Here is a 51,460-nt window from a genome sequence, read left to right as displayed (position 1 = left end):
ATTCAGCCCGTCCGGCGTTTGAGGACGAACTCGGCGAAGCCGGTGATTGTCGGCCACCAAGGCCCCCGCGCCGAGCGGGTTTTCGGGAAGGGGCGGGGTTGGGGAAATAACCCGCTCTAGGCCGTGAGCCGCGCGATCGCCTCCGCCACCGTCAGCTCCTCGCGCTCTCCCGTCCTGCGGTCCTTCAGTTCCACGACGCCCTCGGCGGAGCGACGGCCCGCGACCAGGATCTGCGGCACACCGATCAGCTCCGCGTCCGTGAACTTCACGCCCGGCGAGACTCCCGCGCGGTCGTCGACCAGAACCCGCACGCCCGCGGCGTTCAGCTGCTCGGAGACGTCGAGGGCGAGCTCCGTCTGGAGCGCCTTGCCCGCGGCCACCACGTGGACGTCGGCGGGGGCGATCTCCTTGGGCCAGCACAGACCCTTGTCGTCCGCCGTCTGCTCGGCGAGCGCCGCCACCGCGCGCGAGACGCCGATGCCGTACGAACCCATGGTCACGCGGACCGGCTTGCCCTGCTGGCCGAGGACGTCCAGCTGGAAGGCGTCGGCGAACTTGCGGCCCAGCTGGAAGATGTGGCCGATCTCGATGGCGCGGTCCAGCTTCAGGCCCGTGCCGCACTTGGGGCAGGGGTCGCCCTCCTCGACGACCACGACGTCGAGGTACTCGTCGACCTCGAAGTCACGGCCCGCGACGACGTTCTTCGCGTGCGTGTTGTTCTTGTTGGCGCCGGTGATCCAGGCCGTACCGGCCGCCACCCGCGGGTCGGCGATGTAGCGGACCTTCTCCAGGCCCTGCGGGCCGACGTAGCCGCGTACGAGATCGTCGCGGCCCTCGAAGTCCTCGGCCGTCACCAGCTCCACGACGGCGGGCGCCAGGTGCTCGCCGAGCTTGCCGAGGTCGACCTCGCGGTCACCGGGGACACCCACGGCGACGATCTCGCCGTCGACCTTGACCAGGAGGTTCTTCAGGGTCGCGGACGCGTGCACACCGAGGTGGGCCGCGAGCGTCTCGATGGTCGGGGTGTCGGGGGTGTCCAGCTCCTCGACGGGGCCGTGCGTCGAGCCGTCCACCGCGGTGGCGACGAAGGAGACGGCCTCCGTATTGGCCGCGTAGTCGCACGCGGGGCAGTCCACGAACGTGTCCTCGCCGGCGGGCGCGGGCGCCAGGAACTCCTCGGAGGCCGAGCCGCCCATCGCGCCGGAGACGGCGGAGACGATGCGGTGGTCGAGGCCGAGGCGCTCGAAGATCTTGATGTACGCGGCGCGGTGCAGGGCGTAGGACTCGGCGAGACCCTCGTCCGTCGTGTCGAAGGAGTACGAGTCCTTCATCTGGAACTCGCGGCCACGGAGCACACCGGCACGGGGGCGGGCCTCGTCGCGGTACTTCGTCTGGATCTGGTAGAGGATCACCGGCAGGTCCTTGTAGGACGAGCACTGGTCCTTGACGATCTGGGTGAAGATCTCCTCGTGCGTGGGGCCGAGGAGGTAGTCCGCGCCCTTGCGGTCCTTGAGGCGGAAGAGCAGGTCGCCGTACTCGTCGTAGCGGCCCGTCACGTCGTACGACTCCTTGGGAAGGAGCGCGGGCAGGAGGACTTCCTGGGCGCCGATGGCGTCCATCTCCTCGCGCACCACGTGGGAGATGTTCTCCAGGACCTTCTTGCCGAGCGGCAGCCAGGACCAGATGCCGGCGGCGGTGCGGCGGACGTATCCGGCCCGGACGAGCAGCTTGTGGTTGAGCGTCTCGGCGTCCGCCGGGTCGTCGCGCAGTGTCTTGATCATCAATCGGGACATGCGCTGGACCTGGGCCATGGTGAACTCCTGCGTGGAAAGAATGATGTGCAGGAGGTTAGCCGGGGGCCGGGTGCGGGTGGAAATCGGTTAGATGCCGGGCCGCCTCAGCGGCAGGGGCGCGCCCATCACGGCGTACGGCTTCGGGGCGCTGGGGAACTGGACGTTGCGGGCCAGGTCCGCGTATCCCAGGGAGCGGTAGAGGCCGCGTGCGGGGCTCTCCGTGTCGATCGCGGAGAGGATCGAGCGGGGCTGGTGGACGGTCTCCGTGATGGTGGTGATCAGGGTGCGGCCGACCCCGCGGTTCTGGTAACCGGGCTGCACATGGAGCTCGGTGATCACGAAGGAGTCGTCGAGCCAGTCGTCCACGCCTCCGGCCCGCAGATACGGCTCGACGACCGTGGACCACCAGTGGCCGCGGTCGTTGGGCATGCCGTAGACGAATCCGACGAGCCGTCCCTCGGGGGTGCTTGCGCCGAGCGCGCGGGCGCCGGGATAGGTGATGTGCCGCAGCACGATCTGCCGCCTCACGGCCACCTCGTCGTCGCTGAGACCGAAGGCATGGGCCTGCACCCGCAGCGCTTCGTCCACGTGCGTGGCGAGGTCGAGCGGCCCGATCACGACGTCGTCAGTCATGCGCCGAACTTTAACTCGCGGACGCGGGTACGTGAGGAGCGCGGTGTGAGACGTGACGGAGCTAGAACAGGACGCTCATGAACGCCCCGACCTCCTGGAACCCGACCCGCCGGTACGCCGCCCTGGCCGCGGTGTTGAAGTCGTTGACGTAGAGGCTGACGACCGGGGCGACGTCCGCGAGGGCGTAGCCGAGGACGGCCGCCATGCCCGGTGCGGCGTAACCCTGGCCCCGATACTCGGGGGCGACCCAGACGCCCTGTACCTGGCAGGCCTGGTTCGTGGCCGCGCCGATCTCGGCCTTGAAGATGACCTTGCCGTCGCGGTCGAGGCGCGCGAAGGACCGCCCCGCGCCGACCAGTTCGGCGACCCGTGCCTGGTAGAGCAGGCCGCCGTCGCCCGCGAGGGGCGAGATGCCGACCTCTTCGGTGAACATCGCCACGCACGCGGGCATGATCGTCTCCATCTCGTCCTTGCGGACGCGACGGACGTAAGGGTCGGGGGCGATGTCTCGCGGGAGCCGGTCGGTGACCATCAGGGGCTGCTGGGCGCGGACCTCGCGGGCGGGGCCCCAGGACGGTTCGAGCAGCCGCCACAGCTGGGCGGTGGGTTCGGCGGGGCCGACGATGGAGGAGCAGCGGCGGCCTGCCCTGCGGGCGCGGTCCGCGAAGGCGCGTACAGCTCGCGGGGTCGCGCATATGGGGACGAGGTTGGCGCCCGCATAGCAGAGGGACTCCAGCATTCCGTCCTGGTACCAGCCCCACATCTCGCCGCCGAGACGCCACGGGTCGAGGCCCGCGATCCGGACTCGTGAGGCCACGAAGGCGTTGGCCACCGGCTCGCGGTCGAGGACAGCGAGCGCGGCGTCCAGGTCACTCGGCTCGAGGACCCTGGTGGTGGTCTGAGTCAACACGTGCGAGGGCCTCACCATTACGGTCTGCTAGATCTCCGCACTGTACCTGGCGGGGGCGCCTTGTGCGGGGTGCCTTTTGTCCTCCGGGGTTTGCCCTGCTTCTCGCGGGCCGGGGGCCTTTCGCCGCGGGGTTTGTCGCCTTCGCCGTCACCTTCGCCTCCGCCTCTGCGGGCGGCTTTTCTTCGCCGCTTCACGGCGGGTTCGCCCACCCGCCCGCCCGATTGCCCCGGGTAATAGGTGGGTGGGCGGGAAACATCCGCCGCGAAGCGGCGGTTCAAGCGCGAGACGGCGGCGCTGCCACCCAGCAGCGGTTCAGGCGCAATCGGCGCCGCAGGGGCCAAGCGGCGGTTCACGCCGGGCTCGGTAGCCCACGCCGATGCGCACCCCCCGGGCAGCACCCGGGCCCCGCCACCAAGTGGTGGCGGGGCCCGGTTCACGGTTCGAGCCGCGTGCAACGCAACCGCTAGCCGGCGACGGCGACCGTCGGCTCGCCGGAGGGGATTCCGTCCTTCTCCATCTGCTCGGCGATCTTCATCGCCTCTTCGATGAGGGTCTCCACGATCTTCGACTCGGGGACGGTCTTGATGACCTCGCCCTTGACGAAGATCTGGCCCTTGCCGTTGCCGGACGCGACGCCGAGGTCGGCCTCGCGGGCCTCGCCGGGGCCGTTCACGACGCAGCCCATGACGGCGACGCGGAGGGGGACCTCCATGCCGTCAAGGCCCGCGGTGACCTCTTCGGCCAGCTTGTAGACGTCGACCTGGGCGCGGCCGCAGGAAGGGCAGGAGACGATCTCCAGGCGGCGCGGCTTGAGGTTGAGGGACTCCAGGATCTGGATGCCGACCTTGATCTCCTCTACCGGCGGCGCCGAGAGGGAGACGCGGATGGTGTCGCCGATGCCCTCGGAGAGCAGCGCGCCGAAGGCGACCGCCGACTTGATCGTGCCCTGGAAGGCCGGACCCGCCTCGGTCACGCCGAGGTGCAGGGGGTAGTCGCTGGCGGCGGCCAGCTGGCGGTAGGCGTTGACCATGACCACCGGGTCGTTGTGCTTGACCGAGATCTTGATGTCGCGGAAGCCGTGCTCCTCGAAGAGCGACGCCTCCCAGAGGGCCGACTCGACCAGGGCCTCCGGGGTGGCCTTCCCGTACTTCGCGAGAAGGCGCGCGTCCAGGGAGCCCGCGTTGACACCGATCCGGATCGGCGTGCCCGCGTCGTTCGCGGCCCGCGCGATCTCCTTGACCTTGTCGTCGAACTGCTTGATGTTGCCGGGGTTCACACGGACCGCGGCGCATCCGGCGTCGATGGCGGCGAAGACGTACTTCGGCTGGAAGTGAATGTCCGCGATCACCGGGATCTGCGACTTCCGCGCGATGGTGGCGAGGGCGTCCGCGTCGTCCTGCGTAGGACAGGCGACCCGCACGATCTCGCAGCCGGACGCGGTCAGCTCCGCGATCTGCTGCAGCGTCGCCCCGATGTCGGACGTACGCGTCGTGGTCATCGACTGCACCGACACCGGTGCGTCTCCGCCGACAGCCACCGTCCCGACCTGGATCTTGCGGCTGACCCTACGGTCGGCGAGCTTGGTCGGAACGGACGGGATTCCGAGAGAAATGGCAGTCATCTGGCGTGCATCCCCAAGGTGTGGATCATGGTCCCGAGATCGGCGGGCTCCAGGCTTCGAGATTACGGCACCCCGCAGGGCCCGAGCACATCACGTCCCCGAGTCCACCCAATAGTGGGCGGCCAGCCACATACAGTGCCTGGCCGCCGCAAACTTTACGCAATCAGGAAATTCTGACTGGATTAACTACATCCGCGATCAGGACGAGGATCGTGAAGCAGATGAAGATTCCGGCCACCACATAGGCGACGGGCATCAGCTTCGCGACGTCGAAGGGGCCCGGGTCGGGCCGCTTCAGGAGCTTGGCAGCCTGGCGCCGGACCGATTCCCACAGTGCTCCCGCGATGTGCCCGCCGTCCAGCGGAAGGAGCGGCAGCATGTTGAACAGGAACAGGGAGAGGTTGAAGCCCGCCACCAGGAACAGCATCATCGCGATCTGGTTCTCCGGCGGGATGTCGAGCGTGAAGACCTCGCCGCCCACACGGGCCGCGCCCACGACACCCATCGGGGAGTCCTGCTTGCGGTCGCCGTCGCCGAAGGCCGCGTCCCACAGGTCGGGGATCTTGGACGGGAGGGCGATGAGTGACTCGACGCCGTTCTCCATCATGTCGCCCATGCGGCTGACGGAGTCTCCGAAGCCCTGCTGGACGATGCCGGTGGCGGGGGTGAAGCCGAGGAAGCCCGCGTTGACGTACTTCCCTTCCTCGTAGCCGCCTTCGCCGTCCGTCTTGCTGACCTGGTTCTTGATGAGGTTGGCGTGCAGGTCCACCTGCTTGCCGTCGCGCTCGACCGTGATGGTGGCCGGGCCGATGGTCTCGCGGATCTTTCCCTGGAGCGCGGACCAGTCGTCGACGGGCTTGCCCTGGAAGGCGACGATCTTGTCGCCGAGCTTCAGACCCGCCGCCTTGGCGGGGGCGACCGTGTCGCCCTTCTCGCACTTGGAGCGGTTCTCGCTCTGCTGGATGACGCAGTCGGACACCTTGCCGACGGACGTCGTCTGGGTGCTGATGCCGAACGTCATCATCACGCCGAGGAAGATCGCCACGGCGAGGATCAGGTTCATGAACGGACCCGCGAACATCACGATCACGCGCTTCCACGGCTTGCGCGTGTAGAAGAGCCGGGTCTCGTCGCCGGGCTTGAGCTCCTCGAAGGCCGCCGACCGCGCGTCCTCGATCATGCCGCGCCAGGGAGACGTGGAGCGTGCCTCGATGCGGCCGTCAGGGCCTGGCGGGAACATGCCGATCATGCGGATGTAGCCGCCGAGGGGGATGGCCTTGACGCCGTACTCGGTGTCGCCCTTCTTGCGCGAGAAGATCGTCGGGCCGAAGCCGACCATGTACTGCGGCACGCGGATGCCGAACAGCTTGGCGGTCGACAGGTGGCCCAGCTCGTGCCAGGCGATCGAGAACAGCAGCCCGACCGCGAAGACGACTATGCCGAGGATCATCATCAAGGTCGTCATGCGCGGGCCTCCGCGGTCGCCTTCGCCGTCAGTTCACGTGCCCGGGCGCGCGCCCAGGTCTCCGATTCGAGGACGTCCGCGACGGTCAGGGAAGTTCCCGCGGACGGTGTGCCGTGTTCGGCGACGACCTTCGTGACGGTCTCCATGATCCCGTTGAAGGGCAGGGCGCCGTTCAAGAACGCGTCCACGCACTCCTCGTTGGCGGCATTGAACACTGCCGGGGCCGTGCCCGCGAGCTTCCCCACATGTCGGGCGAGCCCGACCGACGGAAAAGCGTCGTTGTCGAGGGGGAAGAACTCCCAGCTCGACGCCTTTGTCCAGTCGAACGCGGGCGCCGCGTCCGGCACGCGCTCGGGCCAGCCGATGCCGATGGCGATCGGGCCGCTCATGTCGGGCGGCGTGGCCTGGGCCAGCGTCGATCCGTCGGTGAACTCGACCATGGAGTGCACGTAGGACTGGGGGTGGACGACGACCTCGATGTGCTCGAAGGGGATGTCGTAGAGGAGGTGCGCCTCGATGACTTCCAGACCCTTGTTGACGAGCGTCGCGGAGTTGACGGTGATGACCGGGCCCATGGCCCAGGTGGGGTGCGCGAGCGCCTCGTCCGGTGTGACGTTCGCCAGATCGGCCTTCGTACGGCCACGGAACGGGCCGCCGGAGGCCGTGACGACCAGCTTGCGCACATCGGCGCGGGTTCCCGCGGCGAGCGCCTGGAAGAGGGCGGCGTGCTCGGAGTCGACGGGGATGATCTGCCCCGGCTTGGCGAGCGCCTTCACCAGCGGGCCGCCGACGATCAGCGACTCCTTGTTGGCGAGCGCGAGGGTGCGGCCCGCTTCGAGCGCGGCGAGGGTGGGCGCGAGCCCGATGGATCCCGTGATGCCGTTCAGGACGGTGTGGCACTCGGAGGCGGCGAGCTGGGTGGCCGCCTCGGGCCCGGCGAGGATCTCGGGCAGCGGCTCACTGCCGTAACTCCCCTTCAGCGCCTCGCGCAGCGCCGGTACGACGTCCTCGCGGGCCACCGCGACGGTCCGCACCCGCAGCTGCCTCGCCTGCTCGGCCAGCAGCGATACGCGGCCGCCGGCGGCGGAGAGCGCGGTGACGCGGAAGCGACGGGGATTGCGCAGGACGAGATCGATGGCCTGGGTGCCGATCGAACCGGTCGAGCCGAGGATGACGATGTCCCGCGGACCGTCCGTGACCACGGGGTCGAAGACGAGATGCGGGTCGGCGAGGGGGGCTGGACTGTCGCTCATCCCCCCATTCTTGCCTGGGCGGCTGTGTGCGGGTGCACTGCGCCCCGATCCGGTCGCTCGGAATCGTGTTCCGGGGGCGGCCGGAATCGTGTTCCGGGGCGTTCTTGTGAGAAGGAACGCCCCGGAACGCGTGTCAGCGGATCGGACGGTGGACGTTCTCCCGCTGGGAAGGACCTGGTGTGGCGTCCGCGATCCAGGGGCCCTCGCCGCTGGGGTCGACGACGCCGGATTCCAGCCAGGTGTACGTGCCGGACAGGACGCCCTTGACCACCTTGTGGTCGACGTCGTCCGTGTTGGTCCACAGGCGGTCGAAGAGCTCGTCGACGCGGATGCGGGACTGGCGGCAGAACGTGTCGGCCAGCTGATACGCCTCGCGGCCGTAGTCCTCCGTCGTGCGCAGGAGCTCCGCGCGTACGCACGCGGCGCTCATCGCGAAGAGTTCGGCGCCGATGTCGACCACGCGGCCCAGGAAGCCCTGCTTGGTCTCCATCTTTCCCTGCCAGCGCGACATCGCGTAGAACGTCGAGCGGGCCAGCTTGCGGGCGGCACGCTCCACGTAGCGCAGATGCGGGGAGAGGTCGGTGTGGCCGCTGGGGTGGAACTCGGCGTACGAGCGCGGGAGTTGACCCGGCCCCGTGACCAGCTTCGGCAGCCAGCGGGCGTAGAAGCCGCCTGCCTTCGCTCCCGCCTTCGCCTTGTCGGAGAGGGACTTGTCCGGGTCGATCAGGTCGCCCGCCACCTTGAGGTGCGCGTCCACCGCCTCGCGGGCGATGAGCAGGTGCATGATCTCCGTCGAGCCCTCGAAGATGCGGTTGATGCGCAGATCGCGCAGGACCTGTTCCGCCGGGACCGCGCGTTCGCCGCGGGCCGCGAGGGACTCCGCCGTCTCGAAGCCCCGGCCGCCGCGGATCTGCACGAGCTCGTCGGCCATCAGACAGCCCATCTCGGAGCCGAACAGCTTGGCGAGCGCGGCCTCGATGCGGATGTCGTTGCGGTCCTCGTCGGCCATCTGGGAGGAGAGGTCAAGGACGGCCTCCAGGGCGAAAGTCGTCGCCGCGATGAAGGAGATCTTCGCGCCGACCGCCTCGTGGAACGCGACCGGCTTGCCCCACTGCTCCCGCGCGCCCGACCACTCACGGGCGATCTTCAGGCACCACTTGCCCGCGCCGACGCACATCGCGGGCAACGAGAGGCGTCCGGTGTTGAGGGTCGTCAGGGCGATCTTCAGGCCCGCGCCCTCCGGACCGATGCGGTGCGCGGCCGGGACGCGGACCTGGTGGAAGCGGGTCACGCCGTTCTCCAGGCCGCGCAGGCCCATGAAGGCGTTGCGGTGCTCGACGGTGATGCCCTCCGCCGCGGCCTCCACCACGAAGGCCGTGATGCCGCCCTTGTGGCCCTCGGACTTCGGTACCCGCGCCATGACGACCAGGAGGTCCGCCACGACGCCGTTCGTGGTCCAGAGCTTCACGCCGTCAAGGACGTAGTCGTCGCCGTCCGGCACGGCCGCCATCGCCATGCGCGCCGGGTCGGAGCCGACGTCCGGCTCGGTCAGGAGGAACGCGCTGATGTCCGTACGGGCGCAGCGTGGCAGGAACTCGTCCTTCTGCTCCTGGGTGCCGAACTGCTTGAGCGGCTGGGGTACGCCGATCGACTGGTGGGCGGAGAGCAGCGCGCCGATGGAAGGGTTCGCGGAGCCGACGAGGGCGAGGGCCTTGTTGTAGTACACCTGCGTGAGGCCGAGCCCGCCGTACTTCGTGTCGATCTTCATGCCGAGCGCGCCGAGCTCCTTGAGCCCGTTGATGACCTCGTCGGGGATCTTCGCCTCGCGCTCGATGCGGGCCGAGTCGATCTTCGTCTCGCAGAAGTCGCGGAGCTTGGCGAGGAACTCCTCGCCGCGCCGCGCGTCCTCGTCGGCGGGCATGGGGTGCGGGTGGATCAGGTCGAGCCGGAAGCGGCCGAGGAAGAGTTCCTTGGCGAAGCTGGGCTTGCGCCAGTCCTGCTCACGGGCGGCCTCGGCGACCTGCCGGGCCTCGCGTTCGCTGACGGACGCCCCGGAAGGGGGTGTGGGTTGTTCGGGCATTGAGGAGCTCACCTCGCCGCGAAGTGGGGCCGATCGGCTCCGGTTGACCCGATCTCGACCCGGTCGGTTACTGACTGGTGCTACTCGGTCGTATGGATCGTATGTACCCGATTCGCCCGGGGCCCACCAGTCTTCGCGCAGCGTTCGGAGCATCCCGTTCTCAGGTGACGAGAACGGCCGGAGCCCCCGCACAGGGGCTCCCATATGAGCACGCTGCCCCCTGTCGCCCGGAGACCGATCTACGAGACCGCAGCGACGTACTCCACGTGGCGGGTCCGGCAGTGGTTCTGCCGGATACCTCCGGCTCCCCGGCCCGACTTTGCGGAGTAAGAACTGAGGAGCCGTCCCACTCCTCCCGCACGGGCAGGAGGGCAAGCCTTGAACCTTGAGTGCTCTGCTCATCCGCAACCACTCGACGGCGGGCTAACCGGCGGAGGTCGGACGACGCACTGCGTCACCCCACCCCGTCAGGGGACCCTTTCTGCGGACATTCCGTTCACGAACCCGAGCGACCTGAGTCCCTCGGCCGCACAGAGCCCGTCTGACGCGCCGCCAACTTCCGTCTGGAGCAGCTGGTAGTCGGCGCCCTGCTGGTGACCCCAGTGCATCGCAGCACGCCACAGTGCCCGTCCGTATCCGTGCCCGCGGCACTCGGGCAGTACGCCGAAGTACTGGGGCAGGAGTCGCAGCGCACCCGCGGCGTCCGTCATGGTCTCCATTGGTCCGATCGCTCCGGCGACACGGCCCTCATGGAGGACGATCAGGACCGGGCCCACGGAGCCGGCCCGCATCTGCTCGTGGAGGAACGCGAATCCGTCCGGGGCCATCCGCTGGGCGAACTCGCCGAACCCGGCCTCGCCGGTCAGCTCCTTGTACTCCTGCAGCGGCGTCCGGGGTGGCTCTCCCGGCCCGGTCTTGAAGTCTTTGAGCTGCACGCGGGTGCCGACGCCTCGTATGTCCGACTCGGGATCGTCCGGGCCGCAGAACCACACCACGCGGGCTTTCGCCGCCCCGACAGCGAGGGCGAGCCTGCGGGCAAGGTCGGCTCCGGCCGTCAACGCCTCTGGATTCCCGTAGACGTGAACCTTGACCGCTCCGGCACCGCGCTCCACGAGCGTGGGCACGAGGGTCTGCTCCTGGTCGTGCTCGATGGCATCGACGAGGACGCGCTCCGCCTTCGTGTCGGACCATCGCCGGTCCTTGTCGTACGTGAGGAACCGGCCGCTTCCTGCGGTCTGCACGACGGCCTCGAAGAGGTCGGGGAGCCGGTCACCCCAGCGGACGGGGCCGAGCGTCGGCACGTACGGGACAGGCATCACGGGCTCAATCCAGGCCCATTGGAAGTGCATGGCTGCACGCTACTCAGCGGGCACACACGGCACAGGCCCCGACGCGTTTCGCGCCAGGGCCTGCTCACCTACGACCAGTTCTCTCCCCCGCCTGGTGCTAGTGCGGGTTGTCATCCCCCGCGTTGCAGGAGCACTTCGCGCTGTCCATCAGGTCGTCCAGGTCGGCCACGGCCGTGATCGTGGTGACCTTCGGCGCCGGGGCCAGGACGGGCCGCGTGAAATACGGCAGAGCGTCACCGGCCTGGGGCGGAGCCTCGTCCGGGAGCGGTCGCCTCGGGGAGATCTCCACTGCCACTGCGGTCATGCCTTCACCTTCGCTTTCTATCCGTGCCGGCAGTAGCTCGCCAGCGGAGCCTTCGCCTCCTGGTAGTGCTTGGCCAGGGGCCTGCAGACGGTGCAAGCGCCGGAGAGCTGACAGCCTGAGCAGCCTCCGGTGCGAAGCATGAGGCGGTCCGCGATCGCACCCAGCCGGGCGAGGCCCTGAATCCCCTCGTTCGGGAGGCTGATCTGGTCGTCGCGGCCGATCTTGCAGATGGACACAAGACCGTGTGGGTCCATGTGGAAGAAGGTGTGTCCGGCGTTGCAGCCGGTGAACTGCCGGCGCATCCGCAGGTGTTCCTTGGACTGCGCTCCGAGGACCTCGCCGCCGCCGTAGATGGTCGGCGTTATGTTCGTGTAGACCTCGTGGTCAACGCCCCACGACGTGCAGAGGTCGACCATCGCCTGCTCTTCGTAGGCGTTGTCTTCCGTGACGATGACGCTGACGCGCAGCGGCAGACGCGCGGAGCGGGCGGCGTTCATGCCCTGCACGAACAGGTCCCAGGCGCCTTCGCGCTGCGTCAGCTCGTCGTAGCTGGCCTTCGTCGCCCCGTACATGGAGACGGTCACGCGGTAGGGCGGGCACTCCTTGAACAGGTCAAGGAGGTTCTGTCTCCACAGCAGGGAGCCGTTGGTCGAGAGGGTGAGCATCATTCCCAGCCCGTACGCGTGCCGCCAGGACTTCATGAAGTCCTTGTCGATGGTGGGCTCGCCACCTGTGACCTGGAGCCACAGCACTCCGGCCTCCGCCATCAGCTCAAGGCAGTACCGCTTGTCCGGAAACGCCATGCCCGACTGCACCTTCAAGCCCAGGTAGCAGTGCTTGCAGGCGTAGTTGCAGCCGAGGTTGACCTCCCAGCTCGCCTTCGAGTAGCTCCAGGTCGACGGCTGTCGGACGAGCAAGACGTCACCGGCCGGGCGGCCGGTCACGTCGAGGTCGTCCCACTGCCCTCGCACGGCCTCGGCGAGCCAGTCCGGGGATGGCTCGCGCGGGTCGAGGGCGCGCAGTTCCTCGTAGTGCTGCTCGGGGAGCAGGGCGCCGCCGCGGCGGCCAGGTCGCACGAGGATGTGCTGTTCGAGGAAGGGGCTGGCGATCAGAGAGTGCATGCGTCCTCCAGGGAGTCGAATCCGCCCCGGCCGAGATCAGCGCCCCGCGACCGGGGTGGGTACAGGGGGCGGAGCGGGCAGGGCGTCATTGCGTTGCGAAGCCGTAGGCGAGGGCGCTCATCACGGCCAGGAGGGCGGCCAGGTACATGGCCTGAGCGGCGATGGTGTGCCACATCGGGATCTCGCAGACGGGCTGCTCCTCCGGGGGCGGCGCGACTTCGGCCCAGACCCGCTTGCCCCACCGGAACTCGTCGACGCCCCACCGTGGCGTCAGGGCATCGATGAGGAAGAGGCCGCGCCCGCTCTCGCCGAGCGCCTCGTCGGTGCGCGCGATCTGAGGCACCTGCAGAGAAAGATCAACGACCGCCACCTTCACCCGGTCCGTCGCGACGCGGGCCACCGTGACGCGGATCGAGGAACCCTTCCCATGGACGACTGCGTTGCCGACCAGCTCACTGGCCACCAAACGGGCCGTCTCCGCGAGCTCGCTCAGTCCCCAGTCCGCGACAGCCTTGTCCACCATCTGCCGCGCCGCCCTGGCGGACTCCGCCTCTCGCGGCAGGATCCCGGTGAACACATCCGAGCCATCTGTGGCGTACAGAGCACACATCACGCGTCACCCGCCTTTCGCCGTAGTCGAAGGCGACGAGCGACGGCCGACTGAGTTCTCCCCGAGATGAGGGCACGACCGCCCAGTGCGAACAGCAGACCGCCGCGGAGGAACGTCGCTCCGTCTTCGCCCCAATCCCATCGGGACCGCCTGGGGTCGGGAGCCGAGGACGGAAGCGAGTGCCCGACACCTCGCGCCCGCTCGTCACCCGTCGTGGCGGATCCCTGCAGAACAGAGCCCACGGCCAACCGCCTCCCTCTAATCTCGTTACTGGGGGATGGCATCGACGTTATGGAGTCGGCGCAGTCTCTGTAAGTGACCGTGAGTACAGGTGACTTGCCTCCCAAGGCACCGGGAAGGGCCTCCATGCGGCTGAGCCTTCACCGAACCCTGACTGGCGGTACGGGTTCGGCCTCACGCGCACGAACGGGTTTGATCAGCGGGTACGTCTTACGGGTAATTCGTGAACAGATGGGCTACACGCAGGAAGAGACCGCGGGGCTTCTCCGGGTGAGCATCGACACCGTCGCTGGCTGGGAGACGGGCCGCCGCCCCCTCACCTCCGTGCCCGTCGGGCAGATACTCGCGACACGGTCCCGGTTGATGCAGATGGGCACCCCGCCCGCTCTGCTCCAGGCCCTTGAGCGCGGCCTGGAGGCCGACGTCCTGCTGTCGAGCGTCCTCAACGACGAGACACCGACCGACGACAGCCCTCTCGGCGTGGTGGTGATGCAGCGCGAGCTCGCCGAGGTGGTCGCCTGGCCACTCAACTCAGTGCCCCCTGGCCCCATTCGGGATCTGCCGCTGCCAGCGCGCACCCGGCGCGGTCCGGCGCCGACCGGCCCGCAGCTGACCGCGGAGGAGCGCGCCCAGTTCTTCAGGGTGATGCGGCGCACAGCCGAACAAGCCTGCGGTGAGGGGCAGTTCCTCCTCCGCCGCCAGGCCCTCTACCTCTCCGGCTACGACAACGCGCCCGACAGCGTCGAGTGGCTCGCCCATCAGCAGCACACTGAGCGGCCGGGTGACTGGCTGTCCTCGTGGCTCAACGAGCGGTCCGTCGCCGCCGTCGCCGCCCGGCACGGCGACCGCGACCGCATGAACCACTTCATCGACCTCGTCCTCATCGACGACGACGCCGGCGAGTCCGCGAACCTGTCGTACTGGGCCTACTGGGTCGGCGAGATGACCACGCCCCAGCTCAACGACGACTTCATCGCCGGCGGGGCCCCGGAGGTGTGGCCCGGCGACAAGCTGCTGACTCACCTGGTGGGCGGCCTCTCACCCGAGCACGGCTATGTAGACCTCAACGTCCACAGCCTGTGGTCACTTCTCCAAATCAGGCCCAACCTCCTGCGCTCGGGGGCCGCCTCCCGCGCCCTTCGCGAGAGACTCCCCGTGATGTTGGATAGCCGGAACATCTCCTCGCGCGGACACCGCGAGTTGGAGAGCATCCGGTACGCGATCCGCCTCGCCGAGGCGTGAGAGGAGCCCTACCGTGGCCGACGACCTGAGTTCGGTTGCTCGATTCCTGTACGAGGCAGGAACGCTCAAGCACACGAAGCGCACCGGCTGGTGGATGGGTGGCGTCAAGGACCCCGAGTCCGTCGCCGAGCACTCGTGGCGCGTCGCCATCATCGCTTCGATCATCGCCAAGCTCGAAGGTGCCGACCCGGCCCAGGCCGCGTTCCTTGCCGTCTGGCACGACACCGGCGAGACCCGCACCGGCGACGTGAACCATCTCGGGAAGAAGTACACCGGCGGAGCTGAGGCCGACCCTCGTGACATCGCGGCCGACCAGTCGACCGGCTTCCCCACCGAGCTGGCCGACACGGTGCGTAACCTGATCGGCGAATACGAGGGCAAGGAAACGCCCGAGGCTGTCTGTGCCCGGGACGCCGACAAGCTGGAGTGCATGATCCAGGGCATCGAGTACCGCGAGCAGGGCTACACCAACATGCAGCGGTGGATCGACAATTCACGCGGCCGGATCACCACGAAGTCCGCCGCAGAGCTGGCAGACGCAGTGCTCGAAACGGGCTCGCTGGACTGGTTCCGGGCCGCCCTCGGCGAGACGTCCTGAACGAGAACGGCCGGAGCCCCCGCACAGTGGGCTCCGGCCGTCCGGTTCGAGAACCGGCTTGCTTCGTGAACTGACTTACAGGTCGAGGCCCGTCATGACCATGACCCGCTCGTACGTGTAGTCGTCCATCGCGAAGCGGACGCCCTCGCGGCCCACGCCGGACTGCTTGACGCCGCCGTACGGCATCTGGTCGGCGCGGTAGGAGGGGGCGTCGCCGATGACCACGCCGCCGACCTCGAGGGCGCGGTGCGCGCGGAAGGCGGTCTGCAGGTCGTGGGTGAAGACGCCCGCCTGGAGGCCGTACTTGGAGTCGTTGACGGCGGCGAAAGCCTCCGCCTCGCCGTCCACCTTCCTGATCGTGAGGACCGGGCCGAAGACCTCCTCGACGGCGATCGTCGCGTCGGCCGGTACGTCGGCGAGCACGGTCGGCGCGTACGAGGCGCCGTCACGCTTGCCGCCCGCGAGCAGCTGCGCGCCCGCCTGGACGGCCTCGTCGACCCAGGACTCCACGCGCTTGGCGGCGTCCTCGTTGACGAGCGGGCCGACATCGGTCTTCGGGTCGGACGGGTCGCCGGTGGCCTGGCCCTCGATGGCCGCGAGGACGCGCGGCACGAGCCGGTCGTACACGGAGGCGTCGGCGATGACCCGCTGCACCGAGATGCAGGACTGGCCGCCCTGGTAGTTGGAGAAGGTCGCGATGCGCGAGGCCGCCCAGTCGAGGTCCTCGTCCGAGGAGAAGTCGGACAGGACGACGGCGGCGCCGTTTCCGCCGAGCTCCAGGGTGCAGTGCTTGCGCGGCACCGAGTCCAGGATCGCGTAGCCGACCTTCTCGGAGCCGGTGAAGGAGATGACGGGAAGGCGCTCGTCCTGGACGAGGGCGGGCATCTTCTCGTTCGCGACCGGAAGCACCGACCAGGACCCGGCGGGCAGTTCGGTCTCGGCGAGCAGCTCGCCGATGAGGAGACCGGAGAGCGGGGTCGCCGGCGCCGGCTTGAGGATGATCGGCGTGCCGGACGCGATGGCCGGGGCGATCTTGTGGGCGCAGAGGTTCAGCGGGAAGTTGAACGGCGCGATGCCAAGGACGACGCCCTTGGAGAAGCGGCGGGTGAAGGCGAGACGCCCCTGGCCACCGGCGTCGGTGTCGAGGCGCTGGGCCTCGCCGCCGTTGAAGCGGCGGGCTTCCTCCGAGGCGAACCGGAAGACGGATACGGCACGGCCGACCTCACCGCGGGCCCACTTGATCGGCTTGCCGTTCTCGGCGGAGATGAGCTGGGCGATCTCTTCCGTCCGCTCGACGAGCCTGCGGCTCACGTGGTCGAGGGCCGCGGCCCGCACGTGCGCCGGGGTCGCGGAGAACTCGTCGCGCACCGCGTACGCGGCGGCGACGGCCTCCTCGACCTGGGCGTCGGTCGGCACGGCGGCCTTGCCGACGACCCGTCCGTCCCAGGGCGACGTGACGTCGAGAGTGGTCTCACCGGTGGTCTGGCGACCGGCGAGCCAGAAGGCGTGGATGGAAGTCATGTCGATTCCCGGCCCTTCCGCGAAGGTGTGTCTTGGGGGGTACGTTCCCCACCGTAGGGGCGGCAGGGGTGTGTGACGTTTGTCCGACCCGGAGTACTGGCCGGGGGGCCCGCGCCTCTTTGGCAGGGGCGCATTCCGTACGCGGCTACCCTGAACCGCCCGATAGCTACTCCGTACCGCTCGAAGTCGCCTTCAGCGACAGCCACAGCTCCATGCGGACGTCCGGGTCGTCCAGGGAGCGGCCCAGGATCTCCTCGACCCTGCGCATGCGGTAGCGGAGCGTGTGGCGGTGGACGCCCAGGTCCGCGGCCGCCGCGTCCCACTGGCCGTGGCGCGAGAGCCAGGCGCGCAGCGAGGCGATCAGGTCACCGCGGCCTGTGGCGTCGTGTTCGAACAGGGCGCGCAGCAGACCGTCGGCGAACGCGCGCACCGCGTCGTCGGCGAGCAGCGGCAGGACCGAGCCCGCCGCGAGGTCCTCGTGCTCGACCATCGCGCGGCCCCGGCGCCTGGCGATGGAAAGCGCCTGGTCGGCCTGTTTGTACGCGGTGGCCGCCGCGATCGGTCCCGCGGGTGCGGAGAGGCCGAGGAGGAGGGAGGTCCCTTCGCCCGCACCTTGTTCAGGCACCTCGGAACGCGCGGCCTCCAACGCCTGCGCGTACGCGACGCATGCCGCGGCGCCCGCGCCGCCGTCCACGACGAGCAGGACGAGCCGCTCGCCGTAAGGGACGACGAGGAGTGCTTCGCCGGCGCGCGCGGCGGCGGACTCGATGGCATCTGTGAGCCCGGCGAACGGGTCGCCCTCCCCCGGAGCGGGGGCGGAGGCCGGCACCTCCGCCACCACCAGGCGGAACGGCGCGTCGAGCAGGCTCCCGTACAACTCCCCCGCCACCGTGCGGGCGTGCTCCGGCTCTCCGGCGAGCAGCATGCGAAGGACCGCGGAGCCGACCCTGGCCTCGGCGGCCTGGAGCGAGCGGTTGCGCTCCGTGGTGAGGGTGAGCAGCGCTATGGCGGAGTGCAGCGCGTACCGCTCGGCGGTGCCGAGGGTGGATGCCGTGCCGACGGCGAGCGCGGCGCGGGGCCGCCGTCCCGTACCGATCGAGTGCAACTCCACCCGGTCCTCCGCGCCCGCGACGACCGCGCTCGCGGGCGCGGCCCGGTCCCGCAGCCGCTCCACGTCGGTGGTGAGCCTGGCGGCCCGGCGCGAGGCCCACTCGGGCGCCGTGGCGACGACGGCGCCCGACGCGTCGTACAGCGCGGCCCAGCCGTCGACCTGTCCGGCGAGCGCGCCGAGCAGCCCCTCCGGGCCGTCGCTCAACGCCTGCTTGGTCAGTTCGCGCTGGGCCGCGAAGCCCGCCGTCACCGCGCGGTACTGGTCGGCGGCGATGGCCGCGGACACGGCCTTGCTGATGGCGAGGAACGGCGTGCGCCGCGGCACTTCGAGGAGCGGAAGCCCTTCGTCCGCGGCGGCCTCGACCAAGGCCTCCGGGATGTCCTTGTAGTGCACGCCGACCGCGAACCCGAGCCCGACGACCCCCGCCGCCGCGAGCCGCTTCACATAGCGGCGCATCGCCTCCGGGTCCTCCGCGTCCAGCTTGAGCGCGGTGATCATGAGGAGCTCGCCGCCCTCCATGTAGGGCACGGGGTCGGTGAGCTCACTGGCGTGCGCCCAGCGCACGGGCGCGTCCAGATGTTCCTCACCCGCGCGCACGGTGAGCTTCAGCGCGGAGTGGTGGACGAGGGAGGCGAGCGTGGGCGGCATGGGACCTTCAGGTCTGGTCAGCAGGTCAGGACGGCAGGTCTGGCAGCGTCGGTGAGGCACGCGCCCCGGTCGGCCATTGAATCCCGGACGAGATGTGGATCTTTTGGCCGGTACGTATGAACGACCTGTGCCGATTCTGCCTCACCGTACGGTACGTACGGGACCGAATACCCCGTACGCATATACCTGCCTGCGCCCCGTTGACTAACCCCGGAGATCCACCAGGAGGGGAGGCGCGTGCTCCCCCTTCACATCCGTCAGCGAGAGCACTGCGTGGCCGGGCGGCAGGGAGTGGGCGAGGTCGGACGCGGACCAGCGTTCGCGCTCGACCTTGCGCACGGTGACGGCGTCCGTCGTGACCGCCTTGCCGGTGACGAGCTTGCGCAGCGAGTGCAGCGCCCGCGTCATCGGCTGATCGGCGAAGACCGTGTGCTGCGCGACTTCCTTGGTCTCGATCCACTCGGTGCCCCAGGCCTCGGTGAACCGGCGCCCGTCCCAGGTCGTCACGCCGGAGAAGGCCATCCGGCAGCCGACCGCCGCGTAGAGCGGCCCCTGGAGTGCTTCCGGTACCTCGCCGATGGTGCGCAGACCGAGCACGACGCCCGCGTTCAGCGACCGCAGCCGCTGGACGGCGCGCACGCTCTCGGCGGTGAGGGTGCGCGCGGCGTCGTCGAGGATCAGGCAGGCGAAGTGCGGGCGCCGGGCCGGACCGCGCACGACGTACGTGAACTGGGCGAGCAGCAGCCGGGCAAGGAGACGCGCGGCCTCCTCGTGTCCGTGCTCGGGCAGGTCCACCCTGACCCGGAGCGGGTGGTGGACGACGGCGCGCATCGAGAAGGGGTGCCCCTCGCCGCCGGGGTCGAAGAAGTCGGCGAAAGCGGGCCGGTCGAGCAGGCCGAGCCGGTCGGCCAGGGCGGGCCCTGGGTCGTTGGGAGAGCCCGACTGACGGATACGGGCGTCCAGTTCGCGGCGCATTGCGGTGTGCCCGTCCGCGGCGAGGCCCTCCTGGAGGGCGGCGAGCCCGGCGGGGTCCCCTTCGAGGAGTTCGCGCAGCACGGGGACGGAGGGGAAGCGTCCGTGAAGGAGGCGGTAGGGGCCGAGGAGTTGGGCGAGGGTGGTGGCGGCGCGGCGCGTATCGACGGCTTCGAGGTCGCCGACAAGGCCTTCGGCGAGGAAGGCGGCGGCCTCGTCCGGGTCGGCGCAGCCCGCGTACAGATCGATGTCGTGCACGGACGCCGGATCACCCGGCTTGACCACGATGTCGTACGCCTCGTCGCCGCCGAGCGCCGTGCCCGCGGCGCACACGGCGACGACCGCGCACTGTCCGGTCAGGGCGCCCAGGGCGAGCGACTCCGCCACCGGGCGCATCAGCCTTCCGGTCTTGCCCGCGCCGGACGGCCCCACCGCGAGCAGTGAGGTGCCGAGCACGGCGGGATCGAGCGCGGCGGCGGCGTCGCGTACGGCGTGGGGATTGCGCTCGTCCTTCGCGTACCGGCCGATCCTGACCTGGCCGACGAGCAGGTCGTGGACGGCGCTGCGCGCGGGCAGGTCGCGCTGGCCCGATGGGTGGGTCCAGGCCGCGGAACCCTGCCGGGTGACGGTGTCCACGAAGGTGGCGAGGGCGTCCGGGTCACGGCCTGCCGTGCGCCAGGCGTGGGTCACGCGGGTGCAGTCGACGTCGTTCATGCGTCCGCTGACCAGTTCGGCGGAGAGCAGGTCGGCGGCCTTGTCGTGGCCCGCCGCGCGCAGCTCGGGCCAGTGGCCGTGCGTGGGGGCGTCGGCGGGGCGCGGCGGGGCGGCGGTCGGCCTCGACCGTGTCGTCGCGGCTCTGCCGTCGCGGACCGCCTGCCACCATCCGCCGATGCGGGCGAAGGGCCACAGCACGGCGAGGGTGATCAGTACGTACAGGGAGTCGGTGACCATGCGCGAGGTGAAGACTTCATAGCCCGCGACGAGCGCGATCAAGGAGTAGACGGGGTCGGCCACGGGCAGCGGCCGCATCTCGAACCCGAGGGCGCTCGGCCAGACGTAGACGAGGGCGGCGACCGCGCCGACGGAGGCGATCACGGCACGGGCCGGTTGCGGGCGTCGCGTCACGAAGTGCCTGATGGCGTCGGGCCAGGCGCCGAGCCGCCCGACGCTGTAGATCACCGCGCCGAAGACAAGGCCGTCGTAGACCACCCGGGCGTCCGTGGCCTGCTGCTCCTTGGGCGTGGCGCTGCCGGCCCACCACCAGTCGCCCGGCGTGAACAGCTTCAGGGGGGCCCACTGGTAGGGGATGCTGCCCTGCCGCCACAGCGACCAGAACAGCAGCCCGAGCAGGGTGGAGATGACCATGCCGACGGCCAGGCGCCGGGTGACACCTTCGGTCTCGGACTCGGGCACGGGGGGCCGGTAGGCGTAGCGCCAGATGCCCGGCGCCACCTTGGGGCGGGGCGCGGCGAGCCAGTCGGCGACGGATGAGGGGCGCTCGGCGCCGGGCGGCTTTCGGGGCATCGGCGGAGGCGCGGGGGCGTTGGGCGGCGCCGCGGGGACGGCGGGCGCCGCCGGCCGCGGCACCGGTGTGGCGTGTGTGCCGCGAGCGTCGTGCGTGCCCGTGCCTTCGGAGTCCATGGCCCTTGCCCCCTGACCTGCCGGTCTGTCGGTTCAGCCGTCAATCTAGTGCCCCCGCAGGGGGAGTTCACCGCATACGCGCCCGGTGCCTGCGGGAATGGGCAGGCACAAGGGACTCCGCGATCTGGGCAGAACACATCAATCCGGCTACGGTCGTCCGATGCCCGCTCCCAAGGACACCGACACGGCCGCCGGCCGACGGGAACCCGACCCCCTCGCCGAGCCGCCCCCACTCCCCTGGCCCGGAGGGCCGACCGCCTGGGACGACCCCTCGACCCGCCGGGCCTGGCGACGGCACACGGCCGGGACAGTGCTCGCCCTCGCCGCGTGGGTCGCGGTCTGGTTCGCCCTGTACGGCATCATGCGGCACGTCTTCACCCTGACCTCCGTGGTGCTCCTCGCGTACACCGTCTACGCCGCCTACCGCCTCCTCTGGCTGCTGGTGGCGGCGCTCCCCGGTACGGTCCGGATACGCCGCACCCTTCGCCGCCACCCCTGGCAGTCGATCGAGGGCGCCGAGCACGGTTTCTCGGCCCATCCTGCGGCGGCGAAGAACGAACCGTGGATCGCGGTCCCGGACCCCGAGGCCCCGGACGACCCGGACGCACGGCTCCCCCTCCTCCTCGTCATCCATCCCGGCACCCACTGGTGGATCCGGCGCATGCGCCCCCGGGCCACCGCCGAACAGCGGGCGGAGATCGACGTGTTGTGGTGCTGCGGCGACCCGCGCGAAGCCGTGGTCATCGCGGCATCCGCGTCGGCGTCCGCGTCGGCGTCCGCATCCGCGTCCGCGTCCGTTTCCGCACGCACGGGAGGGGCGAAGGCACCCCGCAGACTCGTCCATCTCGACCAGCGCAACGCCCTTGTCGCCGCCCGGCGCCACCGCGGCCCCGCGGCCGCGGATCCGCAGACCCCCGACCGCCTGCGTCCGGCCCTCTCCCATCCGCCCACGGCCCGCACGATGCGCGACCGGATGCGCCGACGCGTCCTCCTCTTCGTCCTGCTCTGGCCCGCGCTGCTCGCCGTACAGATCGTGATCGTCGTCAACGGCGACCACGACAGGATCGGCGTCCTCATGACCCTCCTGCTGGCCGAGCTGGCAGGGCTGCCGCTGCACATCATCGTGCTCCTCAGCACCCGCCGCACGACCCGTCTCCTGGCCGCCCACCCGTGGCGCCCCGTCGACTGCACGATCCGCAGCCGCGGCAGGCAGCAGCTGGTGACCGTCGGCAACCGGATCCTGACCCCGAGCCCCTGGCGCGTGTACCTTCCCGCGCACGCCACGCGTCTGTGGATCGCGGGCGATCCGGGCGCCCGATGCATGGTCTCCCTGCCCGGCGGCGCCCGCCCCCTGAGCTTCGCGCCCGCCCGCTGACCCACCGACCCGGCCGCTGTGCCCACTACCTGTCCACCGCGGACAAACCGCCACGCCCAACAACTCCCCCGTGGAGCATGCCCGCCCTCACCCTCCGCCCCTAACCTGCGAAGAAAGCAAGCAGGAAAGCACGTACTCGAGCGTCCGCCTCGCCCCACCCCCAGGAGCACCCCATGACCGCACTTCCGCAGGAGCGCCGCGTCGTCACCGCCATCCCCGGGCCGAAGTCCCAGGAGCTGCAGGCCCGCCGTACGGCCACGGTCGCCGGCGGCGTGGGTTCCGTGCTGCCCGTCTTCGCGGCGCGCGCGGCGGGCGGCATCATCGAGGACGTCGACGGCAACCGCTTCATCGACTTCGGCTCCGGCATCGCCGTGACGTCGGTCGGTTCCAGCGCCGAGGCCGTCGTACGCCGTGCGAGCGCGCAGCTCGCCGACTTCACCCACACCTGTTTCATGGTCACGCCGTACGAGGGCTACGTCGCCGTCGCCGAGCAGCTCGCGGAGCTGACGCCGGGTGACCACGCCAAGAAGAGCGCCCTGTTCAACTCGGGCGCCGAGGCCGTCGAGAACGCCGTCAAGATCGCCCGTGCGCACACCAAGCGCCAGGCCGTCGTCGTCTTCGACCACGGCTACCACGGCCGTACGAACCTCACGATGGCGCTGACCTCGAAGAACATGCCGTACAAGAACGGCTTCGGGCCGTTCGCGCCCGAGGTCTACCGCGTGCCGGTGGCCTACGGCTACCGCTGGCCGACGGGCGAGGAGAACGCCGGGCCCGAGGCCGCCAAGCAGGTCATCGACCAGATCGGCAAGCAGGTCGGCGCGGAGAACGTGGCCGCGATCATCATCGAGCCGGTGCTCGGCGAGGGCGGCTTCATCGAGCCCGCGAAGGGCTTCCTGCCCGAGATCGTGAAGTACGCCAACGACAACGGCATCGTCTTCGTCGCGGACGAGATCCAGTCCGGCTTCTGCCGTACGGGCCAGTGGTTCGCGTGTGAGGACGAGGGCATCGTCCCCGACCTGATCACGACCGCCAAGGGCATCGCGGGCGGTCTGCCGCTCGCCGCCGTCACGGGCCGCGCCGAGATCATGGACGCCGCGCACTCCGGCGGCCTCGGCGGCACCTACGGCGGTAACCCGGTGGCCTGCGCCGGTGCGCTCGGCGCCATCGAGACGATGAAGGAGCTCGACCTCAACGGCAAGGCGAAGGCCATCGAGGCGACGATGAAGGCCCGCCTGAACGCCATCGCGGAGAAGTACGACATCGTCGGCGACGTCCGCGGCCGTGGCGCGATGATCGCCATCGAGCTGGTCAAGGACCGCGCCACGAAGGAGCCGAACCCCGAGGCGACGGCCGCGCTCGCCAAGGCCTGCCACGCGGAGGGCCTGCTCGTCCTGACCTGCGGCACGTACGGCAACGTCCTGCGCTTCCTGCCGCCGCTCGTCATCGGCGACGACCTGCTCAGCGAGGGCCTGGACATCATCGAGGCGGCGTTCGCGCGCGTCTGATCGCGCCCTTTCGCCAGGCGTCCAGCGGAGCCGTTCGGAGCCGGGATCACCCCAAAGGGGGAAAGATCCCGGCTCCGTATGTATACGCACATGCCCTGACGTGTGTGTACCTCGTGCGGTGCCAGAGTCGTGACCTGGGGTGACCGTCAGGGCGTGTGAAGAAGGTGTGCGGGCCCCATGTCGGGTTCCCGTTCCGCCTGTCGGCCCGCCAACACCTGACGTACGGTTTCTGCAGATGAGAGAAACACCCCGCTCACAGGGGACTGTGGGCGACACCGGGACGGAGCCTCCCCAGCCCCGTCTTGGTCGTGCCATCGCGCACACACCCGGAGCTTCTGGCTTCGGAACTCCTCACCGATCGGATGGCCGCCCGCCCCAAACCCCCCGGGGCGCGCGGCACACCGGTCAGGACGGCCGCCTCGGAACTACCCCCCCTGTTCCGGGGCGGCCGACCACTTTCCTCTTCTGCCTCTGCGCGCTGCTCTTCGCGCTCATCAGCTGGCAAGTGATCGCCGACGGCCCCCTCCGCGACGCGGACGAGCGGCTCGGCCCCTGGATCACCGGAAGCCGCCTCCCGGACGGCGCCGCGGAACTCCTCGCCGATCTCGGCGGGGTCGCCGTCGCCGTGCCGTTCCTCGCCGTGGTCATCGCCTACGCCGGATGGCGCGCCCGCACCGCTGGTGCGTTCCGCTGGTGGCTGGCCCCGGTGGCCGCCGCCGTGGCCATGGCGGCGGTCCCCGCGCTTGTGATCCCGCTCAAGGAACTCATCGACCGCACAGGACCGCCCGGCATGGACGGCAGCGGCTACTACCCATCGGGCCACACCGCCACCGCCATGGTCGCCTACGGCGGGGCGGCGCTGCTCCTGCTCCCCTATCTGCACGGCACGTACGCACGGCGTGAACTGGTCATCGCCTGCGCCCTGTTGAACTTCGGGGTCGGGCTCGGGCTCGTGCGCCGCGGGTATCACTGGCCGTTGGACGTGGTGGCCAGCTGGTGCCTGTTCGGGATGGTGCTTCAGGTGATGGTGCTCGTGGTGGCGCGGTACGGCCGCCGCGCCGAGGAAGAGGAAGCGGAAACGGACCCGGCTCAGCCGAAGTAGCCGTCGAAGTTCTTCGAGAACTCCCAGCTGTTGTGACGGTCCCAGTTGATCGACCAGGTCATCAGGCCGCGCAGCCCCGGCCAGGTGCCGTGCGTCTTGTACGAGCCGCAGTTGGTGCCCTTCGTCAGGCAGTCCAGGGACTTGTTGACCTCGCTCGTGGGGACATGGCCGTTGCCCGCGTTCGTCGATGCGGGCATGCCGATGGCCACCTTCTCCGGAGGCAGCGCGGGAAAGACGTTGTTCGCGTCGCCCGCCACCGGGAAGCCGGTGAGCAGCATGTCGGTCATCGCGATGTGGAAGTCCGCGCCGCCCATGGAGTGGTACTGGTTGTCCAGGCCCATGATCGGGCCGGAGTTGTAGTCCTGGACGTGCAGCAGTGTGAGGTCGTCGCGCAGGGCGTGGATGACCGGGAGGTAGGCTCCGGCGCGCGGGTCCTGGCCGCCCCATTTGCCGGTTCCGTAGAACTGGTATCCGAGCTGCACGAAGAAGGTCTCGGGGGCCATCGTGAGCGTGAAGCCGCTGCCGTACTTGGACTTGAGGGTCTTGACGGCCGAGATGAGGTTCACGATCGACGGGGTCTTCGGGTTCTTGAAGTCCGTGTCGTCGGCGTTCAGCGAGAGGGAGTGGCCCTCGAAGTCGATGTCCAGGCCGTCGAGTCCGTACTCGTCGATGATCGCGGAGACCGAGGAGACGAACGTGTCGCGGGCCTGGGTGGTGGTCAGCTGGACCTGGCCGTTCTGGCCGCCGATGGAGATCAGGACCTTCTTGCCCGCCGCCTGCTTGGCCTTGACCGCGGCCTTGAACTCGTCCTTGGACTCGACGCCGGGGCACTCGGTCTGCGGACAGAGGCTGAAGCGGATGTCGCCGGACGTGGCGGAGGTCGGCTCGCCGAAGGCGATGTCGATGATGTCCCAGCTGTCGGGGACGTCAGAGAGCCGGGTGTAACCGGACCCGTTGGCGAAGCTCGTGTGCAGATAGCCGACCAGGGCGTGGTCGGCGGCGGCCTTCGGCACCGGACCCGTCGAGGGGCCCGCCGAGGCCTCGGCGGCGAGCAGGCCGGACGCGGCGAGCGCGCAGGCCGTGGCCGCTGCCACGGTGAGACGTCTGATGCGGCGCGTGAGGGGACGCGCGACGTGCCGCGGCGATGAACGGTCCACAACTGCCTCCGGGCATGGGGGGGATGGGAGGGTGGGCCGCTCAATTTGGTCCAGACCAATCAAGTTGTCAAGGTCCCGTCAAAAACTGCTCCTGGCTGCTCTCCTGGCTACGCCTGCCTGCTCCTGCCTGCTCCTGCCTATCGCCGACTACCCCTCCGGCTGCTCCCGCGGCGCCAGCTGCGCCGCCGCCTCGTGCATCGCGAGTTCGAGAAGCCCCGGATCCGTCAGCGTGCCCGACCCGTCGGGCGGGACCAGCCAGCGGACGCCGCCCGTGGAACGCCCCGGGTAGGGCACCACGATCCAGGTGCCGAGGCCCGCGCCGCGTACCCCCGTGCCGATCCAGCGGGCCACCGTGCCCGCGGGCACGAAGAACCCCATGCGGGAGTCGCCGAAGTCGGCGAGCACCGGGCCCGGGCGGTCGATGCAGCAGGTCAGTACGTCGAGCGTGGGATAGCCGAGTTCGCCGGGAAGAATGAGTACGTCCCAGAGCCTGCCCGCAGGAAGGAGCGCGACCCCGACAGGATTGCGCTCCCATTCCCGGCGGCAGGCATCCGGGTCCGGCGCCACCGATACGAGCCATTCGACCGCCGACTTCGCCCCCGAGTCCGAACCAGTCATGGCGGGACCTCCCTCTCTCCTGTGCAACAGCTGTGCTTGTCACAGGAGAGAGGGGGCTCGGGCCGGAGCATTACGCGGGTTCCGGGAACTTGTTGACGAACAGTCGATAGAGCGGCCCCGGACCCGGAGCTGATCGAGCCGGTCAGCTGTCGAAGCCCAGGCCCAGCTTGTCCATCGTCTTCAGCCACAGGTTGCGCCTGCCGCCGTTCTCGTCCGCCCTGGCCAGGGACCACTTGGTCAGTGCCACGCCCGTCCACGCGAACGGCTCCGGCGGGAACGGCAGCGGCTTCGTGCGCACCATCTCCAGGGACGTACGTTCCGTGCGCTCGCCGGAGAGCAGGTCCAGCATGACGTCGGCACCGAAGCGGGTGGCCCCGACACCGAGCCCGGTGTAGCCCGCCGCGTACGCGACCCGACCCGCGTGAGCCGTGCCGAAGAACGCCGAGAAGCGCGAGCACGTGTCGATGGCGCCGCCCCACGCGTGCGTGAACCGGACCCCCTCCAACTGCGGGAAGCAGGCGAAGAAGTGGCCCGCCAGCTTCGCGTACGTCTCGGGGCGGTCGTCGTGCTCGGCGCGCAGCTTGCCGCCGAACGGATAGATCGCGTCGTAGCCGCCCCACAGGATGCGGTTGTCGGCGGAGAGCCGGAAGTAGTGGAACTGGTTGGCGCTGTCGCCAAGGCCCTGGCGGTTCTGCCAGCCGATGGCCGCCAGCTGTTCCTCGGTCAGCGGCTCCGTCATCAGGGCGTAGTCGTAGACCGGGACCGTGTACGCGCGCACGCGCTTGACCAGCGAGGGGAAGATGTTCGTGGCGAGCGCGACTTGCCGGGCGCGGATCCGGCCGTACGGGGTGCGCACGGCCATCCCGGCGCCGGACGAGACGAGTTGGAGCGCGGGCGTGTGCTCGTAGACGCGTACGCCCTTCTCCAGGCAGGCGCGCTTGAGGCCCCAGGCCAGCTTCGCCGGGTGGAGCATGGCGACGCCATCGCGGTCCCAGAGCCCGCCGAGGAAGGTCGGTGAGTCGACGTGCGCGCGCAGGGCTTCCGCGTCGAGCAGCTCGGAGCCGCCGGCGAGGCCGTGCTCAGCCATCTCCTCGTACATCTCGTGCAGTTCGGCGAGCTGGTGCGGCTGGGTGGCCACGTCGATCTCGCCGGTGCGCTCGAAGTCGCAGTCGATGGAGTAGCGCTTGACGGCCGCCTCGATCTCGTCGAGGTTGCGGGCGCCGAGCTCCTCCAGCTTCGCGATCTCGCCGGGCCAGCGGGACAGGCCGTTGGAGATGCCGTGCGTGAGGGACGCGGCGCAGAAGCCGCCGTTGCGCCCGGAGGCGGCCCAGCCCGCCTCGCGGCCCTCGACCAGGACCACATCGCGGTCCGGGTCGCGCTCCTTGGCGATGAGCGCGCTCCACAGTCCGCTGTAGCCACCGCCGACGACGAGCAGATCGCACTGCTCGTCGCCGGTGAGGGCGGGCTCGGCGCGGGGCTTGCCGGGGTCGTCGAGCCAGTACGAGAGAGGCCGGGCGTCGGCGAGGGACTTGGTGAAACGGGTCATGGCGCTTGGGGCCATGATTTCCACTCCTTCAGAATTCTTGCCGGGATACCGAGTGACCGGATTACTTGGCCTGCTTGTTGCGGCGCTTCGAGACGATCATCCCGCCGAGCACCAGGATCACGGCGACGAGGAACATCGCCGTACCGATCACATTGATCTGAACGGGCGTACCGCGCTGCGCCGATCCCCAGACGAACATGGGGAACGTCACGGTCGAGCCCGCGTTGAAATTCGTGATGATGAAATCGTCGAAGGAGAGTGCGAAGGCGAGCAGCGCCCCCGCCGCGATGCCCGGTGCGGCGATCGGCAGCGTGACCCGGACGAAGGTCTGCACGGGCCCCGCGTAGAGGTCCTGTGCGGCCTGTTCCAGGCGCGGGTCCATGGACATCACGCGCGCCTTGACGGCGGTCACCACGAAGCTGAGGCAGAACATGATGTGGGCGATGAGAATCGTCCAGAAGCCGAGCTGCGCGCCCATGTTGAGGAAGAGCGTGAGCAGCGAGGCGGCCATGACGACCTCGGGCATCGCCATCGGCAGGAAGATCAGCGAGCTGACCGCGCCGCGCGCCCGGAAGCGGTAGCGCACGAGCGCGAAGGCGATCATCGTGCCGAGCACGGTCGCGCCGATCGTCGCCCAGGCCGCGATCTGCAGGCTCAGGCTGAGTGAGCCGCACATGTCGGCGACGCCGCAGGGGTCCTTCCAGGCGTCGAGCGAGAATTCCTGCCAGGCGTAATTGAAGCGCCCCTTCGGCTTGTTGAAGGAGAACACCGTCACGACGACATTCGGGAGCAGCAGATACGCGAGGGTGAGCAGACCCGCGATGACGACGAATTTGCCGCGGAGCCAGCGGAAGAAGGCAGCCATCAGACGAGATCCTCCGTCCCGGACTTGCGGATGTAGAAGGTGACCATGACGAGGATCGCCGCCATCAGGATGAAGGAGAGGGCCGCAGCCGTCGGGTAGTCCAGAATGCGCAGGAACTGCGTCTGGATGACGTTGCCGACCATGCGGGTGTCGGTGGAGCCGAGCAGATCCGCGTTGACGTAGTCGCCCGCCGCCGGGATGAAGGTGAGCAGCGTCCCGGAAACGACGCCCGGCATGGAGAGCGGGAAGGTCACCTTGCGGAAGGTCGTCGACGGCTTCGCGTAGAGGTCGCCCGCCGCTTCGTGCAGCCTGCCGTCGATGCGCTCGAGCGAGGTGTAGAGCGGCAGGATCATGAACGGCAGGAAGTTGTACGTGAGTCCGCAGATCACCGCGAGCGGTGTGGCAAGGACCCGGTCACCTTCCGTGACGCCCAGCCAGCTGGTGACGTCGAGGACGTGCAGCGTGTTGAGGGCGCCCACGAGGGGGCCGCCGTCCGCGAGGATCGTCTTCCACGCCAGCGTACGGATGAGGAAGCTGGTGAAGAACGGCGCGATGACCAGGACGAGGATGAGATTGCGCCAGCGGCCCGCGCGGAACGCGATCAGATACGCGAGCGGGTAGCCGAGCAGCAGACACAGGATCGTGGCGGCGCCCGCGTACATCACCGAGCGCAGGAACTGGGGCCAGTAGTCGCTCAGCGCTTCCCAGTAGGTGGCGAAGTGCCAGGTGACCTTGAAGCCGTCTTCCAGGGAGCCGGTCTGGACGGACGTCGACGCCTGGTAGACCAGCGGCAGCGCGAAGAAGAAGACGAGCCACAGGATGCCGGGCAGCAGCAGCCAGTAAGGGACGAGACGGCCGCGCTTGCGGACCTTGCGCGGCGGCTCGTCCGGCTCCTGCGCCGGGGCCGCCTTGGTGAGGGTCGTCGTCATGCGGAGGCGTCCTCCTCGACCTTCTCGACTCCCGCGTCGATGTCCTGGGCGGGGTCGAGGCCGAAAGTGTGGGCCGGGTTCCAGTGCAGGACGACGTCGACGCCGGGGACCAGGCGGGTGTCGCGCTCGATGTTCTGGGCGTAGACCTCGAACTCGTGGCAGATCGGGCTGTTGATGACGTACTGCGTCGATACGCCGATGAAGCTGCTGTCGGCGATGCGGCCCGTGATGCGGTTGCGCCCCTCGGGAATCTGCCCCGCGTCGTCGGCGTGCGTGAGGGAGATCTTCTCGGGGCGTACGCCGAGGATGACCTTGCCGCCCGTGGTGGTGGGCGCCGTACATCGCGCGGCGGGCAGGACGAGCTTGCCGTCACCGGCCTTGAGGGTGAGGTCGTCGCCGCTGCGGCCCCCGATCTCGGCCTCTATGAAGTTCGACGTGCCGAGGAAGTTGGCGACGAAAGTGGTGCGGGGGTTCTCGTAGAGGTCGGCGGGGGCGCCGAGCTGTTCGACGCCGCCCGCGTTCATCACCGCGACCTGGTCGGCCATCGTCATGGCCTCCTCCTGGTCGTGCGTGACGTGGATGAACGTGATGCCCACCTCGGTCTGGATGCGCTTGAGTTCGAGCTGCATCTGGCGGCGCAGCTTGAGGTCGAGTGCGCCGAGCGGCTCGTCCAGGAGCAGCACCTTGGGGTGGTTGATCAGGGCGCGGGCGACGGCGACGCGCTGCTGCTGGCCGCCGGAGAGCTGGTGCGGCTTCTTGCGGGCCTGCTCGCCGAGCTGGACGAGGTCGAGCATGTCGCCGACCTGGCCCTTCACCGACTTGATGCCGCGGCGGCGGAGGCCAAAGGCGACGTTCTCGAAGATGTCGAGGTGCGGGAAGAGCGCGTACGACTGGAAGACCGTGTTGACGGGCCGCTTGTACGGCGGCAGCGCCGTGACGTCCTGCTCGCCCAGGTGCACGGTGCCCGAGCTGGGCTCCTCAAGGCCCGCGATCATGCGGAGCGTGGTGGTCTTGCCACAGCCGGACGCGCCGAGCAGCGCGAAGAAGGAGCCCTGCGGCACGGTGAGGTCGAGCGGGCGGACGGCCTTGAAGGAGCCGTACGTCTTGCTGATCCCGGTGAGGCGGACGTCGCCGCCGTGTTCTGTAGCAGTCGTCATGGTGCGTCCAGGGGGTCGAGGGGATCGGATCGGGACGAGGGAATCGGGTCAGGAACCGGTCAGCTTGGCGAACTTCTCCTCGTACGCCGTCTCTTCCTTCGGCGTCAGCGAGCGGAACCCGTGCGACTTAGCGGCCATCTCCTTGTCCGGCAGGATCAGCGGGTTCGCCGCGGCTTCCTTGTCGAGCTTCGCCAGCTCGGGGCGCACACCGTCCACGGGGCAGACGTAGTTGATGTACGCGGCCAGGCGTGCGGCGGGCTCGGGCTCGTAGTAGTAGTCGATGAGCCGCTCGGCGTTGCGCTTGTGGCGCGCCTTGTTCGGGACGAGCAGGTTGTCCGTGGACGTGATGTAGCCCTGGTCCGGGATGTGGAAGGCGATGTCGGGGTTGTCGGCCTGGAGCTGGACGATGTCGCCCGCCCAGCCCAGACACGCGGCGAGGTCGCCCTTGTCGAGGTCCGACGTGTAGTCGTTGCCCGTGAAGCGGCGGATCTGCTGCTTGTCGACGGCCTTCTGGAGGCGGGCGATGGCCGCGTCGAAGTCGTCGTCGGTGAACTTCGAGGGGTCCTTGCCCATGTCGATGAGCGTCATGCCGACGCTGTCGCGCATCTCGGAGAGGAAGCCGACGCGGCCCTTGAGCTTGGGGTTGTCCAGGAGTTGCGACACGGAGGTGATGTCTTCGCCGTCGGTCGCCTTCTTGTTGTACGCGATGACGGTGGAGATGCCGGTCCAGGGGTACGAGTAGGACCGCCCCGGGTCCCAGTCCGGGTTGCGGAACTGGGCGGACAGGTTGGCGTACGCGTGCGGCAGGTTGGCCGGGTCCAGTTTCTGGACCCAGCCGAAGCGGATGAGCCGGGCCGCGAGCCAGTCCGTGACGCAGATGAGGTCGCGCCCGGTCTCCTGGCCCGCGGCGAGCTGCGGCTTGATCTTCCCGAAGAACTCGACGTTGTCGTTGATGTCCTCGGTGTACTTGACCTTGATCCCGGTGCGCTTCGTGAACGCGTCCAGGGTGGGGCGGCGTTCGTGGTCGTCGACATCCATGTACTCGGTCCAGTTGGAGAAGTTGATCTGCTTCTCCTTGGCCGAGTGGTCGTCGGACGAGACGTCGCCCTGGCTCTTGCTCGCTGCCGGGATCCCGCAGGCGCTGAGTGCGCCGAGACCGCCGAGGGCGAACGCGCCGCCGGCGGAGGCGCGCAGCAGGGAGCGGCGGGTGAGGGCGGCCCTGCCGTTCCTGAGACTGCGGTGCATGGCGGCCAGTCGGGCCGGGGAGAGGGGGTCGGGCTCGTACTGCTCCATACGCTTGGTTGCCCTTTCGGGAGGATGGGCGGCCGCTGGTCGGGGGCGGCCTTCCAGCTGTCGGCTGTCGGCTATCGGTCCCCGAAGATCGTCCGGTGCCAGTCCTTGCGGACGACCGCGGTGTTGTCGAACATGACGTGCTTGATCTGGGTGTACTCCTCGAAGGAGTAGGCGGACATGTCCTTTCCGTAGCCGGATGCCTTGTATCCGCCGTGCGGCATCTCGCTGAGGATCGGGATGTGGTCGTTGACCCACACACAGCCCGCCTTGATCTCACGCGTCGCCCGGTTGGCACGGAAGACGTCGCGGCTCCAGGCGGAGGCGGCAAGGCCGTACGGGGTGTCGTTCGCGAGCCTGATGCCTTCGTCGTCGGAGTCGAAGGGCAGCACGACGAGCACCGGACCGAAGATCTCGGCCTGCACGATCTCGCTGTCCTGTGCGGCGTCGGCGATGAGGGTGGGCTTGTAGAAGGCCCCGGGGTGGTCGAGCGCCTCGCCACCGGTGACCACGCGCGCGTAGGAGCGCGCCCGGTCGACGAAACCGGCGACGCGGTCGCGGTGGACGTGCGAGATGAGCGGCCCGAGGTCGGTGTCATCGGCGAAGGGATCACCGAGCCGTACGGTCTCCATGAGCGCGGCGACGCCCTCTACGAAGGCGTCGTACAGCGGACGTTGCACGTACGCGCGCGTGGCGGCCGTGCAGTCCTGCCCGGTGTTGATGAGCGCGCCCGCGACCGCGCCGTGCACGGCGGCTTCGAGGTCGGCGTCATCGAAGACGACGAACGGCGCCTTGCCACCCAACTCCAGGTGCAGCCGCTTCACGGTGGAGGTGGCGATCTCGGCGACGCGCTTGCCGACGCCGGTGGACCCGGTGAAGGAGGTCATGGCGACGTCGGGGTGCCCCACGAGCCGCTCGCCCGCGTCACGTCCTGCGCCGCTGATGATGTTGACGACACCGTCGGGGATGCCCGCCTCGGTGGCCGCCTGCGCGAAGAGGAGCGAGGTGAAGGGGGTGAGCTCGGCGGGCTTGAGAACGATCGTGTTGCCCGCGGCGATGGCGGGAAGCACCTTCCAGGCGGCCATCTGGAGGGGGTAGTTCCAGGGCGCGATGGACCCGACGACACCGATGGGCTCACGCCGTACGTACGAGGTGTGGTCACCGGAGTACTCACCGGCCGACTGTCCTTGCAGATGCCGGGCCGCGCCCGCGAAGAAGGCCACGTTGTCGACGGAGCCCGGCACGTCGAACTCGCGGCTGAGCTTGATGGGCTTGCCGCACTGGAGCGACTCGGCCTGCGCGAACTCCTCGGCGCGCTCGGCCAGTACGGCGGCAAAGCGGTGCATGGCGTCGGAGCGCTCGCCCGGGGTCGCGCCCGCCCACTCCGGGAACGCCTGCGCGGCGGCGGCGACTGCGGCGTCGACGTCCTTCTCGCCCGCGAGTTCATACCGGTGGACCTCGTCGCCGGTGGCCGGGTCGACGACGGCGTGCGTGCGCCCCGATGTGCCCTCGGTCAGCCGTCCCGCGATGTACTGCGCGCCTGCTGCGAAGTGGTCCTGGGCCTGGAAGTTGTGCATGACGCTCTCCTCCGCCGTCGTCCCCGTCCCAGGGGTCGGCGTAGCTCCAGATCGATTTGAGTGCCGATCCTGACAGAGCAGAGGTACTCCAACAAGTGATTCCGTTGTTGCCTTTTGGTTACGCGACGGAATCTGTCGACCAGGTGTCGAGTCGTCCTGGAAAACCCAGGACGGATTGTCAGTGGTGCGTGCCAGACTCGCGTGCATGACGAAGATCGACTCGGTGGATGCGCTGGTCCGCGCGGTGCGTGCGGGGGAACAGGTGAAGTACCTGCACTTCTGGGGTCACACCCCGCGCCGGGACGGGTCACTCGGCGCGAGCTGCTTCAGCCAGTGGTGGCAGTCGCCTTTCACCGTGGACGGGGTGGAGTACGGGACTGCTGAGCACTGGATGATGGCGTGCAAGGCCCGCCTGTTCGACGACGGTGAGGCGGAGCGGGCGGCCCTCGCATCGCGTACGCCCGCCGAGGCGAAGAAGGCGGGACGCCTGGTGCGGGGCTTCGACGAGGCGATATGGGAGCGGGAGCGGTTCGGGATCGTGGTCGAGGGCAGCGTCCACAAGTTCGCGTCGACCGACGCCCTTCGTTCGTTCCTGGTCGGTACGGGGTCGCGGGTACTGGTGGAGGCGAGCCCGATGGACCGCATCTGGGGCATCGGCCTGGCGGCCGACGATGAGCGGGCCCAGGAGCCGGAGAAGTGGCGGGGGCCGAATCTGCTGGGCTTCGCGCTGATGGAGGCGCGGGAGAAGCTCCGAGACGCGGGGTAATCGGGTGGGTGGGCGGGAGACATCCGCCGCGAAGCGGCGGTTCAGGCCGACGCAGGAGGCGCCCCCGCCAGTAAGAAGCGGCGGTTCAGGCCGACGCAGAAGGCGCCCCCGCCAGTGAAGAGCGACTCAGGGCCTGACAGCCACGGAGGTCGAGTAACCGCCGCCGCCCGAGGCCCCGTCCTCCTCGAACACGTCGTCCGGCGTCACGATCAGCACCACCAGCAGGGCCACGGCCAGTACGAGGCCCGCGACACCGCAGATGATCCCGGCCAGCGCCTGCCCGGAGTTCGTCGCCTCGCCGCGCCGCGCCCTGCCCCGCCCGATCGCCCCGAAGATGATCGCGAGGACCCCGAGCACCATCGCCAGGGGCCACAGGCAGAAACCGGCGGCCGCGATGATCCCGAGGACAAGGGCGGTCACGCCCATCCCGTTGGCAGGCGCCATCGGCATCGCGGGCCAGCCGTACCCGGGCGGGCCCTGCCCCTGGTAACCCTGATAGCTCTGATAGCCCTGGTGGCTCTGGTAGCCCTGGTGGCCGCCCGGGAACCCGGGGCCGGGGTACCCGTACGGCACCTGACCGGGCCCCTCAGGCCCGACCGGAGGCGGCGGCACCGGCTCACCACTCGCCGAAGGACCCACCGAAGGACCCGCCGAAGGACCCGCCGGAGGTGCATAGGGCCCGGCACCCGGCCCCGTCGGCTGCTCATACGCGGGCGGCGGCGAGGGCTGCGCAGACGGCACCGCCCAAGGATTCCGCTTCTCCAGCGGCAGTGATCCCGGCCCTGACCCCGCCCCCGACCCCGCGTCATCCACCGGCGGAGCCCAAGGGTCCCGCTCCTCGGACGCGCCCGGCCCCGCCGAACCGTCGGACATGCCGCGCTCACCTCTTTCGTACGTTCCGTCATGCTACGGCCACCGCCCTCGGCCGAAGGCCCCCGGCCTAGGATGATCCAGACTTACCCGATCAGCCGATCACATCCGTTCCTGGGGAGGAATCCGTGACCGATCCGAGCAGCGCCCGTGAGCCACGCGACCAACGCGACCCGCATGCCTTCATCGCCGGACTGCCCAAGGCAGAACTGCATGTGCACCATGTCGGCTCGGCGTCCCCCCGCATCGTCTCGACCCTCTCCGCCCGCCACCCCGATTCCAAGGTGCCCACGGACGTCGAGGCGCTCGTCGACTTCTTCACGTTCACGGACTTCGCCCACTTCATCCAGGTGTACCTCTCGGTCGTGGACCTGGTCCGCACCCCGGACGACGTACGCCTGCTCACGTACGAGATCGCCCGCGACATGGCCCGGCAGAACATCCGCTACGCCGAGCTGACCCTCACCCCCTTCAGCTCCGTGCGCCGCGGCATCGACGACCGCGCCTTCATGGACGCCATCGAGGACGCCCGCAAGGCGGCCGAGGACGAGCTCGGTGTCGTACTGCGCTGGTGCTTCGACATCCCGGGCGAGGCGGGGATCGAAGCAGCCGAGGAGACGGTGCGGCTCGCGACCACCGACAAGCTGCGCCCCGAGGGCCTGGTCTCCTTCGGGCTCGGCGGGCCCGAGATCGGCGTGCCCCGGCCGCAGTTCAAGCCGTACTTCGACCGCGCGATCGCGGCGGGCCTGCGCTCCGTCCCGCACGCCGGCGAGACCACGGGGCCCGGCACCATCTGGGACGCCCTCACCGACCTGCGCGCCGAGCGCATCGGTCACGGCACCAGCGCCGCACAGGACCCGAAGCTCCTCGCGCACCTCGCCGAGCACCGCATCCCGCTCGAGGTCTGCCCCACGTCGAACATCGCGACCCGCGCCGTCGCCACCCTCGACGAGCACCCGATCAAGCAGTTCGTCGCCGCCGGGGTCCCGGTCACCATCAACTCCGACGATCCGCCCATGTTCGGCACCGACCTCAACAACGAGTACGCGGTCGCCGCCCGCCTCCTCGACCTCGACGAGCGGGGCATCGCGGACCTGGCGAAGAACGCCGTCGACGCGTCCTTCCTCGACCCGGCGGGCAAGGCGAAGCTGGCCGCGGAGATCGACACGTACACGCGGACCTGGCTCGCTCCCTAGGCCCGGCACCACAATGGGCCCATGCGCACCGTGACAGTCGTGGCCCACCGAGGCGATCCCTACCGCGTCCGCGAGAACACCGTCCCGTCCCTGCGCTCCGCCCTTGAGCGGGGCGCGGACGCGGTGGAGATCGACGTCCGCCTCAGCCGTGACGGCGTCCCCGTCCTGCTGCACGACGCGACGCTCAAACGACTGTGGGACATCGACCGCCCCCTCTCCAAGCTCTCCGCGGACGAGGTGCACGGCCTCACCGAAGGCGGCGTACCCACCCTGGAGGAAGCCGTCGCGGCGACCGAGGGGCACCGGCTCATGGTGGATCTGCCGGGCGCGACGCCGGATTCCGTGCGCGCGGTCGTCGGCGCCGTCGCCGACTGCGGGGCGGCGGAGCGGACGTACTACTGCGCGGGCGCCCGGACGATGCTCGCGGTGCGCGCGGTGGATCCCGCCGCCGAGATCGCCCTGACCTGGACGAGCCTGGCCCCGCCGCGCCGTGCCGTGCTCGACGCGATCAAGCCCCGCTGGCTCAACTACCGCTTTCCTCTGCTCCACCGCGAACTGGCCGTCCAGGTGCGGCGCCAGGGGCTCCTCGTCTCGGCCTGGACCCCGGACACGAAGCGCTCCATGCGCCGCCTGCTCGACATCGGCGTCGACTCGATCACGACCAACCGCGTCGACACGCTGCACGCCTTGCGCGCCCGGTCCGGGGGCGCGCTCTCGTAGCCGGACGCTCCCTCAACTAGCTTGTGGGGCATGGGGAACAGCGAGGACGACAAGCGGGAAGAGCCGCTCTTCGTGTACGAGCGCGACGAGCGGGGCTACCGCGGCCACCGGCTCAATCCGCGGCATCCCGTCGGCCGCATGCTGACCATCGCTCTCTTGGTCGGCATCGTCCTGGTCATCCTGCTCATGTCGACGTGACGGCCCCTGCCCCGGGAAATCCCCGAGGCCCCCAGGCCCCCAGGCCCCCTAGGGGAAACAGCGTCAACGCCCCTGACGCGTATGGGTGTTGACCCCTCAGGGGCCGCCGGCCCCCCGCCCTCCCCAGTGAGGATCCGCCCCGCACGGCCGATCACCAGGATGGACAGCACACGTTCCGCGCCGCAGCCCACCTGGAGTCACGCCGTGCAGTTCCGTACCCGTCCCGCCCGCACCGCTCTCGCCGCCGCCCTGGTCCTCGGCCTCACCGGCGCCGCGACCGCCCCCGCCCTCGCACACTCACAACCGCACTCACCCGCGTCGGCCGTGACGGACCCCGTCGATGACTCCGCACCCAACCGCAAGGCGCTGCGCGAAGCGATCAAGGGGCTCCCGAACGCCGACGCGACCGCCGCCCTCGTCCGCGTCGGTGGCGCGAAAGGAGCCTGGCGCGGCAGTTCCGGCGTGCACGACCTGGTCACGGGGCGTAAGGCCGATCCGCACGGACGCTTCCGCGCCGGGTCGATAACCAAAATCGTGACCGCGGCCGTGGCGCTCCAGCTCGCCGCCGACGGCGATCTGGACCTCGACAAGCCGGTGCAGCACTACATGCCGGACTTGTTCCCGAAGCAGGAGGACAAGGAGAAGGAGTTCAAGCCCATCCCCGTCCGCAGCCTCCTCAACTACACCAGCGGCCTGAAGTCCGGCGACGGCTTCGACGACGAATACGCCCACCGCTTCGACACGTTGAAGCCACAGACGGTCGTCGCGTCGGCCATCGCCAAGGGGCCCGAGCACGATCCCGGTGCCGATCAGCACTACCGCAACATCGGCTACACCGTGCTCGGCCTGCTGATCGAGCGGATCACCGACGACTCGTTCGCCGATCAGGCCGACCTGCGGATCTTCAGACCTCTCCACCTGCACGACACCTACTTCCCCGGCGCCGATCCCCGCATCCGCGGCCCGCACAACCGCGGCTACCAGAGCATGAAGCAGCCGGGCGGCACCACACGCCTCATCGACGTCACCGAGTGGAATCAGTTCGACCGGTTCGCGGCGGGCGACATGATCTCCTCCACTGCCGACCTGGAGGTCTTCACGCAGGCGCTGTTCGACGGAGAGGTGGTGCCCCAGCCGCAGTTGAAGGAGATGTTCACTCTGCCGAAGCTGGAGGGCGGCCTGGAAGCCACGTTCGGCGCGGGGCTCCAGCGGATGGAGGTCGGCGGCACGGTGGCCTGGTTCAAGACCGGAGCCCGCTACGGCTACACGAACATCATCGCCTCCACCGAGGACGGCACCCGCACTCTCGTCTACTCGGTCAACGCGACCGACGCCAAGGACACGGTCATGAATCCGGTCGCCGAGCGGATCGTGCTGGCCGCCCTCAGCTGACGCCCGTCATGCTCGCGAACACCGTGACGTTGTTGCGGTAGTAGTGCCGGTCCGCGTCGAAATCGCCGCCGCAGGTGATCAGGCGCAACCCCGCGTGGTCGATGTCCCCGTACACCTTCAGCGTAGGGAACTCCTTCTTCGGGTACTCCTCGACGCGGTCCACCGTGAAGGTGGCCGTCTTCCCGTCCTCGCGTGTCACCTCGACGGTGTCTCCCGCCTTCATCGTCTTCAGCTCCTTGAAGACCGCGTCCGCGCCGTTCCAGGTCACATGTCCGGCGATCACCGCCGGGCCCCGGGAGCCGGGCGTGGGGCCCGGTTTGTACCAGCCCGCCAGATCGGGGTTCTTGGGCGTGGTCATCGCCCCCTTCCCGTTCTGGCCCAGCGTCTCCAGCTCGCTCGACACGCCCAGGGAGGGGATGGTGACCCGCTGGGGCGTCGACCGGGCCAGGTCGGTGGCGGCCTGGTCCGATCCCGCCGCCGGTGTCCTGCCGCCTTCCTCCTTACCGCCCTCCTCCGTGCCGCCCTTCTGCGTGCCTCCCTCCTGCGTGCCGCTCGGCTCCGCGCTCCGGGCCGGGGGTGCTTGCGAGGCAGCCGTGTCCTGGCCACCGCACGCGGTGAGCAGCAGAGCCGCCGCGAAGGCGGCGATCACGGGGGCACAGGCACGCCGGACCGAGCGGCTCACGCGGCATCACCGGTCTTCGCGACCGCGGTGACGGGCGCCGGCGTCATCCTCCGACGCGCGAGAACCAGTACACCGGCGGCCGTCAGCGACGCCGCCCCCGCGGTACCCACCACAGCCCCGGGGGACATGCCCCCGCCCGCGGAGGCCCCGCCGCCGGTCTCGACCCCGCCGACGGGGACGGATCCGACCGCCGCGCCCTTGACCACACCGCAGTTGGTCGGGGCGGTGGCCTCCTGGGGGAGCTTCGGGTCGAGCTCGCTCTTGCCCGCGCCCTCGAAGTCGTACTTGCCGTTGTCGTTGGGGTCGATGCCGTGCTGCACGATGTGCAGATCCTTGATGTGCTCCACCACGTCCTGCCCGACGGTGAGGGTCCGCTTGTAGGAGACCCTGCCCTGCGCGTCGGCCACCGGCATCCGGTCCACGGCGAGTCCGCTGCCCGCGTCGGTGCCCCCGGAGACGGTCAGCGAGATGTTGATGTCGCCGTAGTGGACGGTGGCCTCGGTGTTGTCGAGGATGCCGTCGCCGTTGGTGTCGTCGCCGTTGTCCGGGCACTGGAAGTCGTGCCCGTCGGTGGATCCGTGCAGGTGCTGTGCGGAGGGCTGTCCCGGCACCATGCCCTCGGACTTGATCCACACGGTGAGCGCGTTGCCGCGCAGGCTCAGGAGAGCCGTTCCCGTGGCACCGGAGTCGTTGAGCGGCGCCAGGTCGATCTGGTAGGCCGGGGTGTCCGCCGCGAACACCGGGGACGAGACGGCCACGGTGAGGAGGGCGACGGGCAGAGCGGCGAGCGCCGCGAGCAGGCCGGTTCGCTTGGGCATCACGTTCGTTCCTTTTCCGCGGCACCCGGACGGGACGGCCGCACGTCGTACAGATCTCCGGGCGATGCCCTCAGCGATCCGCCGATCGCCGCGGGGGCATCAACCCCTGGGAGCCATGCAGTTACCTATGAAACGCAGTGCGGCTCGTGAGTGTTCAAAGAGATGATCGGCTGGAAGAAGAAGCAGAAGGTGCTCCGAAGGCGCTGACGGCACAGACGGAGGGATCGGCCATGGCAGCCGGATGGGACTGGGAGGGCGACGAGAGCCTGCTGCGCTTCCACAGCCCGTCCGAATGGGACGCCGCGTACGAGTGCGGCAGAGTCCGCCGTATGGGCTCCGCCGTGATCGGGCTGGCCTTCAACTGCACCCTGACCGAGGCCTCGCCGCGGATCGTCAAGGCGATGCGTTTGCCGGACATGGCGGAGAAGGGCTTCGCGTTCACCGCGGCGGGGGTCGCGGCCCGGGTCAACCGCGAACTGACACCGGAGCTTTACGCCGCGCTGCGCGCGGAGGGACATCGCGGCTTCGCCGAGACCGCCGTCGACGACACCCTCACGTTCGTGCCGTTCCGGCAGCTGCCTCCGTGGTTCAAGTGGCGGACGGTCGCGTCAAAGGTGCTGGACAAGCTGGAGACCTGGCGGCTGAACATCACGTACGCGGCCGAGGACGCCCACAAGGCCCTTCGCCGACGCCGCTCCTGAAGACGTCGACGGGCCCGGCCCTCGGGTAACGACGGCCTCACGCGACGGCGTACGAAATGCGGAGCTCGCCGCGAGCCGAGCGCTGGGCCAGATGAACCGCGTTGTCGTGCAGCCAAATGCACGACAACTTGCTGCACGCGGCGCGGCTGGCGGGCCACCTCACGGATGGGGCACGGTGATTCATGTGCCGACGCCGGACTGGCCTACGCGAGATCGCTGGGTGAACTGGCATAGCTGGCGGCCGCGCTCACCGCGATACTCACCCGCTGACCAGCGGTTTCCTCACCCGTGGCGACCGCCCGGCTCACCCTCGGCCTCCTCGATCGCCGCCTCCGCGGGGCTGGCCATGTCGAGCAGCAGCATCGCGTCGTGGTCCGGCGTGCCGGGCGGTGCCTGATAGGTGACGAGGCGTTGGCCGTCCGTGCGGAAGATCGCCATCACCTCGAAGTTGAGGCACATCGATCCGACTTCCGGGTGCTGGAAATGGGGGGGCTGTGTCAGGACCAGGAACCGCGCTCCCCCGCATGGCTCGGTCTGCCGGGGACCGCACGGACCGAGCACGCTGTTTTCCGTACCCGACTCCTATCCGACCGCATCCGACCCCTATCCGATCCCTATCCGATCCGTACCGACAGATACACACAGTCAGGAGCAGTGCACGATGAGGGTGGCGCAATCCGCGACAGGCACGGGAGTTGAGGCGAGTGCGGATGCCCGGGGTGAGCCGAGGCGTCCAGGTTCTGCCCGCGCGGCTCTGATCGCCGCCGTCCTCGGCTTCTTCGTGATCACGCTCGACGTCTCCGGCGTCAACGTGGCGCTGCCCGCCGTGCGGGACGATCTCGGCGGCTCGATGTCGGGGATCCAATGGGTCGCCGACAGCTACACACTGATGTTCGCGGCCCTGATGCTCTCCGCGGGTGCGTTCTCGGACACGGTGGGCGCGCGGCGGGCGTACGGCTGGGGCCTCGGCGTCTTCACCGTCGCCTCGCTGGCCTGCGGGGCGGCGCCGACGCTCGGGGCACTGATGGCGGCGCGCGTGGTGCAGGGGAGCGCGGCGGCCGTGATGGTGCCCGCCTCGCTGGCGTTGATCCGGCAGGCGTTCCCCGATCCGGACGCACGGGCACGTGGCATCGCCCTGTGGACGGTCGGCGGCGCGGTGGCCATCGCCGCGGGGCCCGTCCTGGGCGGACTGCTCACCACGGAGTCGAGCTGGCGCGCCGTGTTCCTCCTCAACGTGCCTGCCGGGATCGCCGGTTTCCTGGTCCTGCTGCGAGCAGCGCGCTCCCCACGTCACGCTGCCGCGTTCGATCTGCCGGGGCAGCTGACGGCGATAGTGGCACTTGCCGCACTGACCTTCGCCGTGATCGAGGGCGGGCACGACGGACTCACCGGCACCGTGCTGGTCACAGCCGGGGTCGCGGTGGTGTCCGCGGCCGCTTTCGTGGCCGTCGAGGCCCGGCAGCGCACGCCGATGCTGCCGCTGGGACTGTTCCGTCAGCGCGGCGTCACCCTGCCGGTCGTCGCGGGCTTCGCCCTCAACTCCGCCTTCTACGGCGGGGTGTTCGTACTGAGCCTCTTCTTCCAGGAGGAGCGGGGGCAGTCGGCGCTCTCGGCAGGGCTGATGTTCGTGCCGATGGCGGTGATCACCGCCAACTTCAACTACCTCTCACCACGGGCGGTCACCCGCTACGGCCCGCGGGCGGTGGTCGTCGTGGGACTGCTGACCGGCGCTGTGGGCTGCGGCGGTCTTGTCGCCGTCGACACCGGCACACCATGGTGGGTGACCGCCCTGCTGATGATCCCGCTGGGCATCGGCGGCTCCCTCGCCATGCCGGCTCTGACCTCGCTGATGCTCGACAGTGTCGCCGCCGAGCGGGCGGGCACGGCAGCGGCACTGCCCAACACCAGCCGCCAGGCGGGCGGAGCGCTCAGCATCGCGGTCTTCGGTGCGCTGCTCGCCGGGGATTTCGCGCCGGGAATGCGGGAGAGCCTGTTGCTTGCCGCCTGCCTGCTGGTGGCCAATGCGCTGGGCGCGGCGGCGCTGCTGCCGCGGCGGTGAGGGCGGCGGCGGTCGCCGCTGCGGACTCCGAGGGCCGAGGGGCCTTGACGGGACACCTTGCCCGGACGCCCCCCGGACCGTGGGTCAGCCGGTGCCCTCTGCCAACGCCGCGGTCCACGGAAAGCGTCTTCCTCGAGGTCGGCCCGCATCCGGTTCTCGTCGCCGCCATGGACGACACACTCCCTAGAGCCCCGCGATCGCGTTCCACCTCTTCGCGAACTCCGTCCGCTCCTCCGACGTGATGTCCCGCGCGATCGCGAGCCGCTTGCGCATCGTGTCGTCAGGGAAGATCAGCGGGTCCTCGGCCAGCGAAGCCAGCTCCTTGTCCTTGGACGAGGCGAGGATGTCGCGCGCGGCCGGTACGGGGCAGACGTAGTTGACCCAGGCGGCGAGTTCGGCGGCCACCTCGGGCTCGTAGTAGTAGTCGATGAGCCGTTCCGCGTTCTGCTTGTGGCGGGCCAGGTTGGGGATCATCAGGGACTCGGCCCACAGCTCGGCGCCCTCCTGCGGCACCACGAACTCGATGTCCGGGTCGTCCGCCTGGAGCTGGATGACGTCACCGCTGTAGGCCTGACAGGCAAGGACGTCACCGCTTGAGAGGTCCTTGATGTAGTCGTTGCCGGTGAAGCGGCGGATGTGTTTCGAGGCCACCAGCTTCTCCACCCTGTCGCACACCCGGTGGAAGTCGTCGGCCTTCCACTTGGTGATGTCGACGCCGTCGCCCTGCATGAGCAGTGCGAACGACTCGTCGAGCCCCGAGAGCAGCGTGACCCGCCCCTTGAGGTCGTCGGCCCACAGGTCGGAGACATGCTTGATCTCCCGGCCGACCCTGCGCTTGTTGTACGCGATGCCGGTGATGCCGGACTGCCAGGGCACCGTGTTCTTACGGCCGGGGTCGAAGCCGGGGGAACGCAGCAGCGGGTCGAGGTACTTGGTGACGTTCGGCTGCCGGGCGCGGTCCATCTCCTGCACCCAGCCGAGCCGCACGAAGCGGGCGCACATCCAGTCGCTGATGACGATGAGGTCGCGGCCGGTCTCCTGGTGGTTCATCAGGGAGGGGCTGATCTTGCCGAAGAACTCGTCGTTGTCGTTGATCTCCTCCGTGTAGCGGACGTCGATTCCGGTCCGCTTCTCGAAGGCGTCGAGCGAGGGCCGCTTCGTCGCGTCATCGTCGTCGGTGTCGATGTAGAGCGGCCAGTTGGCGAAGGTCAGCGCCTTGTCCCGGCGGGAGCGGTCCCCGGCGGCGCGCTCGCCGGGCCCGATGTACGCGGCGGGCACACCGCAGCCCGCGAGCGTACTGACGGCCGCCCCGCCGCCGATGGCACGCAGCAGGGACCGGCGGGAGACTGAGGAGGCACTGGGGTTCGCTCGCACCCCGGCAGCATGCGCCCGCGTGTCACGTACAGGCAATGGACGCTGCGTCGAGCCGAGCGGTCGGGAAGCGACACCCTGTCGATCGCGTGTCGCCGCTCACGCTGTCGCTCACGCGGGCTCCAGCCACCCCGCCAGGTCCCCCGCCGTGATCCGCACCGGTGCGGCCGCGTCGACCGGCCCCGGGTAGAGGCGGTACACCGTGCCGGACGCGATGTCCTGCGCGCCCTCCAACTCGCCGTGCAGGAGCGCCAGAAGGGCGCGCCGACCCGACATTTCCGGCTCCGCGCGCAGCTCGTCCGGCTCCCAGCCGTCGCGGACACGCAGCGCGAAGTCGGCGCGCGGCTCGTCATCGCCGCGGCGGTAGCCCCACAGGACGTGGCCCCGGCCGCGCACGTACACGGGGCCTTCGGTACGGGCCGCCGCCGTCCAGCAGGCCAGGTCCCACAGGGTGGCCCGGCCGCACGGCTGAAAGGTGTCGAGCAGGTCGTTGCCCATGCGGCCGAGCTGCTTGCGGTAGCGCCATACGTTGTGGTTGCCGTCGCCCGTGGCGAGGGTGACGTCGGCCCACCAGGCGCGCCGCGACCGCAGGTCGACGATCATCGGCACGCGCAGCGCCGCGTCACCCGCGAGGTCGAAGCGCTGCCGGATCGTGCGCGGGTCGTACGTGGCCCGCCCTTCGTTGCCCCCGACCGCCATGAACCCCGCGAAGGCGTCCGGGAGTTCATCGAAGGGGACGTTGTTGTACGAGAGGACCGCGGGCACGACGAAGCGCACCCCTGCGTTGGCGAGCCGCGGCAGGTCCAGATCCAGGTATTCGGTGGCGCCGTGCGGGGCGGGCGCCGACGTCAGGTCCCCGGAGTGCCGGGCGGCGCCGCCCGCGTACGTCAGATGCGTGTAGTCGCACAGGCCGACGAAGCGCCACAGGTCGTCGTAGAGCGCGACGGACAGGTCGAGGTCGACCCGTACGCCCTTGGGCTGCAGCCAGTGCAGGAAGAGCCGCACGTTCTCGCTGTCCGCGGGCATGGGCAGCGAGCTGCCGCGTGGCACCGCGACGAGCGAGGCCGCCGACGCACGCTCGGCGAACGGCACCGGCAGGTCCGCGAGCGAGGCGTCGAGGACGGCCACGTCGTACCGCTCGCCCTCCCCCGCGCCTTCCCCCTCGGCGAGCCGCCGCACGGCCTCCGCCTCGATCAGCTCACCGGCGCGCCCCGCCACCCGCGACGCCAGCGGCGGCCGGTGGTCCTCGATTGCGTACGCCTGGGTGACTCGCCCGCGCGGGAAGAAGACGCGGCGGTGCCCCTGCACGTAACGGACCTTCATACGGCCGTACGCACCGAGCAGCGGCCCGGGCCCGGAGCGGGGCAGGGCCTCGGCGAGCGCGTCGCCCACCGCGTCCGGCAGGGTCACCGAGCCCGAACGGGCCAGCAACAGGTCAAGGCGGCGCAGGAGTTCACCGGGGCGCTCGCGAAGGAGTCCGGCCGCTGCCGTGGTGTCCCAGCGGCCGAGCGCCTCCTCGACGCGCCCCTGCCAGGTGACGATCCGCAGCCGGTCGCCTTCGAGGCGGACGTCCTCGTGCCGTGCGGCCTCGGCGAGCAGTACCTCCCAGAGCGCGCTGTCACCGACGCGGGTACCGCGCAGGACGGCGAAGGCGAGCGCCACGCGCGCGTGCCGGTGGGCCTGCTCGAAGGGGTGCAGGATTTCACCGACCCGCTTCCAGGCGCGCGGGTTGCGGGCCATGTCCTCGGCGAGGCGCCGCAGGTCGAAGCCGTCGAGCAGGCCGAGGAGTGCACGGCGGACGGGACGCGGAAGCCCGCGCAGGCGGGGCAGTTCGAGCAGGTCGGGGTCGCCCCCGGCACGTACGACGAGAATGCGCAGCACATCCGTGGCAGTGTCCGCGTGCTGCCCCACGAGCGCGCGCACGTCCGGCACATCGAGCAGCGGCGCGAGAGCGAGCGCCCTGCTCTCGCGCAGCGGAATCACGGCCGGGAGCCAGTCGGCGGCGTCGGCCGGGTCCAGGTGGCCGAGGAGCAGGACCAGGTCGTCGTGGTCCTGGGGGCCCAGAGGCGTACGGCGGGCGAGCAGGGCCGCGAGCTCGATGGCGGTGTCGCCGGGGGCCGCCAGGCTGAGCGCGCGCAGGATCTCGCCGCCGTCGCCGTCGAGCCCCGCGCCGGTGTCGAGCCAGGGGTCGGTGGGACCGTCGGTCTCGTAGCGGTTCTCGCAGATGGGGCAGGCGTACCAGGCGCAGCACAGGTCGCAGCAGCCGTAGTCCTCCATCTTGCGGTGGCAGTCGTCGCACAGGAGATGCGCGCACGGCGCGAGCGCGCGGACGCGGGCCTTGGTGCCCGCGCAGTTCATGCAGGGCTGGTGCGGCTGGGCGGCGAGGCGCTGGGCGACGAGGGAGGCGAAACGGTCGTACGCGAGCTGGTACGGGATCTCGTCAGGGAAGCGCTGGAACAGCGGGGCGTGGTGGCGGTCGGAGCCCATCAGCGCGTCGACGTCGGCGAGCAGCTTGCGGCCGGTCGTGGCGAGGTCGGGGACGGAAAGGGCGGTCAGCGCGCGGCGCAGCGGGGCGGTCAGCAGGTGCCCTCGGTCGGCGAGTTCGGCTTCGAGGACGACCACGGCGGCGTCGGTCACGGCGGACCGCCCAGCGCCGGAGGGAACGTGGACACTCTGCCTGCGGCGCAGCAGCAGGCCCGCGAGGTCATCGGCCGTCGTCATCAGGTCACACCCCCGTAGTACGCCCCCGTGGGGCACAGACGCGGGGGCGGGGAGTGGGTGCGCTACGGATCTTTTGCAGAGATGAGAAAGAAGGAAGCACACCACGGAGCCGCCCCCCCGCACCAGACGGTAAGCGGGGGCGGCAGGGCCGGGCATCCCAATTAGCCCAGGGCCAAGGGGGATTACCCCGGGGCCACGGGGGCTTAACCCTCGATCGACGTCATGACGTGCTTGATGCGCGTGTAGTCGTCGAAGCCGTAGGCCGAGAGGTCCTTGCCGTAGCCGGACTTCTTGAAGCCGCCGTGCGGCATCTCCGCGACCAGCGGGATGTGCGTGTTGATCCAGACGCAGCCGAAGTCGAGGACCTTGGCCATGCGCATGGCGCGCGGGTGGTTCTGGGTCCAGACCGAGGAGGCGAGGGCGTACTCGACGCCGTTCGCGTACGACACGGCCTGCGCCTCGTCCGTGAAGGACTGGACGGTGATGACCGGGCCGAAGACCTCGTTCTGGATGATCTCGTCGTCCTGCTTCAGGCCGGAGACGACGGTCGGGGCGTAGAAGAAGCCCTTCTCGCCGACGCGCTGGCCGCCCGCCTCGACCTTGGCGTGCGCCGGAAGGCGGTCGATGAAGCCGGAGACCTGCTTCAGCTGGTTGGCGTTGTTGAGCGGGCCGAAGAGCACGTCCTCGTCGTCCGGCTGGCCGGTCTTCGTGTCGGCGGCGGCCTTGGCGAGCGCGGTCACGAACTCGTCGTGGATGGACTCGTGGACGAGCACGCGCGTGGCGGCCGTACAGTCCTGGCCCGCGTTGAAGAAGCCCGCCACCGAGATGTCCTCGACGGCCTTGGCGATGTCGGCGTCCTCGAAGACGACGACCGGCGCCTTGCCGCCCAGCTCCAGGTGGACCCGCTTGAGGTCCTTGGACGCGGACTCGGCGACCTGCATGCCCGCGCGCACCGAGCCGGTGATGGAGGCCATCGCCGGGGTGTTGTGCTCGACCATCGCGCGGCCGGTGTCACGGTCGCCGCAGACGACGTTGAAGACACCCTTGGGGACGATCGAGCCGATGATCTCGGCCATCAGGACGGTCGACGCGGGGGTCGTGTCCGAGGGCTTGAGGACGACGGTGTTGCCCGCGGCGAGCGCCGGGGCGAACTTCCATACGCCCATCATCATCGGGTAGTTCCACGGCGCGACCTGCGCGCAGACGCCGATCGGCTCGCGGCGGATGATGGAGGTCAGACCCTCCATGTACTCGCCGGCCGCGCGGCCTTCGAGCATCCGGGCCGCACCCGCGAAGAAGCGGATCTGGTCGACCATGGGCGGGATTTCCTCGGACCGCGTCAGGCCGGTGGGCTTGCCCGTGTTCTCGACCTCGGCCGCGATGAGCTCCTCGGCGCGCTCCTCGAACGCGTCGGCGATCTTCAGCAGGGCCTTCTGGCGCTCGGCGGGCGTCAGGTCGCGCCAGGCGGGGAACGCGGCGGCGGCCGCCTCCATGGCGGCGTCGACGTCGGCCTGCCCCGACAGGGGCGCGGTGGCGTAGGACTCGCCGTTGGCGGGGTTGACCACCTCGGTGGTCCGGCCGTCGGCGGCGTCCCGGAATTCTCCGTCGATGTAGTTACGCAGGCGGCGCAGCTCGGTGGTCACTTCCGGCCCTCCAGTCAGATGTCCAGTGGATGAGACACCCACCCTAGTCGGTACACCGACGCTTTCAACATACCCGGGGGCCCGTAGCTGCGAAATCCGTGACGATTGAAGCTTCAGACAACGAATTTCATCGATCTGACCTTGCGGAACTGTCGAGTCCTGTGCACCATGGGGTCGTGGCCAGTCGCAGCGCAGATTCCGGTAGTTCCCGGCACGGGAACAGCTCATCTCCCATCGACGCCGTCTCCTTGGGGATCATCGAACAGCTTCAGGAGGACGGACGCCGTCCGTACGCCGCCATCGGCAAGGCCGTGGGCCTGTCCGAAGCGGCTGTGCGCCAGCGCGTCCAGAAGCTGCTCGACCAGGGCGTGATGCAGATCGTCGCCGTCACGGACCCGCTCACCGTGGGTTTCAGACGGCAGGCGATGGTCGGCATCAATGTCGAGGGCGATCTGGATCCGGTGGCGGAGGCGCTGACGGCCATGGCCGAGTGTGAGTACGTGGTCATGACCGCGGGCTCCTTCGACCTGATGGTGGAGGTCGTCTGCGAGGACGACGACCACCTTCTCGAAGTGATCAACAAGCGCATCCGCGCCCTCCCCGGCGTGCGCTCCACCGAGAGCTTCGTCTATCTGAAGCTCAAGAAGCAGACCTATATGTGGGGAACCCGATAGCCGTGAGCAAGGACCTCAGCCAAACCGCGTACGACCACCTGTGGATGCACTTCACCCGCATGTCGGACTACGAGAACGCACCCGTGCCCACCATCGTGCGTGGCGAAGGCACCTACATCTACGACGACAAGGGCAAGAAGTACCTCGACGGCCTCTCAGGCCTGTTCGTGGTCAACGCCGGTCACGGTCGTCACGAGCTCGCAGAGACGGCGTACAAGCAGGCGCAGGAACTGGCCTTCTTCCCCATCTGGAGCTACGCGCACCCCCAGGCCGTCAAGCTCGCCGAGCGCCTCGCGAACCACGCGCCGGGCGACCTGAACAAGGTCTTCTTCACCACCGGTGGCGGCGAGGCCGTCGAGACCGCGTGGAAGCTGGCGAAGCAGTACCACAAGCTCACCGGCAACCACCAGAAGTACAAGGTCATCTCCCGCGCGGTCGCCTACCACGGCACCCCGCAGGGCGCCCTGTCCATCACCGGTCTGCCCGCGCTCAAGGCCCCCTTCGAGCCGCTCGTCCCGGGCGCGCACAAGGTGCCGAACACGAACATCTACCGCGCCCCGATCCACGGCGACGACCCGGTGGCCTTCGGCCGCTGGGCCGCCGACCAGATCGAGCAGGAGATCCTCTTCGAGGGTCCCGAGACGGTCGCCGCCGTGTTCCTGGAGCCGGTGCAGAACGCGGGCGGCTGCTTCCCGCCCCCGCCCGGGTACTTCCAGCGGGTGCGCGAGATCTGCGACAAGTACGGCGTGCTGCTCGTCTCGGACGAGGTCATCTGCGCCTTCGGCCGCCTCGGCACGATGTTCGCCTGTGACAAGTTCGACTACGTCCCGGACATGATCACCTGCGCCAAGGGCATGACGTCGGGCTACTCCCCGATCGGCGCCTGCATCATCTCGGACAAGCTCGCCGAGCCGTTCTACAAGGGTGACAACACCTTCCTGCACGGCTACACCTTCGGCGGCCACCCGGTCTCGGCCGCGGTCGGCAACGCCAACCTCGACATCTTCGAGAAGGAGGGTCTCAACCAGCACGTGCTCGACAACGAGGACGCGTTCTACCAGACCCTGCGCAAGCTGCACGACCTGCCGATCGTCGGCGACGTCCGCGGCAACGGCTTCTTCTACGGCATCGAGCTCGTGAAGGACAAGGCCACCAAGGAGACGTTCAACGACGAGGAGACGGAGCGCGTCCTGTACGGCTTCCTCTCCAAGGCGCTGTACGAGAACGGCCTGTACTGCCGCGCCGACGACCGTGGCGACCCGGTCGTCCAGCTCGCCCCGCCGCTGATCTCCACCCAGGAGACCTTCGACGAGATCGAGGGCATCCTGCGGCACGTCCTCACGGAAGCGTGGACGAAGCTCTGATCCCCATCATGTGATCGCGTGATCGAGTGATCAACAGCGGCCCCGGGGG

42 protein-coding genes and 1 pseudogene are annotated in these 51,460 nt (G+C 69.7%); 14 read left to right on the top strand and 29 right to left on the bottom strand.

Annotated features, from left to right (window positions below):
• Positions 1-116: 116 nt before the first annotated feature.
• The 11 genes from ACFQ7F_RS24160 to ACFQ7F_RS24110 all read right to left on the bottom strand — a co-directional run bounded on the left by ACFQ7F_RS24160 (position 117) and on the right by ACFQ7F_RS24110 (position 13,139).
• Complete coding sequence (locus ACFQ7F_RS24160; RefSeq protein WP_383273720.1) at positions 117-1,811, bottom strand: proline--tRNA ligase; 1,695 nt, start codon at positions 1,809-1,811, stop codon at positions 117-119.
• A 69-nt stretch (positions 1,812-1,880) separates the two neighbouring features.
• Positions 1,881-2,426 carry a GNAT family N-acetyltransferase gene (locus tag ACFQ7F_RS24155; RefSeq protein WP_383273718.1) on the bottom strand — a complete coding sequence of 182 codons (546 nt, stop codon included), beginning with the start codon at positions 2,424-2,426 and terminating at the stop codon, positions 1,881-1,883.
• Between the two features lie 61 nt (positions 2,427-2,487).
• Positions 2,488-3,336 (bottom strand): GNAT family N-acetyltransferase, encoded by an 849-nt coding sequence (locus tag ACFQ7F_RS24150; RefSeq protein WP_383273716.1) that lies wholly within the window; start codon positions 3,334-3,336, stop codon positions 2,488-2,490.
• A gap of 463 nt (positions 3,337-3,799) precedes the next feature.
• Complete coding sequence (gene ispG, locus ACFQ7F_RS24145; RefSeq protein WP_383273714.1) at positions 3,800-4,957, bottom strand: flavodoxin-dependent (E)-4-hydroxy-3-methylbut-2-enyl-diphosphate synthase; 1,158 nt, start codon at positions 4,955-4,957, stop codon at positions 3,800-3,802.
• Between the two features lie 163 nt (positions 4,958-5,120).
• The gene (locus ACFQ7F_RS24140) at positions 5,121-6,422 is read right to left on the bottom strand and encodes a M50 family metallopeptidase (protein WP_383273712.1); all 1,302 of its coding nucleotides are present in this window, start codon (positions 6,420-6,422) and stop codon (positions 5,121-5,123) included.
• Positions 6,419-7,675, bottom strand: coding sequence for a 1-deoxy-D-xylulose-5-phosphate reductoisomerase (dxr, locus tag ACFQ7F_RS24135; RefSeq protein ID WP_383273710.1), 1,257 nt, complete (start codon positions 7,673-7,675; stop codon positions 6,419-6,421). Before dxr ends, ACFQ7F_RS24140 begins: the two co-directional genes overlap by 4 nt.
• Before the next feature lie 133 nt (positions 7,676-7,808).
• The gene (locus tag ACFQ7F_RS24130) at positions 7,809-9,755 is read right to left on the bottom strand and encodes an acyl-CoA dehydrogenase family protein (RefSeq protein ID WP_383273708.1); all 1,947 of its coding nucleotides are present in this window, start codon (positions 9,753-9,755) and stop codon (positions 7,809-7,811) included.
• Between the two features lie 467 nt (positions 9,756-10,222).
• Complete coding sequence (locus ACFQ7F_RS24125; RefSeq protein WP_383273706.1) at positions 10,223-11,104, bottom strand: GNAT family N-acetyltransferase; 882 nt, start codon at positions 11,102-11,104, stop codon at positions 10,223-10,225.
• 97 nt (positions 11,105-11,201) lie between these two features.
• Positions 11,202-11,408 (bottom strand): hypothetical protein, encoded by a 207-nt coding sequence (locus ACFQ7F_RS24120; protein ID WP_383273704.1) that lies wholly within the window; start codon positions 11,406-11,408, stop codon positions 11,202-11,204.
• 17 nt (positions 11,409-11,425) lie between these two features.
• Positions 11,426-12,529: a radical SAM protein gene (locus ACFQ7F_RS24115; protein ID WP_383273702.1), complete on the bottom strand. Its 1,104-nt coding sequence runs from the start codon at positions 12,527-12,529 to the stop codon at positions 11,426-11,428.
• Between the two features lie 85 nt (positions 12,530-12,614).
• Positions 12,615-13,139, bottom strand: coding sequence for an ATP-binding protein (locus ACFQ7F_RS24110; RefSeq protein ID WP_383273722.1), 525 nt, complete (start codon positions 13,137-13,139; stop codon positions 12,615-12,617).
• Positions 13,140-13,505: 366 nt separating this feature from the next.
• On the opposite strand from ACFQ7F_RS24110, the gene ACFQ7F_RS24105 reads away from it, so the two are divergent.
• Both ACFQ7F_RS24105 and ACFQ7F_RS24100 read left to right on the top strand, forming a co-directional pair.
• The gene (locus ACFQ7F_RS24105) at positions 13,506-14,621 is read left to right on the top strand and encodes a helix-turn-helix domain-containing protein (protein ID WP_383273700.1); all 1,116 of its coding nucleotides are present in this window, start codon (positions 13,506-13,508) and stop codon (positions 14,619-14,621) included.
• A gap of 13 nt (positions 14,622-14,634) precedes the next feature.
• Complete coding sequence (locus tag ACFQ7F_RS24100) at positions 14,635-15,219, top strand: HD family hydrolase (protein ID WP_383273698.1); 585 nt, start codon at positions 14,635-14,637, stop codon at positions 15,217-15,219.
• A 75-nt stretch (positions 15,220-15,294) separates the two neighbouring features.
• Here the strand turns inward: ACFQ7F_RS24100 and ACFQ7F_RS24095 are convergent, their stop codons facing one another.
• From ACFQ7F_RS24095 to ACFQ7F_RS24085, 3 genes are all read right to left on the bottom strand, one after another.
• Positions 15,295-16,740: an aldehyde dehydrogenase family protein gene (locus tag ACFQ7F_RS24095; RefSeq protein WP_383273696.1), complete on the bottom strand. Its 1,446-nt coding sequence runs from the start codon at positions 16,738-16,740 to the stop codon at positions 15,295-15,297.
• A 166-nt stretch (positions 16,741-16,906) separates the two neighbouring features.
• Entirely contained in the window at positions 16,907-18,499 is a 1,593-nt protein-coding gene (locus tag ACFQ7F_RS24090; protein WP_383273694.1) for a PucR family transcriptional regulator, read from the bottom strand.
• 204 nt (positions 18,500-18,703) lie between these two features.
• Positions 18,704-21,112, bottom strand: coding sequence for an ATP/GTP-binding protein (locus ACFQ7F_RS24085; RefSeq protein WP_383273692.1), 2,409 nt, complete (start codon positions 21,110-21,112; stop codon positions 18,704-18,706).
• Between the two features lie 160 nt (positions 21,113-21,272).
• On the opposite strand from ACFQ7F_RS24085, the gene ACFQ7F_RS24080 reads away from it, so the two are divergent.
• The 3 genes from ACFQ7F_RS24080 to ACFQ7F_RS24070 all read left to right on the top strand — a co-directional run bounded on the left by ACFQ7F_RS24080 (position 21,273) and on the right by ACFQ7F_RS24070 (position 25,097).
• Complete coding sequence (locus ACFQ7F_RS24080; RefSeq protein WP_383273690.1) at positions 21,273-22,487, top strand: hypothetical protein; 1,215 nt, start codon at positions 21,273-21,275, stop codon at positions 22,485-22,487.
• A 173-nt stretch (positions 22,488-22,660) separates the two neighbouring features.
• The gene (gene gabT / locus ACFQ7F_RS24075; protein WP_383273688.1) at positions 22,661-23,995 is read left to right on the top strand and encodes a 4-aminobutyrate--2-oxoglutarate transaminase; all 1,335 of its coding nucleotides are present in this window, start codon (positions 22,661-22,663) and stop codon (positions 23,993-23,995) included.
• Between the two features lie 505 nt (positions 23,996-24,500).
• A complete protein-coding gene (locus ACFQ7F_RS24070; RefSeq protein ID WP_383273686.1) occupies positions 24,501-25,097 on the top strand; it encodes a phosphatase PAP2 family protein in 597 nt (198 codons plus the stop codon).
• Here ACFQ7F_RS24070 and ACFQ7F_RS24065 read toward each other — a convergent pair.
• The 8 genes and pseudogenes from ACFQ7F_RS24065 to ACFQ7F_RS24030 all read right to left on the bottom strand — a co-directional run.
• Positions 25,085-26,092, bottom strand: a pseudogene (locus ACFQ7F_RS24065) (chitinase); the annotation flags it as partial. The gene ACFQ7F_RS24070 and the pseudogene ACFQ7F_RS24065 sit on opposite strands and share 13 nt — an antisense overlap.
• A gap of 309 nt (positions 26,093-26,401) precedes the next feature.
• Positions 26,402-26,872 (bottom strand): hypothetical protein, encoded by a 471-nt coding sequence (locus tag ACFQ7F_RS24060; protein ID WP_383273684.1) that lies wholly within the window; start codon positions 26,870-26,872, stop codon positions 26,402-26,404.
• A 142-nt stretch (positions 26,873-27,014) separates the two neighbouring features.
• Entirely contained in the window at positions 27,015-28,433 is a 1,419-nt protein-coding gene (locus ACFQ7F_RS24055) for an NAD(P)/FAD-dependent oxidoreductase (RefSeq protein WP_383273682.1), read from the bottom strand.
• Positions 28,434-28,479: 46 nt separating this feature from the next.
• A complete protein-coding gene (locus ACFQ7F_RS24050) occupies positions 28,480-29,283 on the bottom strand; it encodes an ABC transporter permease (RefSeq protein ID WP_383273680.1) in 804 nt (267 codons plus the stop codon).
• On the bottom strand, positions 29,283-30,212 hold the full coding sequence (locus tag ACFQ7F_RS24045; RefSeq protein ID WP_383273678.1) for an ABC transporter permease: 930 nt from the start codon (positions 30,210-30,212) through the stop codon (positions 29,283-29,285). The genes ACFQ7F_RS24050 and ACFQ7F_RS24045 overlap by 1 nt, the downstream gene beginning before the upstream one ends.
• Complete coding sequence (locus ACFQ7F_RS24040) at positions 30,209-31,369, bottom strand: ABC transporter ATP-binding protein (protein ID WP_383273676.1); 1,161 nt, start codon at positions 31,367-31,369, stop codon at positions 30,209-30,211. The genes ACFQ7F_RS24045 and ACFQ7F_RS24040 overlap by 4 nt, the downstream gene beginning before the upstream one ends.
• Before the next feature lie 48 nt (positions 31,370-31,417).
• Positions 31,418-32,662 carry a PotD/PotF family extracellular solute-binding protein gene (locus ACFQ7F_RS24035; RefSeq protein ID WP_383273674.1) on the bottom strand — a complete coding sequence of 415 codons (1,245 nt, stop codon included), beginning with the start codon at positions 32,660-32,662 and terminating at the stop codon, positions 31,418-31,420.
• A gap of 71 nt (positions 32,663-32,733) precedes the next feature.
• Positions 32,734-34,236, bottom strand: a complete 1,503-nt coding sequence (locus tag ACFQ7F_RS24030) for a gamma-aminobutyraldehyde dehydrogenase (RefSeq protein ID WP_383273672.1) — start codon at positions 34,234-34,236, stop codon at positions 32,734-32,736.
• A gap of 205 nt (positions 34,237-34,441) precedes the next feature.
• On the opposite strand from ACFQ7F_RS24030, the gene ACFQ7F_RS24025 reads away from it, so the two are divergent.
• Positions 34,442-35,002, top strand: coding sequence for an NADAR family protein (locus ACFQ7F_RS24025; RefSeq protein ID WP_383273670.1), 561 nt, complete (start codon positions 34,442-34,444; stop codon positions 35,000-35,002).
• 126 nt (positions 35,003-35,128) lie between these two features.
• On the opposite strand, the gene ACFQ7F_RS24020 is transcribed toward ACFQ7F_RS24025, so the two are convergent.
• Entirely contained in the window at positions 35,129-35,575 is a 447-nt protein-coding gene (locus ACFQ7F_RS24020; RefSeq protein WP_383273668.1) for a DUF4190 domain-containing protein, read from the bottom strand.
• Between the two features lie 425 nt (positions 35,576-36,000).
• On the opposite strand from ACFQ7F_RS24020, the gene ACFQ7F_RS24015 reads away from it, so the two are divergent.
• From ACFQ7F_RS24015 to ACFQ7F_RS24000, 4 genes are all read left to right on the top strand, one after another.
• A complete protein-coding gene (locus ACFQ7F_RS24015) occupies positions 36,001-37,068 on the top strand; it encodes an adenosine deaminase (RefSeq protein WP_383273666.1) in 1,068 nt (355 codons plus the stop codon).
• Between the two features lie 21 nt (positions 37,069-37,089).
• Positions 37,090-37,788 carry a glycerophosphodiester phosphodiesterase gene (locus ACFQ7F_RS24010; protein ID WP_383273664.1) on the top strand — a complete coding sequence of 233 codons (699 nt, stop codon included), beginning with the start codon at positions 37,090-37,092 and terminating at the stop codon, positions 37,786-37,788.
• Positions 37,789-37,818: 30 nt separating this feature from the next.
• Positions 37,819-37,986 carry a hypothetical protein gene (locus tag ACFQ7F_RS24005; protein WP_383273662.1) on the top strand — a complete coding sequence of 56 codons (168 nt, stop codon included), beginning with the start codon at positions 37,819-37,821 and terminating at the stop codon, positions 37,984-37,986.
• Between the two features lie 159 nt (positions 37,987-38,145).
• Positions 38,146-39,378: a serine hydrolase domain-containing protein gene (locus tag ACFQ7F_RS24000; RefSeq protein WP_383273660.1), complete on the top strand. Its 1,233-nt coding sequence runs from the start codon at positions 38,146-38,148 to the stop codon at positions 39,376-39,378.
• On the opposite strand, the gene ACFQ7F_RS23995 is transcribed toward ACFQ7F_RS24000, so the two are convergent.
• On the bottom strand, positions 39,371-40,060 hold the full coding sequence (locus tag ACFQ7F_RS23995) for a class F sortase (protein WP_383273658.1): 690 nt from the start codon (positions 40,058-40,060) through the stop codon (positions 39,371-39,373). The genes ACFQ7F_RS24000 and ACFQ7F_RS23995 overlap by 8 nt on opposite strands.
• Complete coding sequence (locus ACFQ7F_RS23990) at positions 40,057-40,881, bottom strand: hypothetical protein (RefSeq protein WP_383273656.1); 825 nt, start codon at positions 40,879-40,881, stop codon at positions 40,057-40,059. Before ACFQ7F_RS23990 ends, ACFQ7F_RS23995 begins: the two co-directional genes overlap by 4 nt.
• Before the next feature lie 227 nt (positions 40,882-41,108).
• On the opposite strand from ACFQ7F_RS23990, the gene ACFQ7F_RS23985 reads away from it, so the two are divergent.
• On the top strand, positions 41,109-41,579 hold the full coding sequence (locus ACFQ7F_RS23985) for a hypothetical protein (protein ID WP_383273654.1): 471 nt from the start codon (positions 41,109-41,111) through the stop codon (positions 41,577-41,579).
• A gap of 282 nt (positions 41,580-41,861) precedes the next feature.
• On the opposite strand, the gene ACFQ7F_RS23980 is transcribed toward ACFQ7F_RS23985, so the two are convergent.
• On the bottom strand, positions 41,862-42,140 hold the full coding sequence (locus tag ACFQ7F_RS23980; protein WP_383273652.1) for a hypothetical protein: 279 nt from the start codon (positions 42,138-42,140) through the stop codon (positions 41,862-41,864).
• 100 nt (positions 42,141-42,240) lie between these two features.
• Between ACFQ7F_RS23980 and ACFQ7F_RS23975 the strand changes: the two genes are divergently transcribed.
• Positions 42,241-43,638, top strand: coding sequence for an MFS transporter (locus ACFQ7F_RS23975; protein WP_383273651.1), 1,398 nt, complete (start codon positions 42,241-42,243; stop codon positions 43,636-43,638).
• Positions 43,639-43,821: 183 nt separating this feature from the next.
• Here ACFQ7F_RS23975 and ACFQ7F_RS23970 read toward each other — a convergent pair whose 3' ends face one another.
• The 3 genes from ACFQ7F_RS23970 to ACFQ7F_RS23960 all read right to left on the bottom strand — a co-directional run bounded on the left by ACFQ7F_RS23970 (position 43,822) and on the right by ACFQ7F_RS23960 (position 49,373).
• Positions 43,822-45,012 (bottom strand): spermidine/putrescine ABC transporter substrate-binding protein, encoded by a 1,191-nt coding sequence (locus ACFQ7F_RS23970; protein WP_383273649.1) that lies wholly within the window; start codon positions 45,010-45,012, stop codon positions 43,822-43,824.
• Positions 45,013-45,120: 108 nt separating this feature from the next.
• Complete coding sequence (locus ACFQ7F_RS23965; protein WP_383273647.1) at positions 45,121-47,730, bottom strand: MXAN_6230/SCO0854 family RING domain-containing protein; 2,610 nt, start codon at positions 47,728-47,730, stop codon at positions 45,121-45,123.
• A 203-nt stretch (positions 47,731-47,933) separates the two neighbouring features.
• On the bottom strand, positions 47,934-49,373 hold the full coding sequence (locus ACFQ7F_RS23960) for a gamma-aminobutyraldehyde dehydrogenase (RefSeq protein WP_383273645.1): 1,440 nt from the start codon (positions 49,371-49,373) through the stop codon (positions 47,934-47,936).
• 161 nt (positions 49,374-49,534) lie between these two features.
• Between ACFQ7F_RS23960 and ACFQ7F_RS23955 the strand changes: the two genes are divergently transcribed.
• Positions 49,535-50,047, top strand: coding sequence for an Lrp/AsnC family transcriptional regulator (locus tag ACFQ7F_RS23955; RefSeq protein ID WP_383273643.1), 513 nt, complete (start codon positions 49,535-49,537; stop codon positions 50,045-50,047).
• Entirely contained in the window at positions 50,032-51,411 is a 1,380-nt protein-coding gene (locus ACFQ7F_RS23950; protein WP_383273641.1) for an aspartate aminotransferase family protein, read from the top strand. The genes ACFQ7F_RS23955 and ACFQ7F_RS23950 overlap by 16 nt, the downstream gene beginning before the upstream one ends.
• Positions 51,412-51,460: the final 49 nt, after the last annotated feature.

The sequence above is a fragment of the Streptomyces sp. NPDC056486 genome, from assembly GCF_042795295.1.
Lineage (GTDB): Bacteria > Actinomycetota > Actinomycetes > Streptomycetales > Streptomycetaceae > Streptomyces.
Note: the sequence above shows the minus strand (reverse complement) of the source record. Positions and strands in the feature narration are given on the sequence as shown.

Coding starts and splice junctions, on each gene's coding strand:
- ACFQ7F_RS24160 (WP_383273720.1), bottom strand. CDS start 1,811: ATGGCCCAGGTCCAGCGCATGTCCCGATTGATGATCAAGACACTGCGC.
- ACFQ7F_RS24155 (WP_383273718.1), bottom strand. CDS start 2,426: ATGACTGACGACGTCGTGATCGGGCCGCTCGACCTCGCCACGCACGTG.
- ispG (WP_383273714.1), bottom strand. CDS start 4,957: ATGACTGCCATTTCTCTCGGAATCCCGTCCGTTCCGACCAAGCTCGCC.
- ACFQ7F_RS24140 (WP_383273712.1), bottom strand. CDS start 6,422: ATGACGACCTTGATGATGATCCTCGGCATAGTCGTCTTCGCGGTCGGG.
- dxr (WP_383273710.1), bottom strand. CDS start 7,675: ATGAGCGACAGTCCAGCCCCCCTCGCCGACCCGCATCTCGTCTTCGAC.
- ACFQ7F_RS24130 (WP_383273708.1), bottom strand. CDS start 9,755: ATGCCCGAACAACCCACACCCCCTTCCGGGGCGTCCGTCAGCGAACGC.
- ACFQ7F_RS24125 (WP_383273706.1), bottom strand. CDS start 11,104: ATGCACTTCCAATGGGCCTGGATTGAGCCCGTGATGCCTGTCCCGTAC.
- ACFQ7F_RS24120 (WP_383273704.1), bottom strand. CDS start 11,408: ATGACCGCAGTGGCAGTGGAGATCTCCCCGAGGCGACCGCTCCCGGAC.
- ACFQ7F_RS24115 (WP_383273702.1), bottom strand. CDS start 12,529: ATGCACTCTCTGATCGCCAGCCCCTTCCTCGAACAGCACATCCTCGTG.
- ACFQ7F_RS24110 (WP_383273722.1), bottom strand. CDS start 13,139: ATGTGTGCTCTGTACGCCACAGATGGCTCGGATGTGTTCACCGGGATC.
- ACFQ7F_RS24105 (WP_383273700.1), top strand. CDS start 13,506: ATGCGGCTGAGCCTTCACCGAACCCTGACTGGCGGTACGGGTTCGGCC.
- ACFQ7F_RS24095 (WP_383273696.1), bottom strand. CDS start 16,740: ATGACTTCCATCCACGCCTTCTGGCTCGCCGGTCGCCAGACCACCGGT.
- ACFQ7F_RS24090 (WP_383273694.1), bottom strand. CDS start 18,499: ATGCCGCCCACGCTCGCCTCCCTCGTCCACCACTCCGCGCTGAAGCTC.
- ACFQ7F_RS24085 (WP_383273692.1), bottom strand. CDS start 21,112: ATGGACTCCGAAGGCACGGGCACGCACGACGCTCGCGGCACACACGCC.
- ACFQ7F_RS24080 (WP_383273690.1), top strand. CDS start 21,273: ATGCCCGCTCCCAAGGACACCGACACGGCCGCCGGCCGACGGGAACCC.
- gabT (WP_383273688.1), top strand. CDS start 22,661: ATGACCGCACTTCCGCAGGAGCGCCGCGTCGTCACCGCCATCCCCGGG.
- ACFQ7F_RS24060 (WP_383273684.1), bottom strand. CDS start 26,872: ATGACTGGTTCGGACTCGGGGGCGAAGTCGGCGGTCGAATGGCTCGTA.
- ACFQ7F_RS24055 (WP_383273682.1), bottom strand. CDS start 28,433: ATGGCCCCAAGCGCCATGACCCGTTTCACCAAGTCCCTCGCCGACGCC.
- ACFQ7F_RS24050 (WP_383273680.1), bottom strand. CDS start 29,283: ATGGCTGCCTTCTTCCGCTGGCTCCGCGGCAAATTCGTCGTCATCGCG.
- ACFQ7F_RS24045 (WP_383273678.1), bottom strand. CDS start 30,212: ATGACGACGACCCTCACCAAGGCGGCCCCGGCGCAGGAGCCGGACGAG.
- ACFQ7F_RS24040 (WP_383273676.1), bottom strand. CDS start 31,369: ATGACGACTGCTACAGAACACGGCGGCGACGTCCGCCTCACCGGGATC.
- ACFQ7F_RS24035 (WP_383273674.1), bottom strand. CDS start 32,662: ATGGAGCAGTACGAGCCCGACCCCCTCTCCCCGGCCCGACTGGCCGCC.
- ACFQ7F_RS24030 (WP_383273672.1), bottom strand. CDS start 34,236: ATGCACAACTTCCAGGCCCAGGACCACTTCGCAGCAGGCGCGCAGTAC.
- ACFQ7F_RS24025 (WP_383273670.1), top strand. CDS start 34,442: ATGACGAAGATCGACTCGGTGGATGCGCTGGTCCGCGCGGTGCGTGCG.
- ACFQ7F_RS24010 (WP_383273664.1), top strand. CDS start 37,090: ATGCGCACCGTGACAGTCGTGGCCCACCGAGGCGATCCCTACCGCGTC.
- ACFQ7F_RS24005 (WP_383273662.1), top strand. CDS start 37,819: ATGGGGAACAGCGAGGACGACAAGCGGGAAGAGCCGCTCTTCGTGTAC.
- ACFQ7F_RS24000 (WP_383273660.1), top strand. CDS start 38,146: ATGGACAGCACACGTTCCGCGCCGCAGCCCACCTGGAGTCACGCCGTG.
- ACFQ7F_RS23985 (WP_383273654.1), top strand. CDS start 41,109: ATGGCAGCCGGATGGGACTGGGAGGGCGACGAGAGCCTGCTGCGCTTC.
- ACFQ7F_RS23975 (WP_383273651.1), top strand. CDS start 42,241: ATGAGGGTGGCGCAATCCGCGACAGGCACGGGAGTTGAGGCGAGTGCG.
- ACFQ7F_RS23965 (WP_383273647.1), bottom strand. CDS start 47,730: ATGACGACGGCCGATGACCTCGCGGGCCTGCTGCTGCGCCGCAGGCAG.